The 48132-nt window shown below is 33.4% G+C and carries 43 protein-coding genes and 2 pseudogenes; 33 read left to right on the forward strand and 12 right to left on the reverse strand.

Annotated elements, in window-relative coordinates; genetic code table 11:
- From LS72_RS07220 to LS72_RS11385, 4 genes are all read left to right on the forward strand, one after another.
- On the forward strand, nt 1–307 hold a 307-nt coding region (locus LS72_RS07220; protein ID WP_138155229.1), incomplete at its 5' end, for a glycosyltransferase.
- A complete protein-coding gene (locus tag LS72_RS07225) occupies nt 297–887 on the forward strand; it encodes a glycosyltransferase family 4 protein (RefSeq protein WP_138155230.1) in 591 nt (196 codons plus the stop codon). The genes LS72_RS07220 and LS72_RS07225, both read left to right, overlap by 11 nt.
- Entirely contained in the window at nt 884–2503 is a 1620-nt protein-coding gene (locus LS72_RS07230; RefSeq protein WP_034555107.1) for a glycosyltransferase family 2 protein, read from the forward strand. The genes LS72_RS07225 and LS72_RS07230 overlap by 4 nt, the downstream gene beginning before the upstream one ends.
- Nucleotide 2504: 1 nt before the next feature.
- A complete protein-coding gene (locus LS72_RS11385) occupies nt 2505–4511 on the forward strand; it encodes a hypothetical protein (RefSeq protein WP_138155231.1) in 2007 nt (668 codons plus the stop codon).
- 15 nt (nt 4512–4526) lie between these two features.
- Here LS72_RS11385 and LS72_RS07240 read toward each other — a convergent pair whose 3' ends face one another.
- From LS72_RS07240 to LS72_RS11240, 4 genes and pseudogenes are all read right to left on the reverse strand, one after another.
- Nucleotides 4527–5366 carry an aldo/keto reductase gene (locus LS72_RS07240; RefSeq protein WP_034554287.1) on the reverse strand — a complete coding sequence of 280 codons (840 nt, stop codon included), beginning with the start codon at nt 5364–5366 and terminating at the stop codon, nt 4527–4529.
- Nucleotides 5367–5564: 198 nt separating this feature from the next.
- Nucleotides 5565–5936: a MerR family transcriptional regulator gene (locus LS72_RS07245; protein WP_052087312.1), complete on the reverse strand. Its 372-nt coding sequence runs from the start codon at nt 5934–5936 to the stop codon at nt 5565–5567.
- A gap of 183 nt (nt 5937–6119) precedes the next feature.
- A pseudogene (locus tag LS72_RS07250) lies at nt 6120–7061 on the reverse strand (alpha/beta hydrolase); the annotation flags it as partial.
- Nucleotides 7062–7214 (reverse strand): hypothetical protein, encoded by a 153-nt coding sequence (locus LS72_RS11240; RefSeq protein ID WP_202978621.1) that lies wholly within the window; start codon nt 7212–7214, stop codon nt 7062–7064.
- 172 nt (nt 7215–7386) lie between these two features.
- Between LS72_RS11240 and LS72_RS07255 the strand changes: the two genes are divergently transcribed.
- Together LS72_RS07255 and LS72_RS07260 are read left to right on the forward strand one after the other, a co-directional pair.
- Nucleotides 7387–8484, forward strand: coding sequence for a hypothetical protein (locus tag LS72_RS07255; protein ID WP_034554289.1), 1098 nt, complete (start codon nt 7387–7389; stop codon nt 8482–8484).
- Complete coding sequence (locus LS72_RS07260; protein ID WP_034554290.1) at nt 8484–9038, forward strand: hypothetical protein; 555 nt, start codon at nt 8484–8486, stop codon at nt 9036–9038. The genes LS72_RS07255 and LS72_RS07260 overlap by 1 nt, the downstream gene beginning before the upstream one ends.
- A gap of 124 nt (nt 9039–9162) precedes the next feature.
- Here the strand turns inward: LS72_RS07260 and LS72_RS07265 are convergent, their stop codons facing one another.
- The 3 genes from LS72_RS07265 to uvrA form a co-directional block, all read right to left on the reverse strand.
- Entirely contained in the window at nt 9163–9999 is an 837-nt protein-coding gene (locus tag LS72_RS07265) for a YncE family protein (RefSeq protein WP_034554292.1), read from the reverse strand.
- A gap of 416 nt (nt 10000–10415) precedes the next feature.
- Nucleotides 10416–10760: a hypothetical protein gene (locus LS72_RS07275; RefSeq protein ID WP_052087313.1), complete on the reverse strand. Its 345-nt coding sequence runs from the start codon at nt 10758–10760 to the stop codon at nt 10416–10418.
- A gap of 535 nt (nt 10761–11295) precedes the next feature.
- The gene (uvrA, locus tag LS72_RS07280) at nt 11296–14121 is read right to left on the reverse strand and encodes an excinuclease ABC subunit UvrA (RefSeq protein WP_034554293.1); all 2826 of its coding nucleotides are present in this window, start codon (nt 14119–14121) and stop codon (nt 11296–11298) included.
- A gap of 282 nt (nt 14122–14403) precedes the next feature.
- Here uvrA and LS72_RS11705 point away from each other — a divergent pair.
- Together LS72_RS11705 and LS72_RS11710 are read left to right on the forward strand one after the other, a co-directional pair.
- Nucleotides 14404–14973, forward strand: a pseudogene (locus tag LS72_RS11705) (cache domain-containing protein); the annotation flags it as partial.
- A 723-nt stretch (nt 14974–15696) separates the two neighbouring features.
- Nucleotides 15697–16137, forward strand: coding sequence for a methyl-accepting chemotaxis protein (locus LS72_RS11710; protein ID WP_414458066.1), 441 nt, complete (start codon nt 15697–15699; stop codon nt 16135–16137).
- 22 nt (nt 16138–16159) lie between these two features.
- On the opposite strand, the gene LS72_RS07290 is transcribed toward LS72_RS11710, so the two are convergent.
- On the reverse strand, nt 16160–17131 hold the full coding sequence (locus LS72_RS07290) for a catalase family peroxidase (RefSeq protein WP_034554113.1): 972 nt from the start codon (nt 17129–17131) through the stop codon (nt 16160–16162).
- Between the two features lie 198 nt (nt 17132–17329).
- Here LS72_RS07290 and LS72_RS07295 point away from each other — a divergent pair, with 198 nt between their 5' ends.
- Nucleotides 17330–17827 carry a flavodoxin gene (locus LS72_RS07295; RefSeq protein WP_034554112.1) on the forward strand — a complete coding sequence of 166 codons (498 nt, stop codon included), beginning with the start codon at nt 17330–17332 and terminating at the stop codon, nt 17825–17827.
- Here LS72_RS07295 and LS72_RS07300 read toward each other — a convergent pair whose 3' ends face one another.
- Both LS72_RS07300 and purL read right to left on the reverse strand, forming a co-directional pair.
- Nucleotides 17828–18235, reverse strand: coding sequence for a hypothetical protein (locus LS72_RS07300; protein ID WP_238700763.1), 408 nt, complete (start codon nt 18233–18235; stop codon nt 17828–17830). It abuts the gene before it with no gap.
- Nucleotides 18222–20441, reverse strand: a complete 2220-nt coding sequence (purL, locus tag LS72_RS07305) for a phosphoribosylformylglycinamidine synthase subunit PurL (RefSeq protein ID WP_034554111.1) — start codon at nt 20439–20441, stop codon at nt 18222–18224. The genes LS72_RS07300 and purL overlap by 14 nt, the downstream gene beginning before the upstream one ends.
- Before the next feature lie 169 nt (nt 20442–20610).
- On the opposite strand from purL, the gene ppsA reads away from it, so the two are divergent.
- The 11 genes from ppsA (at nt 20611) to LS72_RS07360 (ending at nt 31445) form a co-directional block, all read left to right on the forward strand.
- The gene (ppsA, locus tag LS72_RS07310) at nt 20611–23034 is read left to right on the forward strand and encodes a pyruvate, water dikinase (RefSeq protein WP_034554109.1); all 2424 of its coding nucleotides are present in this window, start codon (nt 20611–20613) and stop codon (nt 23032–23034) included.
- Nucleotides 23035–23042: 8 nt separating this feature from the next.
- Nucleotides 23043–23663 (forward strand): phosphoserine phosphatase SerB, encoded by a 621-nt coding sequence (gene serB / locus LS72_RS07315; RefSeq protein ID WP_034554107.1) that lies wholly within the window; start codon nt 23043–23045, stop codon nt 23661–23663.
- A gap of 10 nt (nt 23664–23673) precedes the next feature.
- A complete protein-coding gene (locus LS72_RS07320) occupies nt 23674–24675 on the forward strand; it encodes a transaldolase (RefSeq protein WP_034554105.1) in 1002 nt (333 codons plus the stop codon).
- A 62-nt stretch (nt 24676–24737) separates the two neighbouring features.
- On the forward strand, nt 24738–25274 hold the full coding sequence (locus LS72_RS07325; protein ID WP_034554102.1) for a 50S ribosomal protein L25/general stress protein Ctc: 537 nt from the start codon (nt 24738–24740) through the stop codon (nt 25272–25274).
- Nucleotides 25275–25868 (forward strand): aminoacyl-tRNA hydrolase, encoded by a 594-nt coding sequence (gene pth, locus LS72_RS07330; protein WP_034554100.1) that lies wholly within the window; start codon nt 25275–25277, stop codon nt 25866–25868.
- Nucleotides 25865–26938 carry an LptF/LptG family permease gene (locus LS72_RS07335; RefSeq protein ID WP_034554099.1) on the forward strand — a complete coding sequence of 358 codons (1074 nt, stop codon included), beginning with the start codon at nt 25865–25867 and terminating at the stop codon, nt 26936–26938. The genes pth and LS72_RS07335 overlap by 4 nt, the downstream gene beginning before the upstream one ends.
- A 2-nt stretch (nt 26939–26940) precedes the next feature.
- Nucleotides 26941–28473: a bifunctional phosphoribosylaminoimidazolecarboxamide formyltransferase/IMP cyclohydrolase gene (gene purH / locus LS72_RS07340; protein WP_034554098.1), complete on the forward strand. Its 1533-nt coding sequence runs from the start codon at nt 26941–26943 to the stop codon at nt 28471–28473.
- A gap of 36 nt (nt 28474–28509) precedes the next feature.
- Nucleotides 28510–29148 carry an amino acid ABC transporter permease gene (locus tag LS72_RS07345; protein ID WP_202978622.1) on the forward strand — a complete coding sequence of 213 codons (639 nt, stop codon included), beginning with the start codon at nt 28510–28512 and terminating at the stop codon, nt 29146–29148.
- On the forward strand, nt 29149–29802 hold the full coding sequence (locus LS72_RS07350; protein WP_138155234.1) for an amino acid ABC transporter permease: 654 nt from the start codon (nt 29149–29151) through the stop codon (nt 29800–29802).
- A gap of 9 nt (nt 29803–29811) precedes the next feature.
- Nucleotides 29812–30558: an amino acid ABC transporter ATP-binding protein gene (locus tag LS72_RS07355; RefSeq protein ID WP_034555023.1), complete on the forward strand. Its 747-nt coding sequence runs from the start codon at nt 29812–29814 to the stop codon at nt 30556–30558.
- Nucleotides 30559–30635: 77 nt separating this feature from the next.
- On the forward strand, nt 30636–31445 hold the full coding sequence (locus tag LS72_RS07360; protein WP_034555022.1) for a transporter substrate-binding domain-containing protein: 810 nt from the start codon (nt 30636–30638) through the stop codon (nt 31443–31445).
- A gap of 383 nt (nt 31446–31828) precedes the next feature.
- Here LS72_RS07360 and nth read toward each other — a convergent pair whose 3' ends face one another.
- Nucleotides 31829–32473: an endonuclease III gene (gene nth, locus LS72_RS07365; protein WP_034555021.1), complete on the reverse strand. Its 645-nt coding sequence runs from the start codon at nt 32471–32473 to the stop codon at nt 31829–31831.
- A 9-nt stretch (nt 32474–32482) separates the two neighbouring features.
- Nucleotides 32483–35089, reverse strand: a complete 2607-nt coding sequence (locus LS72_RS07370) for a YhdP family protein (RefSeq protein ID WP_138155235.1) — start codon at nt 35087–35089, stop codon at nt 32483–32485.
- Between LS72_RS07370 and mltG the strand changes: the two genes are divergently transcribed.
- From mltG to fdhD, 13 genes are all read left to right on the forward strand, one after another.
- Entirely contained in the window at nt 35022–35972 is a 951-nt protein-coding gene (mltG, locus tag LS72_RS07375; RefSeq protein ID WP_034554983.1) for an endolytic transglycosylase MltG, read from the forward strand. The genes LS72_RS07370 and mltG overlap by 68 nt on opposite strands.
- 132 nt (nt 35973–36104) lie before the next feature.
- A complete protein-coding gene (locus LS72_RS07380; protein WP_034554982.1) occupies nt 36105–37046 on the forward strand; it encodes a malate dehydrogenase in 942 nt (313 codons plus the stop codon).
- Nucleotides 37047–37134: 88 nt separating this feature from the next.
- Nucleotides 37135–37446 carry a 4Fe-4S binding protein gene (locus tag LS72_RS07385; protein WP_034554981.1) on the forward strand — a complete coding sequence of 104 codons (312 nt, stop codon included), beginning with the start codon at nt 37135–37137 and terminating at the stop codon, nt 37444–37446.
- 10 nt (nt 37447–37456) lie between these two features.
- Complete coding sequence (locus LS72_RS07390; RefSeq protein WP_138155236.1) at nt 37457–38584, forward strand: 2-oxoglutarate synthase subunit alpha; 1128 nt, start codon at nt 37457–37459, stop codon at nt 38582–38584.
- Nucleotide 38585: 1 nt separating this feature from the next.
- Nucleotides 38586–39419 carry a 2-oxoglutarate ferredoxin oxidoreductase subunit beta gene (locus LS72_RS07395; RefSeq protein ID WP_034554423.1) on the forward strand — a complete coding sequence of 278 codons (834 nt, stop codon included), beginning with the start codon at nt 38586–38588 and terminating at the stop codon, nt 39417–39419.
- A complete protein-coding gene (locus LS72_RS07400; protein ID WP_034554420.1) occupies nt 39416–39982 on the forward strand; it encodes a 2-oxoacid:acceptor oxidoreductase family protein in 567 nt (188 codons plus the stop codon). Before LS72_RS07395 ends, LS72_RS07400 begins: the two co-directional genes overlap by 4 nt.
- Before the next feature lie 209 nt (nt 39983–40191).
- Nucleotides 40192–41730 (forward strand): 4Fe-4S binding protein, encoded by a 1539-nt coding sequence (locus LS72_RS07405; protein WP_034554419.1) that lies wholly within the window; start codon nt 40192–40194, stop codon nt 41728–41730.
- Nucleotides 41730–42329: a molecular chaperone TorD family protein gene (locus LS72_RS07410; protein WP_034554417.1), complete on the forward strand. Its 600-nt coding sequence runs from the start codon at nt 41730–41732 to the stop codon at nt 42327–42329. Before LS72_RS07405 ends, LS72_RS07410 begins: the two co-directional genes overlap by 1 nt.
- 70 nt (nt 42330–42399) lie before the next feature.
- Nucleotides 42400–42594, forward strand: coding sequence for a twin-arginine translocation signal domain-containing protein (locus LS72_RS07415; RefSeq protein ID WP_034554425.1), 195 nt, complete (start codon nt 42400–42402; stop codon nt 42592–42594).
- A 16-nt stretch (nt 42595–42610) separates the two neighbouring features.
- The gene (locus tag LS72_RS07425) at nt 42611–45430 is read left to right on the forward strand and encodes a molybdopterin-dependent oxidoreductase (RefSeq protein WP_084590168.1); all 2820 of its coding nucleotides are present in this window, start codon (nt 42611–42613) and stop codon (nt 45428–45430) included.
- Between the two features lie 11 nt (nt 45431–45441).
- Entirely contained in the window at nt 45442–46068 is a 627-nt protein-coding gene (gene fdh3B, locus LS72_RS07430) for a formate dehydrogenase FDH3 subunit beta (RefSeq protein WP_034554414.1), read from the forward strand.
- Nucleotides 46069–46077: 9 nt separating this feature from the next.
- Complete coding sequence (locus LS72_RS07435; protein ID WP_034554413.1) at nt 46078–47022, forward strand: formate dehydrogenase subunit gamma; 945 nt, start codon at nt 46078–46080, stop codon at nt 47020–47022.
- Entirely contained in the window at nt 47022–47804 is a 783-nt protein-coding gene (gene fdhD / locus LS72_RS07440; RefSeq protein WP_034554412.1) for a formate dehydrogenase accessory sulfurtransferase FdhD, read from the forward strand. The genes LS72_RS07435 and fdhD overlap by 1 nt, the downstream gene beginning before the upstream one ends.
- Nucleotides 47805–48132: the final 328 nt, after the last annotated feature.

Below are 48132 nucleotides of genomic sequence, written 5' to 3' on the forward strand. Positions count from 1 at the left end.
AGAATATGGAATCTTCTTAAATCCAACGCGTATGGATTCACAAGGTGTATCAAGAGATGAAGCAGGATCTAGTGGATTGGTGCCTGTTACTAATAGGGTTGCAGCCATTCCAGAGTTTGTAGATGAGGATTGTGGAATACTTGTAGAAGCAGAGGATTATGTGGGATTGGCTAATGCAATAGAATTTCTATATAAAAATCCAAAAGAATTTTTAAGACTTTCTGAGAATGCTGCAAAAAGAGTAAGAAGACAAAGTAGTATAGAGCAAAGCATACAAAGAGAAATAGAGATATTCAATGGAAAATAAATCTTCAAATGGAGTTTTTAAATTTTTTCTTTATATCAACAATAAAGAAAAAAATTTTAAGCAATATCAATTTATTAAAAAATGCTTAATTTCAGTAATACGGATTCCATTTGGGATGGCGGGGATTCTTTCTATTAGACCTTTTGCTAGTAAAAAATACGCTAATGATTTATCGGTTAAAGCAATATTAGAGCTAAGTAACAAAAGCTTTTTTAAAGAGTTAGAATTTCTTATTATTGGAGATGGAGAATTATTTGAAGAAACACTTAAGCCTTTAAGAGCATTCCAAAATGTAACTATTCACAAAAAGTTTTTAAGACAAGAAGAAATCGCAAAACTCCATAAAGAATATGGAATCTTCTTAAATCCAACGCGTATGGATTCACAAGGTGTATCAAGAGATGAAGCAGGATCTAGTGGATTGGTGCCTGTTACTAATAGGGTTGCAGCCATTCCAGAGTTTGTAGATGAGGATTGTGGAATACTTGTAGAAGCAGAGGATTATGTGGGATTGGCTAATGCAATAGAATTTCTATATAAAAATCCAAAAGAGTTTTTAAAGCCAAAGGATAGAGAATGAATAATCTATGTAACAATAAAGAAAATCACAATCTAAAAGATATTAGCAACATATCCTATAAAGAAGCTAAAAACCCTAAAGATATGGAGCAAACTTACATTGCAACTTTGCAAACAAAAAGTATAGCTGTAATTGTCCCTGTTTATAATGTTGCCCCCTATTTAAAACAATGTATTGAAAGTATTTTAAGCCAAAGTCATACAAACTTTAGACTATTCTTATGTGATGATGAAAGTTCTGATGAGAGTCTTCAAATTGCCCTTGAATATGCCAAACAAGACTCTAGAGTTTTTGTTTTCTCACAAAAAAATGCAGGACAAGGCAGTGCTAGAAACATAGGTATTTTAACAGCTGGTGGAAGGCTTAACTTTCAAAACAAAGAAGAGTTTCAACAAAGTCTTGATGAAGAAAGCTTTGAAAATCTAAAAAGTGAGATAGAAGAATTTAAAAACTTTAAAAGTTATTTTTGTTATACCGACAAAAAACTTCTTAAAGCCTTTATATACCAAGAGGCGATAAAAGATTTTGAACGCATTTTAAACCCTAATACACAAACTCAAGAAACACCAAATTTTGATTATCTTTGCTTTATTGATTCTGATGATTTCATCAAGCCTAATACCTTTAAAAACTATCTTTATTATATTCAAGGAGTGGATTTTTTGTATTCGGGTTTTGAATATTTTTTTGATGGGGTGGAAAAAGATGAGAACTTAAAAACACACTTCCAAAATTATCGTATTACAAAAGAAGGTGTTATAAGTGATAAAGACTTTATTTTTATCAATATTTACACTGGCATACGAAGCTTTTGCTTCGTATATCAAGGAATGATAAATCATTCCTTGATATATAAAAACAAGCTTTTGTATCCCAGTGATATTTATGCAGAGGATTTACTATTTGGTGTCTTGCTTGTGGGGATTAGTTCTAGGATTTATGTTTTACAAAAAGCCTTTTATGTCTATAGGATTAGGACAAGTTCAAGCTGTGCTTACCAAAGTCAATATAAAGCTCCTCCTAGATTTAACAATATTTTAGAAAGTTTCAATGGAGATTGTAATTTATTAAAGGAATACTTAAGAGTTCAAAGCTCTATTGTAACAGCACAAAAAATACTAGCTTGGGCAAATAACTATAAAGACAGAGAAAAAGCTAACTCTATCAAAAGAGTCTTCGTTCCTACTTATTGCAAAAGAGCCAAAGTCATTCTTAACTTTTCTATTGATCCTTTAAATCTTAAAAAACAATTTTATGCGTTAAGACCTTATTTAAATATTACAGAAAAAACAGGAGCCATTAAGAGAGTAAAAAATCAACTAAGTTATAAAATAGGCTTAAAGCTTATGGATTATGCTAATAATCACATAGGAATAAAAACATTAATTTTAAAAATTGCCCTTATTGCTACCATCCATAAAATAAAGCTTGGTTTTTCAAAACTATATTTTATCGCTAATCCAAAACGAAAACCACCCGCTTTAGAAGATTATAAAGATTTTAAAGAAGCTTTTGAGCTAAAAAATCAGGAAGTTTATCAGCTAGGGTGTAAATTTCTCCAAATGAGATTCGCTCTTAGGGGATTCAAACATTTTTTATTAGAGTTAAGGAGATGAATTGGTTTTTAAAAAAAGCGATTTATTAGAATTAAACACAAATTTAAAAAAGTATAAAGAATGCTATATCGTTAAATTTGAAAAAAAATATGCTTTAGAATACATTAAAATTTACCTTGATGAGCAATATCTTTGGTGCAATCAACAAAATTTATTGATAAAAATCAAAAAGGGAGAAGAATTTGAACTTATAAAATCCATACCTATTTATAGTGAAGAGGTTTTATATATAGAGTTAAAAAGTGAATTTTATACACAAGAGCTACAAATATCTATGGAAGGAAATACTAAATGTAAGCTTAATGCCATCCGCGTTTTTAGTAGAAAATATCCGGGGTTGGTAGTAGCTTCAAGAGGAGATGGAATTGGAGCTAGATTACTACCCCTCCTAAATGCCTTAGTCCTCTCTAAATATACAGATTTTAAATTTGGTTATACTTGGTGGGATTGTGAATCCCTTTTTAGCTTCATTGAAAAAGTTGATGATAATAAAATAGCATCTCTACATACAGGAAAAGAAGAACAAATTTTTAGTAAAGATTTTATTAAACAATATTCTTATACTAAGACGCTTCCGATGGATAGAGGATATTTTAACAAAATTGCTTTAGAACAATTAAAAAAACTACCATTTGATAAAGATTGGGGTTGGTTTGTCTCCTATACTCTAACACATCAAGGAATATTTAAAGATGTTAAAAGTATAGGTCATCATTATAAAAAGGTATGGAATGAAATAGGCTTCACTAAAAGGATAAAAGGTATTATTAAGGATGCTTCAAGATTAAGTAAAGCATTAGGAGAGTTTATCATAATTCATATCCGAAGTGGAGATATTGTCTTTCACCCTAATATACAAACGCAACAAAATATGTATTGGAACAAGGCAATGCCTATAGAAATAGCCATAGAGCTTATAGAATCAAATCAAGATAAAATTATCGTTTTATGTAGTGATGATTTTAATGTTGTTAAAAGCTTGAAAAACTTTTATAAAAATATAAAAATTTATTGCATTGAGGACTTTAACACAACATTACAAAGTACGGAAAGAAATTTCTTTGAAATTTCTTTTATGTCTAATGCAAAAACTATCTATTCTGGAGATAGCTCATTTGCAAAAGTAGCAAGCTATATAGGCTTAGGAGATGAACCAAGCTTTTACTGGAAAATCTTTGATTATGAGAAATTATATGAGATAATGGCTAGACGCATTCACAAATTTAAAGCACATTTATTCCAAAAGACTTATTCAGCTTATTACACTTTTCAAGTCGCTAAGTTAGCTTATAAAAAAGATTACTTAGATTATCTCTATCTTGCTTTTTCTCTCCACCCAAATGTGCTCTATATTATTCAGCTTTTTATAAACTATTATGAATGTTCTCGCTTCAATGAGGCAGAACAATTTATAAAAGAAATAGAACTAGATGAAAGATTTTTTGAAAATTATTTTAAAAGTCTATACTTCAAAGAAAGTTACACAAAAATTCTTGAACTTACTAAAAAATTTCCCAACAATAAAGATTTCATAATACTAAGAGATAGGATCTTAAAACAGACTAGTGGTAATATCCCCCCCAAACCTCTAGGTGCCTCCTCCCGCATTAAATCTCATCTTTCTTATAAACTAGGACAAGCTTTGATTTTAAACTCTAAAAGCCTATGGGGATATATAAGAATGCCTTATGTATTATCTTATATCAAAGATAAACATAAACAAGAACAAAAAGAATATCAAGAAAAGATAAAAAAGAATCCTAGTTTAAAACTTCCTACCTTAGAATCTTATAGAGATTATAAAGATGCTTTAAAAATAAAAAATACACTTTCTTATCAATTAGGGGAAGCTTTTATTAAAGCTAAGAAACAAAATTTCTTTAAATTTCCTATTCCTTACTTAAAAGCTAATAATGTTAATTATAGTGGGGGGGGGGGCATTCTATGGTTTTATTTTGTTGAATCTAAAAGAATAGTAAGGGAGTGGAGAGGGAGGAGTAAGAAATAATACTTTATTCACTAATTAATAATTCGTCCAAGAAAAGGAGCTTTTATTTGTGTCTAAAGCACTTAGAATCTCCCTATCTTCTGCACTTAAAGAGAAATCAAAAACATTAAAATTTTCTATCATTCTTGTCTTTTTAGAAGTTTTTGGTATGACAGAGATTCCTTGTTTAATGAGGAATCGCAAAACCACTTGTGCGGGGGTTTTATCGTATTTTGAAGCAATACTTTTAAGTGTGGGATTTTCTAAGATTGAACCCCCGCCCATATTTTTTCCAGCCATATTTTTCCCTGCGATAAAGGGACTCCAAGACTGCAAGAGTGTGCCTTTAGCCTTCATTGCCTCTCTTAAGGGCTTTTGCTGCATTAGCAAATGCGTCTCGCATTGATTAATTGCAGGGATTATCTCACAAGTTTGTATAAATTCTTTATAAGCCTTTGTGCTAAAGTTTGAAATGCCAATACTCTTTAAGATTCCTTGCTTATAAAAACTCTCCATTGCTTTATACATTGTCTTTGATTGCGTGTAAGGCTCGTGGATAAGCAGAGAATCTATGTAATCAAGCCCTAAACTTTGGAGTGATTTTTCAATGGATTTTTTAGTAGAATCCTCGCTATTTGCACCCAAGAGCTTTGTTTGGATAAAAAACTCCTCGCGTTTAATGCCGGCTTTAATGGCATTGTTTATCGCTGCACCTAACTCGCTTTCATTATGATACATTTGTGCGCTATCAAAGAGTCGATAACCTACCTCTATGGCTTCGCACATCGCCTTTTGCCCCGCACTTCCTGTGAGTGTGTAAGTGCCAAGCCCAAGAAGTGGCATTTTAATGCTATTATTGAGAGTAAGAGTTTGCATTGTTGATCCTTTTTTAGAATTGCTTTATTTAGAGAAGCTTGTGTTAGGGGTAGTGCTTACACCCCAAATGTTGCTAATCCTGCGATACAGGTAGAGTTCTTTAAAAACTCTCTGCACTTTTTTCTTGTATTACTTCTCTTTAAAATGAAAAGTTGAAGTAAAATTATAAACCCTGATAGGAGTTGCTACAAATATATTTTACACTTTACAATGGCATTGTTTATCAAGAGTTTTGATTTTTTGCTCTATTTTACTTAGAATTTCTTGTGTTAGTTGCAGGTCTTTGATAATTAACTCTCTTTGGTCTTCAAGGATTTTTTTACGTTCTTGAAAAGTGCTTTTTTCTCCAAGAGAGACGAGGTGCATATAACGTTTAATGTTTGCTAAACTCATTCGCACAAAACGAAACCATTCAATCCATTTGAGCTTATCAATATCTTGATTGTCAAAAAGTCGGACACCATTTTTATTTGTTTCTAGTTCTGGGAAAAGCCCTTTTTTAAGCCAAAAGCGAATTCTAGTAGAGGGAATCCCAGTTTTGCGTTCTGCTTCAATGATTGTTCTTTTCATCTTTTGCCCTTTTATTAGACTTGTTTATGCGGTTGTTTTGCTTAGTGCTTGAAATGTGCTACACAATTTACTCCTGAATGTAAAAATTAGAGATTTTAAAGTATGCCCTGCAATATGGTGGTAAAATTTAATTCCCTAAAAGTTTTACCGCCATAAAGATAAGGTTGTTCTAAACTTAGTGCATTATGCAAGATATTGCTTGAAAAATACCTCGATTTTATCAAAAGGAATCTTTTGCAGATTGTCATACAAATCTGTATGCACTGCGTTAGGCACGATAAAAAGCTCTTTATTGTTGCCTTTTAGCTTCTTAAAGGCATCTTCACTAAAGTATCTGCTATGGGCATTTTCCCCGTGAATTATTAAAACTGCATTATCTATTTCATCGCTGTATGTGAGAATAGGCATATTAAGAAAGCTTAGAGAGGAGGTGAGATTCCATCCATTATTTGAATTGAGAGAACGTTTGTGATAACCGCGTGGGGTTTTGTAATACGCGTGATAATCTTTCATAAACTGCGGTGCGTCATTTGGCAAAGTTTCAGGCACACCACCAGCAAGTGCGTATTTGCCATTCTTATAATCCTCAATTCTTTGCTGTGCTAGAGTTTTGCGCTTTTGTATTCTTGCTTTTTTGCTGTTTTCTTCGTCAAAATAGCCATTGGCATTGACACGACTCATATCATACATTATAGAAACTAGAGTTGCTTTAATGCGTGGGTCATTTGCTGCTGCATTGAGTGCAAATCCACCCCAACCACAAACGCCGATAATGCCGATTTTATCTTTATCTACATTCTTTTGCGTGCTTAAGAAATCCACCGCTGCACTAAAATCCTCTGTGCTTATATCGGGTGAGGCGACATATCTTGCCGCACCTCCACTTTCCCCCGTGAAGCTTGGGTCAAAGGCTAGGGTGATGAATCCACGTTCTGCCAAAGTTTGTGCATAGAGTCCGCTTGGCTGCTCTTTTACTGCACCAAATGGACCACTAACTGCAATGGCAGGAAGTTTGCCTTTTGCATTTTTAGGCACATACATATCCGCTACAAGCGTGATTCCAAAGCGGTTATGAAAAGTAACCTTACTGTGAGTAACTTTATCACTTTTAGGAAAGGTTTTGTCCTAGTCTTTACCGGGTGCTGTTGGTAAGTCGTGTGCTTTAGTATCTTTTGCATTTACTAGGCTAAAAGCTCCGCCAAGTGCCACTATACCCGCACCGATACTCACACTTTTGAAGAGATTTCTGCGCGTTTTGTTAAGAGATTTATTTTGCATATTTGCTCCTTAAAATATTAAAGTAAGAATAACATTATAAAACCTGATACTTAGTATTTGTCAAGAGGGGGGAGGATAAAATTATTGTTTTTATAACAAAATATTTATATTGCCCTTAAGTGCGTTTTTAGTGTTTGCAAGATAAAATGTATTAAAAAGAGGATTAGAGAGAATGACTGCAAATACGATGTATTATGAGCTTAAACAAAATTACAGCATTACTGAACTTGCTAAAAAGCTCTATCTTCATACAGGCACATTAAAACGTTGGGAAGCTACACGAAAAATCCCCAATGAATACCTTTTTGATTTAAATTTTTTATTAGGTAACAAATACGAGCTTACTAAGGCAAATTATCGAAGCCATAATGAGTTTTTCACCAAAAAAGAAATAGCGAAATATTGTTTTAAAAGCTTTAGGAATTTTACAAAGCTACATAAGGTTTCAATGAAAAATTATACCTTTATCGAACCAAGTTGCGGGGATTGTAGCTTTTATGATTTAATGCCAAAAAATAAAAGAGTTGGCATTGATTTAGAATACAAAAATAATGAGATTTTATGCCAAAATTTTCTTTCTTTTTTACCACAAGAACAAAATAAAGACTTTCAAAAATATATTGTCTTGGGGAATCCTCCCTTTGGGCTTCGTGGTAATCTTGCTTTAAGGTTTATTAATCACGCAGGGTATTTTGCGGATTTTGTTGCTTTTATTTTGCCACCTTTATTTGATAGTGATGGTAAGGGTAGCCCTAAAAAAAGGGTGAGAAATTTTACTTTAGCTTTGAGTGAAAAATTACCTTTAAATAGTTTTATTTATCCAAATGGTAAGGAAGTTGAAGTTGCGACACTTTTCCAAATATGGGTCAATGATGCTTTGCTTCAAAATAAGTCTATCAACATTGAAATTCCCCAGGTGAAAACTTGTAAAGAGTTTATCAAAGTCTATTCTCTAAGTGATGGAGGCACAAGCTCTAGCACAAGAAATAAAAATATGTTATATAAATGTGATTTGTATCTTCCTAGCACTTGTTTTCACTCGCACACTAAGCCACAAATGAAGCTTTATTATGATTTTGAATCCCTTCCACACAGAAGAGGCTATGGTATTGTTATCCTTAAAGACAAGATGCAAGTAAAAAAAGCAATGGAGAGCATAAATTGGGAACACATAAGCTTTGTAGGCACAAATTCAAGCCTTAATCTTCGCACCTCCTTAATAGAGGAAGCACTCATCGCAAAGGGTTTTTATGATAAGGAGCTTGTTTAATGGATATTTTTAAGTTAGCTCAAAATGTCTTTGATGAGATAGAATCTGAAGTTAATCAGACAACCAAATGGAAAAGCGATTCTAAATATATAAGAATTAGACATTTACAAATTGATAAACGCGGTAGCTTTGGTGAGAGGCTTTTAAGGGATATTTTTAGTAAAGAAAGAAATATATCTTTAACCTATCAAGATGGAGACCAAGGTGATTGGGATATTAAGATCAATGAGATAAAAATTGAAGTAAAAACTTCAAGTCTTGATGTCAATAATAAGTTCCAAAATGAGCATATTAAAGATACTTCAGATTGTGATTATATTTGTTTTATAGGTATTGCTCCTAATGCGATTTTTATGAGACTTGAAAACATAAAAGAAATTGATTTTAGCAAACTTCATAATAGAGGACACAGAGGCACAGGAGCTGGATATAAATGTGATTTTAAATCCTCACAGATGCAAGAGGTCAAAACAAGGGAAGAAGTTGTATCACTTTTTTATAATAAAATGGGATTAGATAAGGATAGTATTAAGAAAATTTTGAAAAATAAATGATTTGCTATTTTTTATAATGCATTACAATAATATATTTTTCAAAAGAAATGTAACCTAAAAACTTAAAAGCCTTAGAGCAACAAAGCTATTCTAAATATAACTTTTAAGTTTTTATATAAATATTTTAAGGTAAGTTAATTTTTAGAATCTTATTTTCTCCCATTTTTGGAATCCACAAAGATTCTCCATCACTAAACATATCCGCTGGTCCTTTGATAAAGGGGAGATTTAAAGTGCTTTTCTTGCCTTTCTTATCAATCCTATAAATTACACCCTTGCCATTCTCACCCCAACTACTTACGAGCAAATCACCGTTTTTGGCAAAAGCTAAGCCATCATACGCGCCCTTTTGTGCAATGAGTGTTTTAATCCCTAAGCTTTGCATATCAATACTAAGCACTTCTCCACCTCTTGTGCTAGCAACATAAAGCTTAGTTTTATCTTTATCAAATAAAAGTCCATTTGGTCCGCCATATTTGTCTGTATCAAGCTTGATAAAAGTTTCATATTTTTTGTTTTTCACATTGACTTTGTGGATAATGCCTGTGCCTGTATCACTCATAAAAAGTGTGTTGTTGTCATAGGCGGCAATATCATTTAAAAACACAGAATCTACAATGGGTAGCGAAAAAACCTGTTTTTTGCTTAGAATATCAAAGCCTTTTAGAGTATCAATATCTACGACAAAAAGTGTATTGTCAAGTTGGGTCATACCCTTTGGTGCGTTTAAATTACTTAAAAAGTGCAATTCTATTATATTCCCCTGTGTATCAAGCTTAGAGATAAAGCCATCATTATCTTTTATTAGAGGGGCTAATTTCTCGCCGACATTGGCTACATAAACGCTATTTCCCTCTACCCAAATGCTTTCTGGTGAGGCAAAACCGCTTATTTCTTGTGCGTTTAACGCACTCAAACAAATGCCTAAAGCACAGACTGCTTTTGCTATTTTTTCTTTCATATTCAATCCTTTATAATAAAATTTAAAAACTGCATTGTAAGAAAAAATTACTTTTAGTTGTGTGAGTTTTTGGTGAAAAATATAAGTTTTTTGATTTTTGGTATTGTTTGGGAGTTTCTCCAAAAGCTTCTTTAAATCGTGTAACAAACCACGAAGTTGAGGCAAATCCACATTCTCTGCAAATTTCATTGATATTTTTTGTAAAACATCTGCATAAAAATTCTGCCTTTTTAGCCTATTGCTATCAAGCCACTTTTTGGGTGAGATTCCAAAGCATTGTTTAAATTCCCTTGAAAAACTCGCATTATCTTTATGCGCGAAGCCGCCTTCATTGACATTAAGAAATTCTAAGCCATTTTGCCTAAAAAGTGCATTTAAATGCAAATGCGAAGCAGAAAGAATGCTTTGCAAAAAACTTAAAAAATCGCGTGATTATTTAGCACAAAATACAAAAAAATCTCTTCAAATTTAAGCGTAATAAGAGGCTCACTGATATGCATATTTTCCTCAAAAGGAATATTACTCAAAGTATAAGCTCCAGCTTTAAAAAAAAGGCTTTCAAAGCGATGAATGCGAAAATCTCCTTGCTTGGTGTGCATCACTTTATGTTCCTTTTTGACAAAAATAAATGTGTGTCTCGTAAATTCTACCATTTGCTTAAAAGTAGAATCTTTTTGCCTAAATCGCGTAAGTGTGCAATAAGCAAAACGCTTATGTCGTGTATTGTTTAAGCATTGAATCTCAACGGGGAGTAATAGCATTTTTCCTCATCTTGTGTTAAGTAAGATTATAGAGCAATATATAATGAAGTGGAGGGTGGATAATTATTGGTAGAGCAAAGGGGTATTTGTGGGTTAAGATTCTTGTGGATTCTTGAAGTGTGAAAGTGAAATTTGTATAAAATCTTAAAAAGCAGGACTTTTAAGTAAATCTGCAGGATTTGTAAATCTTAGGTAAGATATGCAAACCATAGAGTAGATAAGGAAGTTTAAGTTAGACTAAAAATTAAAGTTTTTATAGTCGTTATTTTTATTCTTTGTTATGTGAATCGCAAGTTAATTAGCAATTTATCTTTATTTTAGTAAAGATTCTAGCTTGGGCTAGATTAGAAAATATTAGCATTATTGAGGGGAGGGGGTTATGATTATTTTAACTCTCTGCTCTAAAGTTTTTAATGTGAAATTACGAATAAAACTACATACCTTATACTTTTTGATACTTTTTGTAGAATTAATTGTTAGTATGCTTTAGCGTTCTTGGGTTTAATCCCACTTAAGTGGGATTAGCAAAATAAGGTTATTTTAGCTCTTTGGCTAAAAATCTCCCTGTATGACTTCCTGTTTTTTTAGCCCTTCTTGCGATTTTCTCTGGAGATCCACTATCTACGATATTGCCTCCATTGCTTCCCCCCTCTGGTCCTATATCGATGATAAAATCCGCATTTTTTATCATATCTAAATTATGTTCTATGACGATAACGCTATTGCCTAAATCTGTTAGGTGGTGCAAAACTTTTACAAGTCTATCTACATCGGCAAAATGCAATCCTGTGGTTGGTTCATCAAGGATATAGAGGGTTTTTCCGGTATCTTTGCGGCTAAGTTCTTTAGCAAGTTTGATCCTTTGGGCTTCCCCTCCACTAAGGGTGGTAGCGTTTTGTCCTAAAGTGATATAGCCTAATCCTACTTCTTTGAGTGTTTTAAGCTTTTGGTGAATTTTGGGGATTTTGTTAAAAAACTCATAGGCTTCATCAACACTCATTTCTAAGACTTGTGCGATATTTTTGCCTTTATATTCTACTTCAAGTGTTTGTGTGTTATAACGCGTCCCATTACACGAATCACATTTCACCATAATATCGGGTAAAAAGTGCATTTCAATTTTTATTTCTCCCTCACCTTGGCATTTTTCACATCTTCCGCCTTTAACATTAAAGCTAAAGCGACTAATATTGTAATTACGGATTTGTGCTTCTTTGGTTTGGGAGAAAATTTGTCGTATTTCATCCATAGCACCGGTGTATGTTACAGGATTAGATCGGGGGGTTCTACCAATGGGGCTTTGGTCTAGGTATATAACTTTATCAAGTTTTTCTAGTCCTTCAATCTCTACCCCATCCACTTTTTTTACCTTTTTGCTATTATTAAGGATTTCTTGGGCTACAGGCAAGAGTGTTTGCAGGATAAGGGAGCTTTTTCCGCTTCCGCTTACTCCGCTTATGCATACAAAGTTTTTAAGTGGTATTTGCACACTTAGATTATGGATATTATTGATATTGACATTTTTAATCTCAATCCATTCTTCTTGATTTCTCCTTACAAAATATTCTATTTTTTTCTTACCATTTAGGTATTGTGCGGTTTGTGTATCACTGCCTAAAAGTTGTGTGAGATTCCCGCTAAAAACTACTTCTCCTCCATATTTCCCCGCACCTGGTCCAATATCTACGATAAAATCTGCGTGTTCTATCGTCTCTTTGTCGTGTTCTACGACAATAACAGAGTTTCCCTTTTGTTGCAGGTTTCTTAAGGTTTTAATCAGCTTTAAAGTGTCCCTTTCGTGTAAGCCAATGCTTGGTTCATCAAGCACATACATAACACCGGTTAAACCGCTACCAATTTGACTAGCTATCCTTATCCTTTGTGATTCTCCGCCGCTAATACTACGTGCATCCCTCCCTAAGCTTAAATAACCTAAGCCTACATCATAAAGGAAGTAAAGCCTCTCGCAAATTTCTTTTAAAATAGGGGCAGCAATCATTGCTTGTTGGGTATTGAAATATGTAAAATTTTGTTGGTTTGCAAAGAAGCCATAACATTGATCAATGGGTAAATCTAAGAGTTCTCCTAGAGTTTTGTTTGCCACTTGCACAGAGAGGCTTTGGGGTAATAATCTATGCCCTTTGCATTCTTCACAAACTTTTTCACTCATATAATCATTTAAGTCTTTATTGTCTTTAAACATATCATAAGCAATGGCTATAATGCCACTCCAAGGACGTTTTAAATGGGAGCTTTTCCAAGTAAATTCTATTTCTTGGTTATTTCCATAAAGAATAGCTTTTTGTTCAAAGTCTTTTAAGTCCTCAAAAGCACTTTGTGGGTTGATTTTATTAGCTTTACAAAATCCTTTAAAAAGCTCATTGTAATAGCTTTTGTTAAATCCGTGTATGATTTTGATTCCCCCCTCACTTAGAGGCAAAGAAATATCAAGAATCTTTTTCGTATCAATGCTATACCTAATGCCTAAGCCATCGCATTTTTGGCAAGCACCTTTGGGGGAGTTAAAAGAAAAGCTAAGGGGTTCTAAAGGGTTAAAAGAGACCTTGCAATCAAAGCAGGCTAAATGTTCGCTAAAATGGATAAGCTCATTTTTACTTTCTTTTAAGAGTTCAATTTCTACTTCCCCATAGGATTCTTTGAGGGCTTTTTCAATGCTTTGTGCAATCCTATCTTTATTTTGGGGGTTAATAACAACTCTATCAATAACGATTTTTATGGTATGTTTTTTGGTTTTAGCTAAATGAATCTCTTCATCAAGACGGACTAAAACTCCATTAATTTGTGCTCTTATATAGCCCTTTTGACGCAGGGATTCAAGTTTGTCTGTAAAAGCCCCCTTTTTTTCACGGATAATGGGAGCTAGAATGAGGGCTTTAGAATCTTCGGGTAATTTTAAAACTTGCGTGATAATATCACTAGCACTCATTTGTGAAATAGGTTTTTTGCATAGGTGGCAATGTTGGATTCCTACCCTTGCATACAAAAGCCGTAAATAATCATAAATTTCTGTAATAGTCCCAACAGTGGAGCGGGGGTTTTTACTCGTAGTTTTTTGATCAATAGCAATAGCTGGAGTTAATCCCTCTATTTTATCGACATCTGGCTTACCGATTTTGTCTAAAAATTGTCTTGCATAGCTTGAGAGACTTTCTATATAACGTCTCTGTCCTTCTGCATAGAGGGTATCAAAAGCTAGAGTGCTTTTCCCGCTACCACTAAGTCCTGTTAAAACAACAAGCTTATTTTTAGGGATATTAAGATGAATGTTTTTGAGATTATTTTCTTTAGCATTGGTGATAATAATGTATTCAAGCGGTGTTGGATTTTGTTTAGGATTCACAGCAGTTTCCTTACTATATTAATAAATATTTTAGTTTCAAATTATAACGCTTTTTAACTTATGTTTATTTTTAGGGATTTTAAGGCGTAGAGTTTTTAAGTGGGTAAATTTATACGGGTTAATAGGTATTATTAATAAAATTTTTACTTTTTAAGTGTTTTAATAAATGTTTTTTGAAAAAATAAAAAATCCTCAAATAATTGAATTTAGGGATAAAATACAAAGTGTTGTATTAATTTAAAATTTGGTAGGGGTTTTATGTTTAAGAAGCTTTCTTTGAAAATGAAAATTATAGTGTTGTTTTTGGGGTATTGTCTTGCTTTAGTGGCTTTAATTGTTTCAGGATTGTGGAGTGAGAGGGAGGCAAGAATAAGTGTAGAAGAGAATATGAATACCATAATTCGTTCTGAAATAGAGTTAAAACTAAAATTAGCTACAGATATGTTAGCTAGCTCTTTAGGAATGTTAGTAAAAGGGCTTTCAGAAGAAAATCAGGTTATGCTGCTTAACCAAGCAATTTCTGAATTTCGTTTTGAAGATGATAAATCGGGGTATTTCTTTGCTTATAAAGATTATACTCCTATAGTGCATCCTGTGAGACCGGATTTAGTGGGTAAATCCCTTTATGATATTAAAGATGCAAATGGAGTTTTCTATGTTAGGGAGCTAAAAGATACTGGATTAAACCAAAGTAAAGAAGGGAGATTTGTTTATTATGTGTTTTCCAAACCTTTACCCGATGGCACTATAATAGATGCCAAAAAAGTCGCTTATGCACAAAAAATTGCTAATACGGATAATCTTTGGATTGGGACAGGTGTTTATATTGATAATGTAGAAAGTGAGGCAAAAATATATTCTAATATATTTGTAAGTGCTATAGCTAAGAATTTTTTATTGGCTGGTTTAATTGTATGTGGAATCTTTATTGTTTTTATCATACCGCTAGTTTGGAGTTTTTACTCGGATATCGTAAAAAGTGTTCGAATCTTGCAAGGAAATATTGTTTCTTTTTTTGAATATTTAAGTTATAAGACTGATAATGTTTCTTTAACACCCATTAATTCTAAGGATGAATTTAGTCAAATGGCGTTATTGATTAATAAAAATGTTAAAGATATTAAACTCGATATTGAAACAGATAAACAAACAATTTCGCAATTTCAAGATATTGTTAGTAAATTCAAAAAGGGTGATTTGTCTTTACAAATTACCAATAAGCCCTCTAATCCTAATTTGAATCTTTTAGTCAATTTGCTAAATGAAGCTATGAAGAGTTGGTCTTTTTTACTCTTAGAAGTTAATCAAATTTTGCAAAGATATTCCCATAATGATTTTAGAGAAAGAATTAAAGCAGATGGATATGAAAAACAAGCTTGTGCGTTAATTGATGGGATTAATTATTTAGGTGATGAAATGGTAAATATTTTAAAAACCCAAGAGACTATGAGTTTAAACTTAGAGGGTAGCTCTAATAAACAAAATGAAGAAATGGTGAATTTATCAAATGCTATTTCTCAGCAGCATTCCTCACTTGAGGAATCCGCTACTGCTATTGAAGAAATCTCTAGCTCTATGCAAAATGTTAGTGATAAGACAGGAGAGGTTACAAGACAAGCAGAGGATATTAAAAATATCGTAAGTGTGATTAAAGATATTGCCGATCAAACTAATCTCTTAGCATTAAATGCAGCTATTGAAGCAGCAAGAGCAGGAGAACATGGAAGAGGCTTTGCAGTTGTTGCAGATGAAGTTAGAAAATTAGCAGAGAGAACAGGAAAGTCTTTAAATGAGATTGAAGCTAATGTTAATGTCTTAGTGCAAGGTATTAATGATATGAGTGAATCTATTAAAGAACAAACAGAGGGTATTTCACAAATTAATGAAGCTATTAATCAATTAGAGGGTGTTACACAAAAAAGCGTTGAAGCGGTTAATAATTCCCAAGAAATTAGTTTAAGGGTTAATGAAATAGTGGGTGAAATAAAAATGGAGATTCAAAAGAAGCAGTATTAATAGGACTTAGTCCTATTAAAGATTATTGTCTCCTACCAAAGGTTATGCCATAAGTAGCATTTCTAAGATCAAATAGTGGGTCTTTTGGTGCTTCCACACCTGTTGGTAAATCCGCTGGAAAATAAACATCTTTATTACATTGCATTCCTTGGTATTGTTGAACTTTTAAAGTGCCCACTAAAGCTTCTTTGTGCTTTCCTTTCCAAAGAGCAGTTGGCGTATCTGTCGCATCTCCTTTGTTGGGATACACAAGATACATATCATATTCAATCGGTTTTGCTTGTGTATAGGTTTGGAAGTTTTCAGTTAAGAAATCTTTATTGGCATTTTTAAGCTCTTTTTCATCAAGGTATTTTATGCCATCTTTGGGGATAAATTTCCATTTAGCAGGAATGAGGTCTTTTTGCTTAGGTGTTTTAAACCAAAAAGTATGGTTGCTATAAAAAGGGGTGTTTTCAAGGCTAGAGATTCCTATTGTATTCATAAAATTTGCATAATTGCGAAACGAATCAACTTCTTGGGTAACTTTTTTAATTTTTTCTGTATCAACCTTGCCATTAACAGGTATTCTCATTTCAAGAAATTGCACAAATTCTTCAGGATTTTTTGCAAAGAGAATTTCAGAATTTGTCATTACCAAAGTCCATTGTTCTTTATCCCCTTGAAGTCTTATTGCCATACCTCTAGTTTTGCTCTTATCATCCATAGACGCACCGCCTAAGGAATAACGAACTTCAACAGGAATAGATCTTTGTTTAAGTAATGGAATATCAACTGCATTAGTAATATTTGCAGTAGGCTCAAAAGTTCCACTCGCACAGAATCCTTTTGTATGATTGATTTTTCTTTTAGGATCTTGTGGATCGCTATTGAGTTTGTAGAAAATATCCGCAATATAATTTGCATCATACATTTCTTTTTTTTCTTGAGCTAATGCTATGCTTCCTAATAAGCAACAGGCAAGTGCTAAACTTAAGTATTTTTTGTTTTTCATCGTTAAAATCCTTTTAGTGTAAATATTTAGGAGCCTTAATTATAATCTAGAATAGTTTAATGAACTTACAATTTTAGAGAATTCTTGAAGTTTGAATATTTGAATAAAAGATATGTAACATTTCGTATAATTCTATTTTAATGATTTTTGTTTTAAAATAATAATGTTTCTTAAAATTTAAATAAAAGGATATAGATAATGCAAAAAATTGGTTTATTTTATGGCAGTGATAGTGGAAATACTGAAAATATCGCTAAGAAAATTGCTGATACATTAGGAGATGTAGATCTTTTTGATGTTGCAAAAACAGAGAAGGCAAAACTTTTAGAATATAAAAATCTTATTTTAGCAACTCCAACTTATGGTAGTGGAGATATGCAAGGGGATTGGGAAGAGTTTTTAGAGACTTTAAGCCCAGAGGATTTTAATGGAAAGGTTATAGCATTAGTGGGTTTAGGCGACCAAGATACTTATGCAGATAGTTTTTGTGATGGATTATTACCTATTTATGAAGTCGCTAATAAACAAGGAAAGATTATTGGATTTACCAAAACAGAGGGTTATGAATATGAAGAAACAAAGACAATCGTTGATGGACAATTTATAGGCTTAATGCTTGATGAGGATAATCAAGAAGAGTTAAGCGAGAAAAGGATTGAGGAATGGATAGGAAATATTAAAGGGCAATTTGAATAATTAAAAGGTTTGATACCCTAATAGGATACATTTATCAAAATAGGGCAACACACATATTGCTTTAATCTCTCCTTGTATTCCAATATCCTCTAGGGTTTCATAGTATTTAATGTCAAATTGTAAATAGCTTCCTAATTGCGTGGCAATTCCAATCCCGCTTTGCTCATTAAAAGTGATAAAGCGAGAAATTTTAGTAAATACAAGCACTAAAGAACCATAAAGTTGTTCTTTTTGCTCTGTATTCATTAAATGATAAGATTCATAACTTAATAATTTTCTACCTCTAAAGCGGATGTAATTTTTTTCTAAGCTTTGAATATGGACTTGTTGGTAAAAAGTTTCAAAATCCATAGCATAAGCCCTATGAATCCCAAAATATAAGAATAAAAATAATTTAAAGGGTTTCAATAGTGGTTTTAAAGCTTTCAAAATAATACTTATTTGCTTGTTGTAAGGGCAGAGAAATATCGCCTATTTTTAGTTTATCTCCTCCAGTATGGGCTATTTTTGTTAAGCAAAAATTAGAATTTGTTGTTAAATCCATAAGGGATTTTAAAGTAATTTCTTCTTTTTGAGTATTTATGGCGATTAAGACTTGTGTCGGGGATTCTGCAAAAAGATTTTGAAAGCTTAAAGGTTGAATACTCTCACACCCTACTTGTCCTCTTATGCAAGCTTTAGCTAGGGAGAGGGCAAGACCTCCTTGATAAATATCAATCGCAGCTTTTAATAGTCCTTTATCGTTAGCCTTTAAAAGAATATCCCATAGGAGTAATTCATCTTGTAGATTAATAGGCGCAATAGGGGCTTTGATGCTATTGCCAAAGTGTTTAGCTACAAGGCTTCCACCAAATTGTGGATTGCAAGATTTAGGTTTTAGATGATAGATGCTAAGATTAGCAGAGAATTTACTACTAAGCGTCTTTAAAGGATTATCAATAACACCAACACCAACTATTGTAGGTGTAGGATAAATATCTTGTTGGTTAGTTTGGTTATAGAGGCTAACATTTCCACTTACAACGGGGGTATTGAGTATTTTGCAAGATTCTTTAATGCCTTCACAAGTTTCTTTAAATTGCCACATAACTTCTGGATTTTCTGGGTTTCCAAAGTTAAGACAATCAGTGATTGCTAAGGCTCTACCGCCCCTTAGGGCAATATCCCTTCCTGCCTTTGCTACAGCTTGTTTTGCACCCTCTTTAGGGTTAAGGTAGCAGATTCTAATAGGGCAGATGGCACTCATTGCTAAAGCTTTGTTATTTTCTTTTACCCTAATAACACTTGCTCCACCACTCCCAGCTTTGGTAATAGTATTGGTTTGCACGGTGCTATCATATTGCTCATATACCCACGCTTTATCACAAATATCAGGGTTTTTTAAAAGTTTTTGAAAGATTTCATTAGGGTTTAAAGCTTGGAATATTTCTTCTTTAAGCGGTGGCAGAGAATCTAAATAAGTAGGGTTTTGACTTACTGCACGCTTTAGAATAGGTGCTTCCTCGCTTAAAGGAGCAATAGGAATCTCCGCACATTTTGTACCCTCCCAATAAAGCTCCATTTTGCCACTATTAGTAACCTCCCCAATAATTGCACAATCAAGCTCCCATTTGTTAAAGATTTCTATAATATTTGCCTCACAACCCTTCTTGGCACAAATAAGCATTCGCTCTTGGGATTCACTAAGCATTAATTCATAGGGATTCATTTTTTCTTCTCGCGTAGGCACTTTATCTAAATGTAGTATCATTCCGCTTCCACTGCGTCCTGCCATTTCAAAACTAGAGCTTGTAAGCCCTGCAGCCCCCATATCTTGTATCCCTACAATCAAGTCTTTTTTAAATAATTCTAAACAAGCCTCTAAAAGGAGCTTTTCTGTAAATGGGTCACCTATTTGCACAGTAGGACGCAAAGATTTAGAATCCTCACTAAAAGAATCACTACTCATAACAGCACCTCCTAAGCCATCTCGTCCGGTTTTGCTCCCTACATAAATAACAGGATTTCCAATTCCCTCAGCCCTCCCATAAAAAATTTCATCATTTTTGATAATCCCTAAAGTAAAGGCATTAACTAAGATATTACCCTCATAGCAAGATTCAAAGCTCATCTCCCCCCCAATGGTTGGAACTCCCATACAATTACCATATCCTCCTATACCACTTACAACTCCGCGTAAAAGGTAGCGGTGTTTAGAGCCTGTGGAATTGTTTTGGGTAATATCGCCAAAGCGAATGGCATTAAGACTTGCTACAGGTTTAGCTCCCATAGTAAAAATATCACGCATAATCCCTCCAACTCCTGTAGCAGCTCCGGCATAAGGCTCAATGAAACTTGGGTGATTATGGGATTCTATTTTAAACACCGCCCCATATCCTCCACCAATATCAATAATCCCTGCATTCTCTCCTGGTCCTTGAAGCACCCATTTTGCATCACTTGGGAATCCCTTAAGATAAATTTTGCTTGATTTATAGCTACAATGCTCACTCCACATAGCAGAAAAAATCCCAATTTCAATAAGATTTGGCTCCCTTTGTAGAATATGCAAAATCTTTTGGTAGTCCTCTAAAGTAAGTTTGTGTTGTTTTAAAACCGATTCTAGATTTTCCATTTATTACCTTGAAGTTTAATTGTGTAGTTTTTACTAATCTCTAAAGAATATAAATACTAAAGTTTAACAAAGAAGTGATAAAGTAGAGATAAACTAAGAATGAGATAAATATTTTTTAAGTAGAATTATTTTGCTAAATCAAGATTATCTTTAATAGGAGAAAATTATAATGCAATACATCAAGTTTTTTAGGGAGTTAAACAATAAAGATGTCCATATTGTGGGCGGTAAAAATGCAAGTATTGGTGAGATGTTTCAAGAGCTTGTTCCTATGGGTATTAAAGTCCCTAATGGATTTGCCATTACTAGTGAAGCATATTGGTATTTGCTAGATAATGCTGGGATTAGAGATAAAATTAAAGAACTCCTTGATGGGATTGATGTAACAGAAATTGATGTTTTAAATGTCCGCTCCAAAAAGATACGTGATATGATTTTTGGGACTCCCTTGCCTACAGACTTGCGGGAGGAGATTTTAGAGGCTTATAGGATTTTAAGTCAAGAATATGGAATGGAGGAAGCCGATGTAGCCGTTAGAAGCTCTGCTACTGCAGAGGATTTACCTGATGCTTCTTTTGCTGGGCAGCAAGATACTTATTTGAGTGTTCAAGGACAAAGTGAGCTTATTCATTATATTAAATCTTGTATGGCTTCACTTTTTACTGATAGAGCAGTAAGTTATAGGGCTTCAAGAGGATTTGACCATTTTAAAGTAGCTTTATCTGTTGGGGTTCAAAAAATGGTTCGCTCTGATAAGGCAAGCTCGGGAGTAATGTTTAGTATTGATACAGAAACAGGCTTTAAAGATGCTGTATTAATTACCTCTTCTTGGGGGCTAGGTGAAAATGTGGTAGGAGGGAGTGTTAATCCTGATGAATTTTATGTTTTTAAACCTGCTTTAGAATTAGGAAAACGTCCTATTTTGAAGCGTCAATTAGGGCATAAAAATATAAAAATGGTGTATGCAGCCCCTGGTGCTAAACATCCTACCAAAAATATTGATACTACAGAAGAGGAATTAAAAAGTTTTTCTATTAATGATGATGAGGTCTTAACTTTAGCACGTTATGCAGTTTTAATTGAGAAACATTATTCTAAAGAAGCGGGTGAATATCGTCCTATGGATATGGAATGGGCAAAAGATGGAAATAGTGGAGAAATTTTTATTGTCCAAGCACGTCCAGAAACAGTGCAAAGTCAAAAAATGAAAAAAAGTAATAATACTTTAGAAAAATATTATTTTGTAGATTCTAAAGAAAAGCCTGTTTTAATTAGGGGTAAAGCTGTTGGTGCAAGGATTGGGAGCGGAAAGATTAGGGTAATTAATGATATTGTGCATATGGGAGAATTACAAGTTGGCGAAATTTTAGTAACGGATAATACAGATCCTGATTGGGAACCAGCGATGAAAAAAGCTGCTGCAGTCATTACTAATCGTGGGGGTAGAACTTGCCACGCTGCCATTGTAGCAAGAGAAATTGGTGTTCCTGCTATTGTAGGTGCAGTAGGTGCTACAGAAACCTTAGAAACGGGGATGGAAGTAACGGTTTCTTGTGCAGAGGGAGAGGATGGGTTAGTCTATGATGGAATCTTTGAGTATGAAGTTGAAAGGGTAGATTTAAGCTCATTAGAACAACCCAAAACAAAAATCTATATTAATGTAGGAAATCCGGAAAAATCTTTTGCGTTTTCGATGATACCTAATAATGGTGTAGGATTAGCTAGGATGGAATTTATTATTAATAATTATATTAAAGCTCATCCTTTAGCGCTTATTGATTTACATAGTGGTAATCAAGAATTTGATGGAACAGAGGGTGTGAGGGATATTATGTCTGGTTATGCAAATCCTAAGGACTTTTTTATTAAAAAAATCGCAGAGGGTGTGGGTATGATTGCAGCAGCTTTTTACCCAAAACCAGTTATTGTAAGGACTAGTGATTTTAAATCTAATGAATACCGCAGAATGGTAGGTGGTAAAAATTACGAGCCACAAGAAGAAAATCCTATGATTGGTTATAGGGGGGCTAGTCGGTATTATTCTAAGGAATATATCCACGCCTTTGAATTAGAATGTCAAGGTTTAGCAATGGCTAGGAATGAAATGGGATTTACGAATATGAAAATTATGATTCCTTTCTTAAGAACACCTGAAGAGGGAAAACGCGTTTTAGAGATTATGCGTAAAAATGGGCTTGTGCAAGGAGAGAATGGATTAGAGATTTATGTAATGTGTGAATTGCCTGTAAATGTGATTTTAGCTGATGAGTTTTTGCAGCTCTTTGATGGATTTTCTATAGGTTCTAATGACCTAACACAGCTTATTTTAGGTGTAGATAGAGATGGTGAGTTAGTAAGCCATATTTTTGATGAACGCAATCCTGCTCTTTTAAAAATGTTTAAACTAGCCATAGATGCGTGTAAGAAATATAATAAATATTGTGGCATCTGTGGGCAAGCACCTAGTGATTATCCAGAAATTGCAGAATTTTTGGTAGAAAATGGTATTTCTTCAATTTCTTTGAATCCTGATTCTGTGATTGAAACTTGGGATAGAATTGTAAAGTTAGAGAAAAAATTAGGGATTTCATAGGGGTAAATGTGAGACTTGCAGTATTTGATTTTGATTCTACTTTAATGGATGGGGAGACCATTGATCTTTTAGCAAAGGCTTATGGTAAAGAAGAAGAGGTAAGTAAAATTACCAAAGAAGCTATGAATGGAGAGTTAGACTTTTACCAAAGTTTAAAAAGGAGGGTGGAGACCTTAGCAGGAATGCCTTTACCTCTTGTAGAGGAGACTTGCAACAATCTTCCTTATTTTCCTGGTGCTGAGGAGTTAATGCTTGCCCTAAAAGCCAAAAATTATAAGGTGGTAGTTTTTAGTGGTGGATTTGATGAAGGGGTTAGTGCGGGCAAGAAAGTATTGGGTTATGATATGCATTTTAGTAATACTTTGCACCATAAAAATGGAGTTTTAACCGGAGAAGTTGGAGGGGAGATGATGTTTAGCTACTCTAAAGGGAGAATGCTTAAAAAAGTGCAGAATCTCTTAAGTATCGGTGAAGAGGATACTATTGTAATGGGGGATGGTGCTAATGATATTTCAATGTTCCCTTATGCTAAGAAAACAATTTCTTTTTGTGGTAAAGATATTGTTAAGAAGTTTGCAAATATTATTGTAGATAAGAAAGATTTAAGAGAGATTATCGCGTATATTTAAGGAGTTTATAATGTCTGAAAATATTTCCTTTTCGCTTTGGTGTGATTTTATTGAAAGGGAGTTTTTAGAAAATCAGTTTCAAACATTAGTGCAAAGTAAGGTGATTCAAGGTGCTACCAGTAATCCCGTGATTTTTCAACAAGCATTCGCTAATGCAAGTTATCAAAAACAAAAGGAATATTTCAAAGGAAAAGAGCCAAAAGAGATTTATGAAAATTTAGCTATTGAAGATATAAAAAGGGCTGCAGAAATTTTACTCCCTATTTATGAGGATAATCCTAATGATGGCTATATTAGTTTTGAGATTGATCCTAACTTATGCGATAACGCTAAAGGAAGCATTGATGAGGGAGTTAGGCTTTTTAAGAGTATTGGTTATCCTAATGTAATGATTAAAATTCCAGCAACTAAAGCAGGAATTGTTGCTATGGAGGAATTAATTTTACAAGGTATTCCTGTAAATGCAACCTTAGTTTTTTCCAAAGAACAAGCTATTGAGTGTATGGAATCTTTTAAAAAGGCTTATGGTATTTTAAAAGAAAGCAATAAAATGGAATTAAAAGAATATCCACGAGCAGTGCTTAGTATTTTTGTCTCCAGATTTGATAGAAAATGTGATGAAGTTTTTAAAAATAAAGAAATTCCAACGGGAACTTTAGGGATTAAAAATGCGCAGCAGCTTTATAAGATTGTTAAAGATTATTCTTTGCCTGTTAGACCGCTTTTTGCTAGCACGGGGGTTAAAGGTGGAGAATTAGAGCCTAGTTATTATATTAAAGAGCTTTATCACCCTTATGCGATTAATACTGCTCCTTTAACTGCTTTAGAATCTTTTATAGAGTTAAATGTAGTTGATAGTGCTTATTTGCCTAGTGATGAAGAATTAGAGGATTATTTTAAAATGCTTAAAGAAGCAGGGATTGATGTAGAAAAAGTTGCAAGAGAATTACTACAAGAGGGATTACAGGGCTTTAAAGAAGCATTTGGAAAAATTTTAGAGAGCTTAAATTAAATAAACTTTTAAAAAAAAAATGCCATAATTTTAACCTTTAATTTTATGAATGAAGGATTTAAATGTTAAGTGGAATAATTAGAGAGAGTATTTCTAAAGCAGATGTAAAAGCTTTACGAAAAAATGGTTATCTAATTGCCAATATTTATGGGAAAGGCAGAGAAAATATTCATTGTGCGTTTAAACGCAATGATTTTATACGCGAAGTTCGCAATAAAACAGATTTAATTTTTAAAATTCAAGTTGGCTCTAAGGAATATCCTGTTGTAATTCAAGAATACCAAAAAGATCCTATTACTAGTGATATTATCCATGTGGATTTAATGTTAGCCCAAGAAGGAATTGAGGCTAAATATTCTGTTAAGGTAAAGATTGTAGGCACTGCAAAGGGATTAAAAAATAAAGGAGTTTTAATGCTTTCTAAAAAACGTATTAAGGTAAAAGCTGCTCCTGAAAATCTCCCTAAAAACTATGAAATTGATGTAACAAATCTTGATGTAGGGGATGTTATTCTTATAAGGGATTTACCACAAAATAATGGAGTAAAAATTGTGGAGAGGAATGATGTAGCCATTGTAGGTGTTATCAAATCGCGTTAAATGTTTTTAATTGCTGGTTTGGGGAATCCCGGAGACAAATACAAGAATAATCGCCATAATATAGGGTTTATGGTGATAGATGACCTCATTGCTTCTTTAGAAGCGACCAAACAATCTAATAAAGACTTTTATGGTGAGCTTTATAAGTCTCACCAAATATTATTATTAAAACCCACTACTTTTATGAATGCCTCTGGAGAATGTCTTTTGAGAGTAAAAAATTATTACAAAATAGAAAATGTTTTAGTAATACACGATGATTTGGATTTAGCATTTGGTGTAATTAGATTCAAATTTGGTGGCGGAAGTGGTGGGCATAATGGGCTAAAATCTATTGATAGTATGTGTGGAAATGGATATTATAGGATTCGCTATGGTATTGGGAAGCCACAAAATAAGCAAGAGGTTGTTAAATGGGTGTTAGAGGACTTTAATGAATATGAAATGCAGTTAAATGAGGCTTTGATTAAGCATTGTTCAAAGGTTGCACTAGAAATTACAAAATTAGATAATCCTGCGTTACTTGCCCCCAAAATCTCTTGTTTTTATACGATTAATTGCTCTAAGCAAACCCTAAAAGATTTTGTTCAATGAGTTTATTTTATCGCTATATTAGTTTTTCTTATATGCGGTATTTTTTAATACTTTTTATTGCCTTAGAGTGTTTTTTTGTTTTTATTGATTTAATAAAATTTGTCGATGAATTTCCTAATTCTGCTAATTTGATAGTTTTGCTTATTGCTTATGATTTTATTTATGCAAGCGGTTTTATTTTGCCCTTAGCACTCATATTAGCACAAATTGTTTTAATCAATGCTATGTTGAGAAATTCTCAATGGACTGCATTTTTAGCACTTGGATATTCAAGATTTAATATTTTTGCACCTATCTTTTTTATAAGTTTTGTTATAATCTTTGCCTTTATTGGTTTGAACGCTACACCTTTTGCTTATGCTAAAGAAAAAATAGAATTGATTATAGAGAGAGGCTATGTAGGGAGCTATAAAAGTAATGTATTATTGAAATATCAGCAGTATTATATTTATTTTGAAAAGATTTTTCCCTTATTACAAAGTGCAGAGGGGGTAAGGGTTTATGAGTTTAATCCGCAAACTTTATTAATTGATAAAGTGATTCAATCTCAAAGAGCTATTTTTACTGGTGAGGAGTGGAAATTAGAAAATGTCAAGATTACGACTTTACCAAAAGATTTAAAACTAGGTCAAACTCCAATAGTCGTTGAATATCAAGAAAGTTATACGATTTTAGAGGATTTTAAGCCCAAAATTTTGGATAATATTTATGAAAGGCAGGGGAATATTTCTTTAATAGATGCTTATGAAGCAATACAGCTTTTAGCTCAACAAGGTATTAATACCCAAAAACTTAGAGCCTCTTTTTATGCCTTGCTTTTGTTTCCTCTTTTTGCACCTTTAATGATGATTGTCTTATCAAGATTTACTCCTGATTATAATCGTTATATCCATTTGGGTATGATGACTTTTGGAATGATACTTAGTCTTTTGTTATTATGGGGGATATTTTTTATCCTTTCAAGATTAGCCATTAGCGGGTTTTTATTGCCAGAAATTGGAATTTTATTCCCTTTTGTGATGTTTATAGTGGTGGGTGGTTGGATATTTTTAAGATTGTTAAAAGGATAGAAATGACTGCTTTATTAAGCGTGAGTGATAAAACTAATATAATTTTTTTTGCAAGGGAGCTAATAGCAATAGGGTATGAGATTATATCTACAGGTGGAACTTTGAAAACCTTGCAAGAAGAAGGGATAGAGGCTATAGAAGTGAGTAGTTATACGCAAAGCCAAGAGATGTTTGGTGGGAGAGTTAAGACCCTTCATCCTAGAATCGCTGGTGGGATTTTGTATCGGAGGCAAAATAGTGAAGATGTTAAAATCGCTAAAGAATATGGGATAAGGGATATTAATCTTGTCTGTGTTAATCTCTATCCTTTTAAACAGACTATACAAAGAACTGATGATTTTGAAGAGATTATAGAAAATATTGATATTGGTGGTCCTACCTTGCTTAGAGCAGCTGCTAAGAATTTTCAATCCGTATTGGTAGTTAGTAACCCTAGTGATTATGATTTTATTATTGAAGCCTTAAAGAGCCATCAAAATACTTTAGTCTTGCGTCAAAAAATGATGATAAAGGCTTATGAACATACCGCAAGTTATGATGTAATGATTGCTAATTATATGAATAAAACTTTTAAAGAGGGATTTGGCGATATGCATTTTTTAGCCGGAAAGCTTGTGGGTAAAACCCGCTATGGTGAGAATCCTCATCAAAAAGGAGCATATTATGAATGGGAGGATTTTTATTCTAAAAACTTTAAAACCTTAAAAGGAGAATTAAGTTTTAATAATCTTACAGATATTAATAGTGCTGTAAAGATCGCTTCAAATTTTGGAGAAAGTAAAGCGGTATGTATTGTAAAACACGGTAATCCTTGTGGATTTGCTATAAGTGATACTTTATTAGATTCTTATAGGCAAGCTTTAAGATGTGATAATATTTCTGCTTATGGCGGTGTTGTTGCTGTTAATGGGGAAGTGGATTTAGCTTTAGCCCAAGAAATGGGAAAAATATTCTTTGAAGTTTTGGTTGCCCCAAGTATTACTAAGGAAGCTTTAGAATTTTTAATGCCTAAGAAGAAGCTAAAGATTTTTCTTTGTGGGGAGGGGTATTTAAAACTTCCTAAAGATGCTAAAAATTTTAAACATATTGAAGGGGGATTTCTTTTGCAAGAGAGTGATGAAGTATTAAGCGATGAAGTGAAAAACGCACAATGTATGAGTATTAAAAAAGCCACTAATACACAAATGCAAGACTTAGGAATTGCCTATAAAATCGCTGCACTTGTAAAGTCTAATTGTGTAGTTTATGTGAAAAATCGTGCTATGGTAGCTATTGGGATGGGTATGACAAGCCGTGTTGATGCGGCAAAAGCTGCTATTATTAAAGCTAAAGAAATGGGGATAGATTTACAAGGTTGTGTTTTAGCTTCTGAAGCCTTTTTTCCTTTTAAAGATAGCATACAAGAGGCTTATAAAGCAGGTGTTAGTGCCGTAATTGAACCTGGTGGAAGTGTTAGAGATGAGGAAGTTATAGCTTGTGCTAATGAGAATAATATGGCACTTTATTTTAGCCATAAAAGGCATTTTCTACATTAGGAGATTATTGGGATGTTAGGTTTGGATTGGGGTTTTATGGAAAATGCAATTCCACTTTTTACTAAGGCTTTATGGCTTACTTTGCATTTATCTTTTTGGGGTGTGATATTTTCTATTATTGTTGGGTTTTTTGTAGCTATTATTACTTATTATAAGGTTAGAGGTTTTTGTATGGTAGTTAAAGCTTATGTGGAGCTATCTCGCAATACCCCTTTGCTTATTCAATTATTTTTCCTGTATTATGGGTTGCCACAAATTGGTTGGAAGCTTGATAGCTATATTTGTGCTTTAATAGGTGTAGTGTTTCTAGGTGGGAGTTATATGGCAGAATCCTTTCGTGCCGGATTAGAATCTGTAGGCAAGATTCAACTAGAGAGTGCTAGGAGTTTGGGCTTAAATGAAATGCAACTTATTTTTTATATTGTATTGCCCCAAAGTCTTATGGTAAGTCTTCCTTATATTGGTGCTAATGCAATTTTTTTGCTAAAAGAAACTTCTGTGGTAAGTGCTATTGCTTTAGCCGATGTTTTCTATGTAACTAAAGATTTATTAGGGAGTTATTATAAAAGTAGCGAAACTTTATTATTGTTAGTTTTTTGTTATTTGGTTATCTTATTGCCATTATCTCTTTTATTTTATGTCTTAGAAAAGCATTATAAAAGGATTATAAATTAAATGGAGATGTTTTTAGATTGGCAAATAATAAAAAGAATCTTAGAGGGTGTAGGGGTTACCTTTTTGATTGCTTTTATTTCCATCTTTTTTTCTTGTGTTTTTGGGTTTGTTTTGGGTTATTTGATGACTTTGCCCTCTAGGGTTTTGAGCTTTTTGTGTCGTTTTTATTTAGAAAGTATTCGTATTATCCCCATCCTTGCTTGGCTTTTTATTGTTTATTTTGGGTTTTCTTTTCTTTTTAACTTAAGTGCTATAGAGGCTTGTATTATTGTTTTTAGTCTTTGGGGTATTGCAGAGATGGGGGATTTGGTGCGTGGAGCTATATCAAGCCTTCCTAAACACCAAAGTGAAAGCGGTAGAGCTTTAGGATTAAGTGAGATACAAATCCAAATTTTTATTATTGTTCCACAAGCTCTAAAAAGGCTTTTGCCTCCTCTAGTTAATCTTTTTACGCGGATGATTAAAACGACTCCATTAGCTGCTTTAATTGGGGTGAGTGATATGCTAAAAGTTGGGCAACAGATTATTGAAGTGAATATTATTGATTATCCCCAGGCAAGTTTTTGGGTTTATGGTGGGATTTTCTTGTTGTATTTTCTACTTTGTTATCCTTTGTCTTTTGTTAGTCGTATTTTAGAAAGAAAATTTGCATAAGGGGGGAGAATGGCTCATCATTTAAGTAATGAAGTTTTATTAAACATTGAGAATTTAACCAAAAAATTTGGCGAGACTTTGATTTTAGATAATATTTCTTTAGAAATAAAAAAGGGTGAAGTATGTGCGATTTTGGGTCCAAGTGGTTGTGGAAAAAGCACATTTTTGCGTTGTATTAATGGATTAGAAAATATAAATGGGGGAAAGATTTATTTTAAAGGAGAGGACATTACCTTAGTAGAATGGAGAAAAATTAGAGAAAAAATAGGTATGGTTTTTCAAAATTATGAGCTTTTTCCGCATTTAAATGTATTAGAAAATGTTATTTTAGCTCCCCTTAAGGTGCAAAAAAGGAGAAAAGAAACGGTGGTCTCTGAAGCATTGAAACTTTTAAAACGCGTTGGTTTAGAACAAAAACGAGACTTTTATCCGCGGACATTAAGTGGAGGACAAAAGCAAAGGGTGGCTATTGTTCGCTCTTTATGTATGAATCCTGAAATAATGCTTTTTGATGAAGTAACAGCATCTTTAGATCCTGAAATGGTCAAAGAAGTTTTAGAGGTGATTAGAGAGTTAGCAAAAGAGGGTATGACGATGATTTTAGTAACCCACGAGATGAAATTTGCTCAAAATGTTGCGGATAGGATTGTTTTCTTTGATAAGGGAAAGATAGAAGAAATAGCTTCGCCTAAGGAGTTTTTTACTAATCCAAAGAGTGAGAGAGTTAAGAGATTTTTAAATATTTTTGAATTTTGATAAGAAAAAATATAGAAGTAAGTGTATTTTTTGAATATAATTAGGGTGTAAGGAATCTAATACTTAAAGGAATAAATATGAAAAAAATAATTTTGCTTGTTAGTTTAATATTGGGTTTTTACCTCATAGGTTGCACTAATCAAGGAGAGAATACTTTAGAGGCACTTAGAAAGAAAGATGTTATTACCATTGGGGTTTTTAGCGATAAGCCTCCTTTTGGGTTTATTAATAAAAAGGGACAAAATGATGGCTTTGATGTTTTGATTGCTAAACAAATTGCTAAAGATTTGTTAGGGGATGAATCTAAAGTTAAATTTGAATTAGTTGAGGCTGCTAGTCGTGTAGAATTTCTAAAAAGCGGAAAAATCGATATTATTATGGCAAACTTCACAAAAACAAAAGAAAGAGAAGAAGTGGTTGATTTTGCTACTCCTTATATGAAAGTAGCTTTAGGCGTGGTATCTTTAGGAGGTGCTATTACTTCTATTGAGGATTTAAGAGGTAAAAAACTTATTGTGAATCAAGGAACAACTGCGGACTTTTATTTTAGTAAAAATCATCCTGAAATTGAGCTTTTAAAATTTGACCAAAACACAGAAGCTTTTTTGGCATTAAAAAATGCTAGAGGTGATGCTTTAGCTCACGATAACTTATTAGTATTTGCGTGGACTAAAGAAAATCCTGAATTTGTAGTAGGGATTGAAAAGCTAGGTGAAGAGGATGTTATCGCTCCTGCAGTAAGAAAGGGTGATAAAGAATTATTGCAATGGTTGAATAAAGAAATAGAAACCTTAAATACTAATGGTTTTATGAAAGAAGCTTATGAAAAAATTTTAGCCCCCATTTATGGAAGCGATAAAATAGATTCTGTGCTTTTTGTAAAATAAAATAAGCATTTTCTCTTTCTACTTTATGTAGAAAGAGTTATTTAATTGTATTTATAACAATGCAAATAATAAACTATTAGAAAGCTCCATATTGGAGTAATTGCTTTAAGTGATTATTCTTAAAATTATTTTAATACAAGGTGATATAAGAATTTTTCAATAATTGGAGAATAAATTGTTGCAGGAAATTACTAAATCTCATAATATTTTTGTATCCATTATGTAACATATTAAAAAGTATTCTAATGGTTATACCTATTGATACACAAAAAAACAATTAATGTGGGATAAGACAACTATAGTCTATTTTAGATATAAACTTTATGATATTATCATTTAAGCGATATTTGGGATATGTTAATAATAAAGAAGTTTTAGCGGGTTTATCTAGGTTTATAGCTTATTTTACTTTTGCAAAGATGATTTAAAAAGCAATTTTGGCATTGTGGATTTAGGGATTTACAGGTATACCTACCAAAGAGAACCATAGCTTGATGGAGTGTGCTAAGATTATCCTTAAAGGCTTTTGTTAAATCTTCTTCTGTTTGTAAAGGTGTATTGGCTTTGCTTAATCCTAAACGATGAGAAACCCTAAAAACATGAGTATCTACAGCTATAAAATTAGCCTCTTTAGATTCAATTAAAACAACATTTGCAGTTTTTTGTCCAACACCCGATAAGCTTTTTAATGCTTCCCTATCTAAGGGTATTTCACCTTGAAAATTTTGATAAACTTCCTCTGCCATTGCTTTAAGATTTTTGGCTTTATTGTTGAAAAATGAACAAGTTTTAATAAGTTCTTTTATTTCTTCTATATTAGCGTCTTTAAGTGAGAGAATATCGGGATATTTTTTAAAAAGTGCTGGAGTGATAAGATTGACGCGTTTATCTGTGCATTGAGCAGAGAGCATTACAGCAATGAGTAGCTCATAGTCATTGGTATAGTTTAATTCTGTTTTAGCGTTTTTATAATGTTGTAAAAAAAGTGATTTTATTTCTTGGGTTTGTTTTTTGGTGGCTTTTTGCATAAATTTCCTTTATTTGATGGATTCATCTTTTGTTTTATTAAAAATTTCAAAAGGCGAAGAAATAACACGTTTTAAGACATTAAAAGGAGAGAGAAGAATATCTTGCGTAACTTGGGTTTGGATAATAGGGTTTTCTGAAGTCCCTTGTATTTTAAAATTTGTATAAATTTTGCCTTCTTTGCCTAGCAAGATGTAATTTACAAGCGGAATTTTGTTGATAATGTTGCTTAAAGATTTTACGGTAATAAGTTGTGCATAAAAATCAAGATTATTATTTTTTAAAGAAAGAATGCCTTTTCCTTTAATATCAATAGAGCTGCCATTGAGTTCAAGGGCTTGTATAGCAAGAAATTCCTCATTAAGACCAAATTGAATAGTTCCATTTTTTACATAATACCCATCTTGATTAAACCCTGGGTTTTTAAGGCTTAATAATGCAGGAATAGTATCAATAAAAGCCATAAGGTTTTGGAGAATATTTAATTCATTGATGGCAGTATTAGATAACTTTATCTCACCTATTAATATTCCTTGAGAATTTGTGTTGGCATTTAAGAAAAATCTTCCTTGATGAAAAGTATTTTTTTTGATAAAAGTATTAACAAATTCATCCCCAAATTCTCTAGCATCAATGGTATAAAAATCATTTTTTTTATACAAATCTGCCACGCCATTTTTATACCTCAAGACCCCCTTTATTTCATCATCTACTATTGAAAATGAAAAATAATCACCTAAGAGTAGCTTATCTTTAAAAAGGATATTAGAGTTTTCTCCTTCAATAATTAATGGAATATCATTAAGGATATGATTAGAAAAATGTGTAGGGTCAATAAATAGAGCAATATTTTTAAGATTAAGATTTTTAGACTGCTTGGAGCTATGGAATTTAAAGGTATTATCAATGTTTTGAATCGTAAAACTTGTTGGATGATAATCTAAAAGTAAATGCAAAGAATTCCAAGGTTTATTGGTAGTTTTATCAAGTAAGAAAGGTTGGTTAGATTGGATTTTTAAATCCCCCTTGAAAGATTCAAAGTCTTGTGTGGAGATTTTAACTTTCCCACCTTGTAAATAATAATTCTGCAAAAATTTAGAAAAAGGGAGGAAGAAAACAATATCTTGAAAGTTAAAACTATAAGAATCGCTAAGTATGGCTTCAAAAGATAATGTTGGGAGCGAAAGAATAGTTTTATCTTTTTGCTTAAAATCTACATTAAAGGGGAGTTTTTGATTTTGTATAAACAATAATTCTGGTAATTTGTCAGATAATAAAAGAAAGTCAATTGTTAAATCTCCGCTTAAGTTTTTGCTATCTGTGTTGATAATAAAGTTTGTATCAGTTTTTAAAAGATTTTCATATTGGGTGTTTTTTGTTTCTATATAAATAAGTTCATTATCAAGCTTGACTTGAATATCTTCAGAGGTTAAAGGCATAGCATTGATTAGAGTTTTTGCATTTTTGGCAGTAAAGAAGCCTTTTGTTTCTATATAATGTGTGATTAAGTCAATCCCTAAATAAAGATTGCTTTTGATTTTTGTCTCGGGTAGGGCAATAGGTAGAGAGATATTATAAGTTTGTAAAAGGCTTAAAATAGTTGAATCTAAAATGGTATCTGTGGCAATATTAATTTGTAAAAAAGGATTTGTTGTGGGGTTTTTTAAGACAACTTGGCTACCATTTAGGGAGTGATTTTGGTAGTTAGGATTGCTAGGGTAGAATTCTAAAGCGTTGTTTTTAAAGATAATTTGAAGATTTTTGGCGTGAATGGGTGGGAGGTTAGGATGAAAAGTGATATGTGTATTGTTTGCTTCTAAGGAGACATAAAGATTTTTAAGCGAATCTTCTAAAAGATTTTTACTTTTCAAAGGAATGCTAACTAAAAAGTCGTGAATCTTTATATCGGTAGCAGAATAGTTATCAAATATCCAAGCATCTACAAGCGGATTTTGTATTTTAGGGAGAATAGGGCGTAAAAATTTAATATTTTCAAAAGTGGTGCTAGAGCCAGTAAGTAAGAGGTTATTTAAAGTGCCATTGATTTGTAAATGAACGCTTGCTAGAGTGCTGTAGTTTTGGGACTCTAAGAAATCTAATTTTCCCACAAGACTTAAAGATTGCCTCCTTAAATTATATTTCCCACTTCCTTGATAGTAGATATTATAAGGCTTTAAATAGAGATCTTGAATTTCAATAAGGATTTTAGAAGATTCTTCATTAAGATTAAGTTTTACATAAACTTCAGGAAGGTTAATCGTAAAATTATTTCCGTCGTAGAATAAATTTGCTTGATAATCTTTAAAAAGTATTGTTTCAATACTAATTTCTTGAAAGTATTGTAAGATTAAATGAATATTTTTTGCATATTGGATTTGTTGTTTAATATCAAAAGTTTTATGATTTGTAGAATCCATACTCGTTAGATTAAGGGTTTGGAGTTGCACAATTAATTTTTTATCTAACTTTAGATACAATCCCTCAAGCTTTACTCCAGCAATTTCAAATTGATGAATTCTTATTCCATTATAAAGAAAGGCATAGAGTGTTATGAGTATCCCAATAAAAAATGTAAAAAACAAAATTTTTTTTAATGTTCTTATTGATAGTTTTTTCATTTTACTAATTGTCTTGTGTTTTTATTTGCAAATTCCAATGAGTTCTAGCAAAGTGGTTTATATTCCACAAGGAGGAACAAATGAAATTATAGCATATTTAAGAAAAAATAATTTTGACTTAATAAAAGTTGATACATATATTTTACGATTCTTAGGACATATTCAAAGTGGTTGGTTAGATATTGGTAGGACACAATTAACTAAAGGGGAATTTTTATATTTAATAACAAAATCAAAGGCAGTTTTAGAGGATATTACGCTTATTCCCGGAGAGACTTTGTATTTTTTTATCAAAGATTTAACACTTCAATTAGGGCTTGATGAAGAAAAGTTGCATTTAGCCTATAAAGAATATGCACCTTATATTGATGGGGTTATTTTAGCAAATACTTATAAGATACCAAAGGGCATTAGCGAAAAACACTTAATGTATTATCTTGTTAATACTTCTTTAAAAGAGCATCAAAAATGGGCAATAAGATTTCTAGGTGAATATGATGAGAAACAATGGTTTAGATATATAACACTTGCTTCTATTATCCAAAAAGAATCCGCTAACAATGAAGAAATGTCTTTGGTCTCCGCAGTTATCCATAATCGTTTAAGGTTGAAAATGCGTTTGCAGATGGATGGCACATTAAACTATGGTAAATATTCTCATACAAAAGTTACTCCTGAAATGATACGAAATGATACAACCTTTTATAATACTTATCGCTATGATGGGATTCCACAAGCGCCTGTTGGAAGTGTGAGTTTTAAAGCAATTCAAGCTGCTATATTTCCTGCAAATGTCGATTATCTCTATTTTGTAAGAAATAAAAGTGGTGTGCATTCTTTTTCTAAGAGTTATCAAGAACATTTGCAACATTTTTCAAAATAACAAAAAAATTTAAATAATAAGATTTATTTAAGGTAAAATGATTGACAATACTAATACATAAAGTTAAATAAATCTTTGCTTTTTACAAAAAATTGCAAAATTTGTTTTGTCTTCTTAAGGATATATAAATTTATGGAACGAGTTAAAAAGGTCGGAATTATAGGTGCAGGTCATGTGGGTTCTACTTTAGCCTTTATTTTATCTGCCACAACCCCCTATGAAATTGTTTTGCAAGATAAGGATAAAGACAGGGCTAGAGGTATGCTTTTAGATATGTTTCAAGCTTCTTGCATAGGTGTCAATTTTACAAAATTAGGAGTCATTGCCTCCCCTAAGGATTTGCAAGGTTGTGATGTTATTGTAATAACAGCAGGTTCTCCAAGATTACCCGGAATGAGTAGGAGTGATTTGTTATTTGCTAATGCTAAAGTTGTTAGTGAGATTTCAAATCATATTAAAGAGAATGCACCAGAAGCCATTGTTGTGCTTGTAACAAACCCTCTTGATGCTATGGTTTATACCGCCTTAAGAGAAACAGGATTTAATCCAAGACAGATTTTAGGTATGGCTGGTGTGTTAGATAGTGCTAGAATGGCAAGTTTTATTTTTGATAAGATTCGTTGTGCTCAAGGACAAATTGTGGCTCCTGTTATGGGAGGACATGGTGATGATATGGTTCCCCTTCCTAGATTTTCTACAGTTAATGGTGTGCCACTTAGTGAATTGCTTAGTCAAGAAGAAATTGATGAAATTATTGAGAGGACTAAAAATGCAGGAGCTGAGATTGTATCTTGCTTAAAAAATGGTTCTGCTTATTTTGCACCTGCAAAAGCTACAGCAGAAGTGGTGCGAGCTATTATGAGTGATAGCCATAAAATTTTGCCTTGTGCTACCCTTTTGCAAGGGGAATATGGTTATACTAATGTAGTAGCTGGTGTGCCTGTAGAACTTGGTATTAATGGAGTTGAAAAGATTGTAGAGTTAAAACTTAATGAAGTAGAAAAAAAGCAATTTGATAAATCTATACAATCTGTTTTAATTCTCATTAATGAATTAAATAAAAATTATTTTTGAATCTATTTTTGAGGAGGCACATAATTTAAAAATATCGGCTTGAAAATGGATTTTGGTTTTTAAATATTATAATTTAAGGAGTTACGAAATGGGATTATTAAAGGCACCGGAAAATACTCCGGTTTGGGTTAATGAAAGTCGTTGTAAAGCTTGTGATTTATGTGTATCAGTATGTCCTAGTGGAACTTTGGGTATGCAATTAGACGAACATAAAGTTTTGGGAAAAATTGTTAAGGTTATTCATCCTGAAAGTTGTATTGGTTGTATGGATTGTGAGTTGCATTGTCCGGATTTTGCGATTGCTGTTGCGGATAAAAAAGAATTTAAATTCGCAAAACTAACAGAAGATTCTAAGCAAAGAGCAGAGGCAATTAGAGCTAATGGTTTTATGGTTCTATAAGGAGTAATAAGTGAGTAGAGAAATAATTTCAAGTGGAAATGAATTAGTGGCACACGCAGCCATTGATGTAGGCTGTAAATTTTTTGGTGGTTATCCTATTACACCCTCTAGTGAAGTAGCACACGAAATGAGTGTATTATTGCCAAGAGAAAATGGGAGTTTTATCCAAATGGAGGATGAAATTGGTGGGATTTCTGTAGCACTTGGAGCAGCAATGAGCGGTGTAAAATCAATGACTGCTACTTCAGGTCCTGGAATTTCCTTGAAATCCGAGCAAATCGGATTAAGTTTTATGGCAGAAATACCTTTAGTGATTGTTAATGTAATGCGTGGAGGACCATCAACAGGATTGCCAACGCGTGTAGCACAAGGTGATATTGCCCAAGCAGCTCATCCATCACATGGTGATTTTCAATCTATTGCCTTATGTCCGGGTAGTTTAGAAGAGGCATATACAGAAACAGTGCGTGCTTTTAATTTAGCAGAAAAGTTTATGACTCCAGTATTTTTATTGCTTGATGAAACCTTGGGGCATATGCACGGTAAAGCTACAGTGCCAGATTTAGCAGAGATTCAAAAAAGTATTATAAATCGTCGTATTTTTAATGGAGACAAGAACGATTATAAGCCTTATGGGGTTAAACAAGATGAATCTGCTATTTTAAATCCTTTTTTTCAAGGATATCGCTATCATATTACAGGATTGCACCACGGACCTACCGGGTTTCCTACTGAAGATGCCGTGCTTTCACAAAACTTAATTGATAGGCTTTTTAATAAAATTCTTGGCAAAAGGAATGAGGTTGTAGCTTATGAGGAATATAAGCTAGAGAATGCTGAAATTTTATTAATCGCCTATGGTTCTACTTCAAGAAGTGCTAAGGAGGCGGTAGATAGATTGCGTGAAAGTGGTATCAAAATAGGGCTTTTTAGACCTATTACAATTTGGCCTTCGCCTAAAGAGGAGCTAGAGAAGCTTGGCAAAAGATTTAATAAAATCCTTGTAGCAGAGTTAAATAAAGGACAATTTTTAGTAGAAGTTGAACATATTATGAAAAAGGAAGTAGGCTTTTTAGGTAAGGCAAATGGACGCCCACTATCCCCAACAGAAATAATTAATAAGGTAAAGGAGTTATAAAATGGCATTTAATTATGATGAATATTTAAGAGTGGATAAAATGCCGACACTTTGGTGTTGGGGTTGTGGTGATGGCATTATTTTAAAGGCTGTTGTGCGGGCTATTGATAAGCTTGGTTGGAATATGGATGATGTTTGCTTGGTAAGCGGAATTGGCTGTAGCGGTCGTATTTCTTCTTATGTAAATTGCAATACCGTGCATACCACACACGGCAGAACCTTAGCTTATGCCACAGGGATTAAATTAGCAAATCCTAGCAAAAAGGTCATTGTTGTAGGGGGTGATGGTGATGGTTTAGCTATTGGCGGAAACCATACTATTCACGCTTGTAGGAGAAATATTGATATTAATTATGTTTTGATTAATAATTTTATTTATGGTTTGACAAATTCCCAAACTTCACCAACAACACCACAGGGAATGTGGACTGTAACTGCACAATATGGCAATATTGATCCTACTTTTGATGCTTGTAAATTAGCAGAAGCAGCTGGAGCAAGTTTCGTAGCTAGAGAGTCGGTTTTAGATCCTAAAAAAATGGAAAAGGTTTTAGTAGAGGGATTCCAGCACGAAGGGTTTAGCTTTATTGATATTTTTAGTAACTGCCATGTTAATTTAGGTAGAAAAAATAAAATGGGTGAAGCAGTTGATACGCTTAAGTGGATTGAAAACCTCATTGTTTCTAAGAAAAAATATGATGCTTTAGAAGAATCGGAAAAAAATCAAAAATATCCAACAGGAATTTTACACCATAACCCTGATGCAATAGAGTATTGTAAGGCTTATAAGCAAGTGCAAGAAAAGGCACAGGCTAAAAAGGGGGGTGCAAAATGAGAAGACAGCTTCGCTTTACAGGAGTTGGCGGGCAGGGAGTTTTGTTAGCAGGGGAAATATTAGCAGAAGCACAAATTAAAAATGGCGGATATGGTGTTAAAGCTGCTACTTATACCTCTCAAGTTCGTGGTGGTCCTACCAAAGTTGATATTTTGCTTGACGATGATGAGATTTTATACCCTTATGCGAATGAAGGCGAGGTAGAGTTTATGTTATCTACTGCCCAAGTAAGCTATGACCAATTTAAGGGGGGGTTAAAAGAGGGTGCAACGATTGTGATTGAGCCTAATTTAATAACACCCAGTGAGGAAGATAAGCAAAAGTTTAAAATTTATTCTATCCCTATTATTACAATAGCAAAAGAAGAGGTAGGTAATGTAGTTACCCAATCTGTGGTTGCTTTAGCTATTACTGTAACTTTGACAAAATGTGTAGAGAGAAATTTAGTCTATGAGACAATGATTAGTAAGGTCCCTGCTAAAGTTATTGAGCTTAATAAAAAGGCTTTTGAAATCGGCGAAAAATATGCCAATGAGGCTTTAAGTAAAGGCGCTTCCAAGTAGAACTAGCTTTAAAAGCTAGTTCTACCTAAACACTAATTATATTATTACCACTTTAATACTGCATTTAACAAATCTTAAAACTTAAATTAAACTTCAATATATATTAATAAGTATAATGAAATGTTTAAAAAAATATTGACTTTTATAAGGTATTAGGAGTAGAATAAAACCCAAAGTTATAATTTGAAAGGCTAAAGTAAAGGTTTTTGATGGGATTACCAAATTCATCTCCTAGAGGTCATTTATTATTAGACAAGAAATATTTAGCTTATAGTGAGCAATTAGATTTTTTAAGCCAAATACAAGAAATTGTTGATGATTTTATACTTGAAGATACAAAGAGTATTACCATTAATAACCAAATAGCTTTAATATACACTAGTGATGATGGAGAGATGCCCTCTATTGTTAAGCATTTTGGGAAAGATTTAGAAAGTGATTTTGAAGTTTTTTATTTAGATATTGCAAAGATTGCTAGTGTTAATGGGGGATTTGGGAATTTTACCGCTAAGATGGAGAATGAGGAAAATATCTCCTTTGCACAAGCTGTTATATTTGTTTATGAAGAGAATTTATTGCGATTTAGGGGAATTTATAGTGTAGCAGATTTTGACAATCCTCAAAGTTTAATGGCTTATCTTAAAGAAAATCTTGGAATATATAGCTATAAAGAGGTTATTAGCTTTAAAGAGGAAATTTGTCAATATTATCATCGTCGTGATAAACATTGTTCTAAATGTGCACAAATTTGTCCTACCTTTGGAGTGGGAGCGAATGATAGTTTGATGGAACTTATTTTTTCTCCTATAGATTGTATTGCTTGTGGATTATGCGTAGGGGTATGTCCTACGGGTGCTTTAGAATATGAAGAGATGCCTAAAGAAGTTTTAGAAGAGATTATGGAGCTTTATGAAGATAAAGTGATTTTTTTGTGTGATTATCAAGGTTATGAATATTTAATCAATCAAGGATTTTTCTTACCCCCGCCTTTAACCCCTTTAGTTTTGCCAAATTTAGAATTTTTAAATGAAAATGATTTAGTCAGTATGTTGCAAACTAGTGGGAATGAGATATTGATTTTTATGCAAGATTTAGAAAATCAATGGATTGAGAGTGTAGTAGGTTTTGTTAAATCTATCACTAAGCAAATTTATACAAAAAATGCGATTTATTATACAGACAATATAGAGGAGATTTATCAAAGAGCTACAGAGATTCAGTCCTTTGAGAAATATTTATACAAGAATCGCTACAATAAGCCCCATAGAGAATCTTTTGCCCAACGTTTGCAATATATGATTAAGGATAAAGATTTTGGCGTAGCTAAGAGTATAGCACCTGTCTTTTATGGTAATATCAAGGTAGATTCTATGCGATGCACATTATGTCTCTCTTGTGTTGGGGCTTGTAATGTGAATGCCATTTTTGCTAAAGAGGATGATTTTTCTTTAAGGTTTAATCCTTCTATTTGCACTACTTGTGGTTATTGTGTTAGTTCTTGTCCAGAAAATGTTATAGAGTTAAGCAGGGAGGGTTTAGAACTTTATAGGGAGTATTTTAAAAGTAAAGAACTTGCTAAAGATGAGCCTTTTAGCTGTGTAGAGTGTGGAAAGGTTTTTTCTACCAAAAAGTCTATTGATAAAGTCTATACTATGTTAAGTGTTACTTTTGCTTCTGATGAAAAGAAGCTAAAAACACTGCAATGCTGTCCAGATTGTAAAGTAAAAGTAATGTTTAGAGGGAATTAATGCTTCATTTAACCCAAAATGAGAGAGAAAATATCCAACACGCTAGAAACCTTTATTATGATTTTTTTAATGGATTTTTTGTATTTGAACTTATTGAGGGGAGGCTAGAAATCTCCCAAAAACAGATTTTGATTTTAAAGCAATCTTTATTAGAAGAATCCTTAAGCGTCAATCTTGATTTTCTTCAAAAAGAGATAAAAAACAATGGTATGCAAGGCTTTAAGCAAGAGCATACACAAATGTTTGCTCTGCCTTTTGGAGGGAAGCAAGTAGGGATTCATCTCTCCCATTATTATGAGAATTGCATTGGTGGAGAAAGTCTATTGACGATGCGATCATTAATTAAGCAAAGTGATATTCGTTTAAATAAGGATAATTTTAAAGATACTGAAGAGCATATAGGATTTTTGTTTGGATTTATAGGTTATCTTATTCGGAATAATCAAGATTCTTTAGCTAAAGAGGTTTTTTTGTTTTCTCATAATGCTTTTTTGGGTTTGTGCAGGGAATTACAAGAAAGGGGAGATTCTAAGCTGTATTTGCATTTAGCCTTGCTTTTGGAATCTTTTTTGAAATTTGAAAAAGAGTTTTACCATTAAAGATAGTTTGACTAAGGCTTTTTCAAAAAGTCTTAGTGGGATTATCCCAAATCTTAGGATAGGAGTAAATATGCAAAAAAGTAGGCGTGAATTTTTGAAAAATGCCACCAAGACTTCTGTAGCTGTTGCTGGTGTTGGTGTTGTTTTAGCAGGATGTAGTAAAAATACATCTAATGAGAATCTCATACAAGGAAAATCCCCTAAAGAAGAGATTCTTTACCAAAAGAGTAAGCAATGGGATTTATATTATTCTGTTGCAAAATAATATAAGGGAGCATAAAATGAGTGAAACAATGAGAAGGCGCAATACAAGACGCGCGTTTTTAAAAATGACTGCTCTTGGCAGTTTAGTAGGTGCTAGTAATGTCTTTGGTGCAGATACATTAAAGACAATGCGTTCTGCTACAAAGCAGGAACTACAGGAAAAGTATCCTAACTCACAAAAGATAAAAACAATTTGCACACATTGTTCTGTTGGCTGTGGTGTTGTTGCTGAAGTAGTTGATGGTGTTTGGGTGCGTCAAGAAGTAGCCCAAGATCATCCTATCTCTCAAGGTGGGCACTGCTGTAAGGGTGCGGATTTAATTGATAGGGCGAGGAGTGAGACAAGATTGCGTTATCCTCTTGAAAAAGTCAATGGTAAATGGCAAAGAACAAGCTGGGATGAAGCAATGGATAAAATCGCTTCTAAGTTAAGTGCTATTAGGGAAGAGAGTGGTCCTGATGCGGTAATGTGGATAGGAAGTGCTAAAATTTCTAACGAACAAGCCTATTATTTCCGTAAGTTTTCCGCATTCTTTGGAACAAATAATATCGACCATTGTAATAGAGTTTGACATTCCCCAACAGTTGCCGGTGTGGCAAATACATTTGGATTTGGTGGAATGACAAACCATATTGGTGATATGATGTTTTCAAAATACATTTTTATCATCGGAGCTAATCCTGCAGTGAATCACCCTGTTTCAATGGTGCATATTTTGCGTGCAAAAGAGGCGGGAGCTAAGATTGTTGTTGTAGATCCGCGTTTTACTAAAACGGGTGCAAAAGCCGATGAATATTATAGGATTCGTAGTGGGACAGATATAGCCCTTATTTATGGTATGCTTAATCATATTATAAAAAATAATCTTTATGATAAGAAGTTTTTAGAAGACCGCGTATATGGTTATGAAGAGATTATCAAAGAGGCGATGCGATATACACTTGAAGAGGCAAGTGATATTACCGGGATTCCAGTTAAGGATATTATCCATATCGCCGAAGAAATGGCAGCTGCAAAACCCGCAAGTTTGATTTGGAATCAAGGATTAACCCAACATACTACTGGGACAAGCAATACCCGCATTATGCCAATTTTACAAATGTTTTTAGGGAATATGGGTAAAAATGGTGGAGGTGTGAATATTTTAAGAGGACACGATAATGTGCAAGGTAGCTCAGATATGGCAGCAAATCCCGATGTATTACCGGGCTATTATAATCTCAGTGAGACTTCTTGGAGACATTTTGCAAAACATTGGTATGTGGAATATGACTGGCTACTTTCGCGTTTCAAAGATAAAAAAATGATGGAGACAAAAGGTTATGCGCATTCAACTTGGAAGTTTGGTGTTTTAGATGAGGAAAATTTTCAAAATAATGGAGGAACGAAACTTCGTGCTTTAGTAGTTATTGGTTCAGGTATGACTTCAGTTTCTTTGCTAGATTTACAAAAAAAGGCGATGGATAAATTAGATCTTGTTGTTTTTGTCGATCCTTATGTGAATGATTTAGCAATTTATAGTGAGAGAGATAATAATCTTTTTGTGCTTCCAGCAGCCTCACAAATGGAAAGTTCTGGCTCTGTAGCAGCGACAAATCGTAGTTATCAATGGCGTTCTAAAGTTATGGAGCCTTTGTTTGAATGCAAAGAAGACCAAGAAGTCCTCTTTGAATTGGCTAAGAGATTAGGATTTTTAGAACAATTTCAAAGAAGCCTCTATGAAAACGCTAAAAAAGAGGGGAGAAGTGAATTTATATGGCCTGAAGATGCGACAACAGAATTAACACAAAGTGTTCGCTCTATTGGATTACAAGGTATGAGCTATAAGCGTCTAAAAGCTCATCAAGAAAATTGGCATATGTTTGATAAAGTTACTCTTGAAGGAAAGGGGCCATTTAAAGGTGAATATTATGGACTTCCTTGGCCTTGTTGGAGTGATAAGCATCCAGGAACACCAGTATTTTATAATGATTCTATTCCTGTTATGCGTGGAGGTATGGGATTTAGGGTAAATTGGGGTGATGTATCACCTGATGGGCAAAGTATGCTCTCTCCCCATAGATTACCCAATGCTAGTGTCGCCGGACATTCACCCATTAGTGCCGCAAATGCAGAATCTTTAGGAATAAAACTTACTAAAGAAGAGCAAAAGCAAGTAGAGGGAACAACCTATGCATTAGGATTTGGGAACAATATTTTAGTAGAGAGGGCTTTAGAAGCAGGGCTTTGTCCTTATGGTAATGGGAAGGCAAGGGCGGTTGTATGGAACTGGTATGATAAAATTCCTCTGCATCGTGAGCCTATCCATTCTGTGCGTGGAGATTTGGTAAATAAGTATCCAAACTTTCCCGATAAGCCTAATCATTATCGGGCTAATATCAAGTATCGCTCAAGACAGATTGAAAAAAACTGGGTGAGCGAATTTCCTATTAATATGCTAAGTGGAAGATTAGTAGCCCATATGGGAACAGGGACAGAAACTAGAAGTGCGAAGTATTTAGCAGAAGTTGAGGGGGAGATGTTTGTAGAGATTCACCCCGATAAGGCTTATGAGCTTGGTATTAACGATGGTGATATGGTGTGGGTGTATGGAACTATGGGGACACGTGCTTTGATTAAAGCAAAGCTTTCTTATCGTGTGGATGCTAATAGTATATGGATGCCACAAAATTTCTCTGGCTTAGAGCAGGGAAAAAATCTGCTTGACAAATATCCTCAAGGCACTGCCCCTTATGCCATTGGTGAGTCAGCTAATATGATTTCAAGTTATGGATACGACTATAATACCGCTTGTCCGGAGACAAAATGTGGTTTATGCCGTATTGAAAAAGCATAAAGGAGGAACTTATGAGTGAAATTGAATCAAACCTTGAAAATTTTGCAAGGATTAAGTTTTATTGCGATACCAATCGTTGCATTGAATGCCACGGCTGCGATGTAGCTTGTAAAGAGGCACACCATTTGCCAATTGGCGTTAATCGTAGAAGAGTGATTTTGTTAAATGAGGGACAAGTAGGTAAAGAAAGTGCCGTATCTATCTCTTGTATGCATTGTGCAGATGCTCCTTGTGCGCAAGTTTGCCCAGTAGATTGTTTTTATATTCGTAAAGATGGGATTGTCTTACACGACAAAAAAACTTGTATTGGTTGTGGATATTGTTTATATGCTTGTCCTTTTGGTGCACCACAATTTCCCAAAAATGGAGTTTTTGAAAGTCGAGGTGCTATGGATAAATGCACTTTTTGTGCAGGAGGTCCTGAAGAAACCAATAGTGAAGAAGAATATGAACTCTATGGACAAAATAGAATTGCAGAGGGTAAAGTGCCAATGTGTGCTAGTATGTGTTCGACAAAGGCTCTTTTAGCAGGAAGCGGTGAAGAGGTTTCAAACATTATTACCCATCGTGCGACTATGAGGGGGCAAAATATCCCCAACGCCGTGCCAAATGTTTGGAAAACTGCCTATGGCAACTAAGGAGATGGTATGAAAAACATTCCAAGCCTTTTTAGGTTTTTTGCCCTTTTTTGGATTTTAGCAGGTATAGCATTAGCCAATAACCCTAGTGTTGCCAAAGAGAGTGGGAAACAATACGCAGAGAGCACTCAAGGGAATAATTCTTTGATGATTAATCCTATGAATCTCAAGCTTTATGGTGGTCCTGAAGTAGAGGCTGTGAAGTCTTGGGGAATAAACTCTCCAGATTCAATAGGTTGGGGAGAAATTTTTACATTTTTACAAGGGCATTATTTTTCAAGTATTTTTGCCTTAGTGATACTCTTTACTATTCTGGCTTTTTTAGGGCATTATATGGTAATAGGGCAAAAGAAATTCAATCACGGAAAAAAGATTCGTGTATTTTCTACTTATAACATTCTTATCCATTGGTGTGCTGCTATTCCCTTTATGTTAGTTTGTTTAACTGGGCTTATAATGGTTTTTGGGGATAAATTAGGAGGCGGTGTTCTTGTCCGATTTGCTAGAGATATACACGGGATTGCTACGATTGTTTTTGTTATCTTTGGTATTTTGATGTTTTTAATGTGGGTAAGAAATGCTCTGCCAAAAGCCTATGATATAGAGTGGCTTCTTATAATGGGAGGATATTTATCCCAAGAAAAGAAACCAATACCTGCGGGTAAATTCAATGCCGGACAGAAAATGTGGTTTTGGATTTGCACCATCGGTGGCTTTGTAATGGCGACTTCAGGAGCTTATATGTTTTTTCAATTTGCCGATATTGAAACTTTAAGAATAATGGCATTAGTGCATAACGCATTAGGATTTTTGATTATCGCCTTTTTAATTACGCATATCTATATGGCAGTTTTTGCTATTGAGGGTGCATTAAACGCAATGATAGATGGGCATATGGGCGAAGAAGAAATTGCAATTTTGCATAAGTTTTATTATAAAGAAATTAATGCTTAATGGAAGTTTTTTACCAAACACTCCAAATTGATAAAATCAATGCCAAAGGAGAGATTGCTATTTGCACCGATGATGTGGTAAAAGAGGAGCGAATAGCCTTTTATCTTAATGATAAAAAGCTCCTTTCAGTGATGAGTATCCCTAATGAACAAGATTTTCATATCATAGGGTTTTTGATGAGTGAGGGAGTGCTTAAGAGTATATCAGCGATTCAAAAGATAGAAATTGCACAAGATGGCAAATCTGTGCGGATACAAGCAAAGATAGAAGAGGAGAAACTAAAATATCTCTTTAGAGAAAAGACCTTAACTTCGGGTTGTTGTGTGGGAGTAGCGGGGAATTTAGAGGGACATATTATAGAGAAGTTTATCCACTCTCCCTACAAGGTAAGCATAAAGGAGATTTTTAAAAATCTCCAATCTTTCTCACGTGCCAGTGAACTTTTTGAAAAAACAGGTTGTGTGCATAAAGCAATGTTAGTTTTAGAGAATCAAGCTTTAATTGCTGAAGACATTGGGAGGCATAACGCTATTGATAAAGTAATGGGAAAGGCAGCTATGCAAGGGATTAATCCTAGTAATGCTATTCTTTTTGTAAGTGGAAGATTATCTTTAGAAATGGTGGTTAAAGCAGTGATGCATAATATTCCAATTATAGTTTCAAAGGCGGCAGCTACTTATATGGGGATAAAGGCAGCACACCAAACAGGAATTACTCTAATAGGCTTTGCAAGAGAAAATAGAGCAAATATTTATACCCATAGTGGAAGAATTCTTTTTTAATCTTTCCATAAAATCTTAATTTTAGTAGAAAACTGCACAAAACCCGCAACTTTTATTCACTTTTTAGAAAAATTTAGATATAAAGCATAAACAACGAAATAATATTATTTAAAGATTAAAAATATTGATTAAGCAAAATATTTTTAATACTAAGGGGAATAACCTATGCAAAACTCTACACTTACACTTACAACCTCAATACCCTGCGGGGGGGGGGGGGCAATAATACTCCTCTAAGAAGCCAAGTCTTACATTCTAAAACAAATTCTAAAGTCAATGCTAAAACTGCAAATACTATAACTTTACAATCCCATACAAAAGATTCTAC

This window comes from Helicobacter apodemus (assembly GCF_000765745.2).
GTDB classification, from domain to species: domain Bacteria; phylum Campylobacterota; class Campylobacteria; order Campylobacterales; family Helicobacteraceae; genus Helicobacter_D; species Helicobacter_D apodemus.

Excerpts from the sequence above, each read along its gene's own strand:
- LS72_RS07225 (WP_138155230.1), top strand. The coding sequence starts at position 297 with ATGGAAAATAAATCTTCAAATGGAGTTTTTAAATTTTTTCTTTATATC.
- LS72_RS07230 (WP_034555107.1), top strand. The coding sequence starts at position 884 with ATGAATAATCTATGTAACAATAAAGAAAATCACAATCTAAAAGATATT.
- LS72_RS07240 (WP_034554287.1), bottom strand. The coding sequence starts at position 5,366 with ATGCAAACTCTTACTCTCAATAATAGCATTAAAATGCCACTTCTTGGG.
- LS72_RS07245 (WP_052087312.1), bottom strand. The coding sequence starts at position 5,936 with ATGAAAAGAACAATCATTGAAGCAGAACGCAAAACTGGGATTCCCTCT.
- LS72_RS11240 (WP_202978621.1), bottom strand. The coding sequence starts at position 7,214 with ATGCAAAATAAATCTCTTAACAAAACGCGCAGAAATCTCTTCAAAAGT.
- LS72_RS07255 (WP_034554289.1), top strand. The coding sequence starts at position 7,387 with ATGACTGCAAATACGATGTATTATGAGCTTAAACAAAATTACAGCATT.
- LS72_RS07260 (WP_034554290.1), top strand. The coding sequence starts at position 8,484 with ATGGATATTTTTAAGTTAGCTCAAAATGTCTTTGATGAGATAGAATCT.
- LS72_RS07265 (WP_034554292.1), bottom strand. The coding sequence starts at position 9,999 with ATGAAAGAAAAAATAGCAAAAGCAGTCTGTGCTTTAGGCATTTGTTTG.
- LS72_RS07275 (WP_052087313.1), bottom strand. The coding sequence starts at position 10,760 with ATGCTATTACTCCCCGTTGAGATTCAATGCTTAAACAATACACGACAT.
- LS72_RS11710 (WP_414458066.1), top strand. The coding sequence starts at position 15,697 with ATGCAAAATGTTAGTGATAAGACAGGAGAGGTTACAAGACAAGCAGAG.
- LS72_RS07290 (WP_034554113.1), bottom strand. The coding sequence starts at position 17,131 with ATGAAAAACAAAAAATACTTAAGTTTAGCACTTGCCTGTTGCTTATTA.
- LS72_RS07295 (WP_034554112.1), top strand. The coding sequence starts at position 17,330 with ATGCAAAAAATTGGTTTATTTTATGGCAGTGATAGTGGAAATACTGAA.
- purL (WP_034554111.1), bottom strand. The coding sequence starts at position 20,441 with ATGGAAAATCTAGAATCGGTTTTAAAACAACACAAACTTACTTTAGAG.
- ppsA (WP_034554109.1), top strand. The coding sequence starts at position 20,611 with ATGCAATACATCAAGTTTTTTAGGGAGTTAAACAATAAAGATGTCCAT.
- LS72_RS07320 (WP_034554105.1), top strand. The coding sequence starts at position 23,674 with ATGTCTGAAAATATTTCCTTTTCGCTTTGGTGTGATTTTATTGAAAGG.
- LS72_RS07325 (WP_034554102.1), top strand. The coding sequence starts at position 24,738 with ATGTTAAGTGGAATAATTAGAGAGAGTATTTCTAAAGCAGATGTAAAA.
- pth (WP_034554100.1), top strand. The coding sequence starts at position 25,275 with ATGTTTTTAATTGCTGGTTTGGGGAATCCCGGAGACAAATACAAGAAT.
- LS72_RS07335 (WP_034554099.1), top strand. The coding sequence starts at position 25,865 with ATGAGTTTATTTTATCGCTATATTAGTTTTTCTTATATGCGGTATTTT.
- purH (WP_034554098.1), top strand. The coding sequence starts at position 26,941 with ATGACTGCTTTATTAAGCGTGAGTGATAAAACTAATATAATTTTTTTT.
- LS72_RS07345 (WP_202978622.1), top strand. The coding sequence starts at position 28,510 with ATGGAAAATGCAATTCCACTTTTTACTAAGGCTTTATGGCTTACTTTG.
- LS72_RS07350 (WP_138155234.1), top strand. The coding sequence starts at position 29,149 with ATGGAGATGTTTTTAGATTGGCAAATAATAAAAAGAATCTTAGAGGGT.
- LS72_RS07355 (WP_034555023.1), top strand. The coding sequence starts at position 29,812 with ATGGCTCATCATTTAAGTAATGAAGTTTTATTAAACATTGAGAATTTA.
- LS72_RS07360 (WP_034555022.1), top strand. The coding sequence starts at position 30,636 with ATGAAAAAAATAATTTTGCTTGTTAGTTTAATATTGGGTTTTTACCTC.
- nth (WP_034555021.1), bottom strand. The coding sequence starts at position 32,473 with ATGCAAAAAGCCACCAAAAAACAAACCCAAGAAATAAAATCACTTTTT.
- mltG (WP_034554983.1), top strand. The coding sequence starts at position 35,022 with ATGAGTATCCCAATAAAAAATGTAAAAAACAAAATTTTTTTTAATGTT.
- LS72_RS07370 (WP_138155235.1), bottom strand. The coding sequence starts at position 35,089 with ATGAAAAAACTATCAATAAGAACATTAAAAAAAATTTTGTTTTTTACA.
- LS72_RS07380 (WP_034554982.1), top strand. The coding sequence starts at position 36,105 with ATGGAACGAGTTAAAAAGGTCGGAATTATAGGTGCAGGTCATGTGGGT.
- LS72_RS07385 (WP_034554981.1), top strand. The coding sequence starts at position 37,135 with ATGGGATTATTAAAGGCACCGGAAAATACTCCGGTTTGGGTTAATGAA.
- LS72_RS07395 (WP_034554423.1), top strand. The coding sequence starts at position 38,586 with ATGGCATTTAATTATGATGAATATTTAAGAGTGGATAAAATGCCGACA.
- LS72_RS07400 (WP_034554420.1), top strand. The coding sequence starts at position 39,416 with ATGAGAAGACAGCTTCGCTTTACAGGAGTTGGCGGGCAGGGAGTTTTG.
- LS72_RS07405 (WP_034554419.1), top strand. The coding sequence starts at position 40,192 with ATGGGATTACCAAATTCATCTCCTAGAGGTCATTTATTATTAGACAAG.
- LS72_RS07410 (WP_034554417.1), top strand. The coding sequence starts at position 41,730 with ATGCTTCATTTAACCCAAAATGAGAGAGAAAATATCCAACACGCTAGA.
- LS72_RS07415 (WP_034554425.1), top strand. The coding sequence starts at position 42,400 with ATGCAAAAAAGTAGGCGTGAATTTTTGAAAAATGCCACCAAGACTTCT.
- fdh3B (WP_034554414.1), top strand. The coding sequence starts at position 45,442 with ATGAGTGAAATTGAATCAAACCTTGAAAATTTTGCAAGGATTAAGTTT.
- LS72_RS07435 (WP_034554413.1), top strand. The coding sequence starts at position 46,078 with ATGAAAAACATTCCAAGCCTTTTTAGGTTTTTTGCCCTTTTTTGGATT.
- fdhD (WP_034554412.1), top strand. The coding sequence starts at position 47,022 with ATGGAAGTTTTTTACCAAACACTCCAAATTGATAAAATCAATGCCAAA.